55 protein-coding genes and 1 pseudogene (1 of these 56 only partly in view) are annotated in these 57671 nt (G+C 59.4%); 36 read left to right on the forward strand and 20 right to left on the reverse strand.

Annotation, left to right across the window (positions count from 1 at the left end):
* Positions 1–659: 659 nt before the first annotated feature.
* Entirely contained in the window at positions 660–10532 is a 9873-nt protein-coding gene (locus EXE41_RS09740; protein WP_241987215.1) for a type IV secretion system DNA-binding domain-containing protein, read from the reverse strand.
* Between the two features lie 607 nt (positions 10533–11139).
* On the opposite strand from EXE41_RS09740, the gene EXE41_RS09745 reads away from it, so the two are divergent.
* Both EXE41_RS09745 and EXE41_RS09750 read left to right on the forward strand, forming a co-directional pair.
* Positions 11140–11925, forward strand: a complete 786-nt coding sequence (locus EXE41_RS09745) for a ParA family protein (protein WP_241987221.1) — start codon at positions 11140–11142, stop codon at positions 11923–11925.
* Positions 11918–12460, forward strand: a complete 543-nt coding sequence (locus EXE41_RS09750; RefSeq protein ID WP_137690863.1) for an HNH endonuclease — start codon at positions 11918–11920, stop codon at positions 12458–12460. The genes EXE41_RS09745 and EXE41_RS09750 overlap by 8 nt, the downstream gene beginning before the upstream one ends.
* Before the next feature lie 35 nt (positions 12461–12495).
* On the opposite strand, the gene EXE41_RS09755 is transcribed toward EXE41_RS09750, so the two are convergent.
* From EXE41_RS09755 to EXE41_RS09775, 5 genes are all read right to left on the reverse strand, one after another.
* On the reverse strand, positions 12496–13134 hold the full coding sequence (locus tag EXE41_RS09755; RefSeq protein ID WP_137690864.1) for an IS6 family transposase: 639 nt from the start codon (positions 13132–13134) through the stop codon (positions 12496–12498).
* A 34-nt stretch (positions 13135–13168) separates the two neighbouring features.
* Entirely contained in the window at positions 13169–13411 is a 243-nt protein-coding gene (locus EXE41_RS09760) for a hypothetical protein (protein ID WP_137690865.1), read from the reverse strand.
* 30 nt (positions 13412–13441) lie between these two features.
* The gene (locus tag EXE41_RS09765; protein WP_137690866.1) at positions 13442–15052 is read right to left on the reverse strand and encodes a hypothetical protein; all 1611 of its coding nucleotides are present in this window, start codon (positions 15050–15052) and stop codon (positions 13442–13444) included.
* Positions 15049–15825, reverse strand: a complete 777-nt coding sequence (locus EXE41_RS09770; protein WP_137690867.1) for an ABC transporter ATP-binding protein — start codon at positions 15823–15825, stop codon at positions 15049–15051. The genes EXE41_RS09765 and EXE41_RS09770 overlap by 4 nt, the downstream gene beginning before the upstream one ends.
* 289 nt (positions 15826–16114) lie before the next feature.
* Positions 16115–16546 carry an ArsR family transcriptional regulator gene (locus tag EXE41_RS09775; RefSeq protein ID WP_137690868.1) on the reverse strand — a complete coding sequence of 144 codons (432 nt, stop codon included), beginning with the start codon at positions 16544–16546 and terminating at the stop codon, positions 16115–16117.
* Positions 16547–16678: 132 nt separating this feature from the next.
* On the opposite strand from EXE41_RS09775, the gene EXE41_RS09780 reads away from it, so the two are divergent.
* Complete coding sequence (locus tag EXE41_RS09780; RefSeq protein ID WP_137690869.1) at positions 16679–17254, forward strand: hypothetical protein; 576 nt, start codon at positions 16679–16681, stop codon at positions 17252–17254.
* A gap of 159 nt (positions 17255–17413) precedes the next feature.
* A complete protein-coding gene (locus EXE41_RS09785) occupies positions 17414–18223 on the forward strand; it encodes a sulfite exporter TauE/SafE family protein (RefSeq protein WP_137690870.1) in 810 nt (269 codons plus the stop codon).
* Positions 18224–18323: 100 nt separating this feature from the next.
* Here the strand turns inward: EXE41_RS09785 and EXE41_RS09790 are convergent, their stop codons facing one another.
* On the reverse strand, positions 18324–19010 hold the full coding sequence (locus EXE41_RS09790; protein ID WP_137690871.1) for an SCO family protein: 687 nt from the start codon (positions 19008–19010) through the stop codon (positions 18324–18326).
* Between the two features lie 255 nt (positions 19011–19265).
* On the opposite strand from EXE41_RS09790, the gene EXE41_RS09795 reads away from it, so the two are divergent.
* Complete coding sequence (locus EXE41_RS09795) at positions 19266–20579, forward strand: RNA-guided endonuclease TnpB family protein (protein ID WP_137690872.1); 1314 nt, start codon at positions 19266–19268, stop codon at positions 20577–20579.
* Positions 20580–20638: 59 nt separating this feature from the next.
* On the opposite strand, the gene EXE41_RS09800 is transcribed toward EXE41_RS09795, so the two are convergent.
* Positions 20639–21142, reverse strand: a complete 504-nt coding sequence (locus tag EXE41_RS09800) for a helix-turn-helix domain-containing protein (protein WP_137690873.1) — start codon at positions 21140–21142, stop codon at positions 20639–20641.
* 114 nt (positions 21143–21256) lie between these two features.
* On the opposite strand from EXE41_RS09800, the gene EXE41_RS09805 reads away from it, so the two are divergent.
* The 14 genes and pseudogenes from EXE41_RS09805 (at position 21257) to EXE41_RS09870 (ending at position 31530) form a co-directional block, all read left to right on the forward strand.
* On the forward strand, positions 21257–21616 hold the full coding sequence (locus EXE41_RS09805; protein WP_137690874.1) for a hypothetical protein: 360 nt from the start codon (positions 21257–21259) through the stop codon (positions 21614–21616).
* Between the two features lie 188 nt (positions 21617–21804).
* Positions 21805–22434: a nitrous oxide reductase accessory protein NosL gene (locus EXE41_RS09810; protein ID WP_137690875.1), complete on the forward strand. Its 630-nt coding sequence runs from the start codon at positions 21805–21807 to the stop codon at positions 22432–22434.
* A 119-nt stretch (positions 22435–22553) separates the two neighbouring features.
* The gene (locus EXE41_RS09815) at positions 22554–23039 is read left to right on the forward strand and encodes a hypothetical protein (RefSeq protein ID WP_137690876.1); all 486 of its coding nucleotides are present in this window, start codon (positions 22554–22556) and stop codon (positions 23037–23039) included.
* A 151-nt stretch (positions 23040–23190) separates the two neighbouring features.
* Complete coding sequence (locus EXE41_RS09820) at positions 23191–23619, forward strand: CopG family ribbon-helix-helix protein (RefSeq protein WP_094519626.1); 429 nt, start codon at positions 23191–23193, stop codon at positions 23617–23619.
* 131 nt (positions 23620–23750) lie between these two features.
* Positions 23751–24773, forward strand: a complete 1023-nt coding sequence (locus tag EXE41_RS09825) for an ABC transporter substrate-binding protein (RefSeq protein WP_137690877.1) — start codon at positions 23751–23753, stop codon at positions 24771–24773.
* Positions 24773–25615, forward strand: coding sequence for an ABC transporter permease (locus tag EXE41_RS09830; protein WP_137690878.1), 843 nt, complete (start codon positions 24773–24775; stop codon positions 25613–25615). Before EXE41_RS09825 ends, EXE41_RS09830 begins: the two co-directional genes overlap by 1 nt.
* Positions 25606–26394 carry an ABC transporter ATP-binding protein gene (locus EXE41_RS09835; RefSeq protein ID WP_137690879.1) on the forward strand — a complete coding sequence of 263 codons (789 nt, stop codon included), beginning with the start codon at positions 25606–25608 and terminating at the stop codon, positions 26392–26394. The genes EXE41_RS09830 and EXE41_RS09835 overlap by 10 nt, the downstream gene beginning before the upstream one ends.
* A gap of 98 nt (positions 26395–26492) precedes the next feature.
* Positions 26493–26903: a CopG family ribbon-helix-helix protein gene (locus tag EXE41_RS09840; RefSeq protein ID WP_137690880.1), complete on the forward strand. Its 411-nt coding sequence runs from the start codon at positions 26493–26495 to the stop codon at positions 26901–26903.
* A gap of 137 nt (positions 26904–27040) precedes the next feature.
* Positions 27041–27721: an energy-coupling factor ABC transporter permease gene (locus tag EXE41_RS09845; RefSeq protein WP_137690881.1), complete on the forward strand. Its 681-nt coding sequence runs from the start codon at positions 27041–27043 to the stop codon at positions 27719–27721.
* A complete protein-coding gene (locus EXE41_RS09850; RefSeq protein ID WP_094494812.1) occupies positions 27721–28044 on the forward strand; it encodes a cobalamin transport operon protein in 324 nt (107 codons plus the stop codon). The genes EXE41_RS09845 and EXE41_RS09850 overlap by 1 nt, the downstream gene beginning before the upstream one ends.
* 2 nt (positions 28045–28046) lie before the next feature.
* Complete coding sequence (locus EXE41_RS09855) at positions 28047–28862, forward strand: energy-coupling factor transporter transmembrane protein EcfT (RefSeq protein ID WP_137690882.1); 816 nt, start codon at positions 28047–28049, stop codon at positions 28860–28862.
* Positions 28859–29746 carry an energy-coupling factor ABC transporter ATP-binding protein gene (locus tag EXE41_RS09860; RefSeq protein ID WP_137690883.1) on the forward strand — a complete coding sequence of 296 codons (888 nt, stop codon included), beginning with the start codon at positions 28859–28861 and terminating at the stop codon, positions 29744–29746. The genes EXE41_RS09855 and EXE41_RS09860 overlap by 4 nt, the downstream gene beginning before the upstream one ends.
* Before the next feature lie 142 nt (positions 29747–29888).
* Positions 29889–30050 (forward strand): annotated as a pseudogene (locus EXE41_RS09865) (IS4 family transposase); the annotation flags it as partial.
* A 91-nt stretch (positions 30051–30141) separates the two neighbouring features.
* A complete protein-coding gene (locus EXE41_RS09870; RefSeq protein WP_158294405.1) occupies positions 30142–31530 on the forward strand; it encodes a class I SAM-dependent methyltransferase in 1389 nt (462 codons plus the stop codon).
* Between the two features lie 125 nt (positions 31531–31655).
* Here the strand turns inward: EXE41_RS09870 and EXE41_RS09875 are convergent, their stop codons facing one another.
* Positions 31656–32087 (reverse strand): CopG family ribbon-helix-helix protein, encoded by a 432-nt coding sequence (locus EXE41_RS09875; RefSeq protein ID WP_137690885.1) that lies wholly within the window; start codon positions 32085–32087, stop codon positions 31656–31658.
* A gap of 97 nt (positions 32088–32184) precedes the next feature.
* Here EXE41_RS09875 and EXE41_RS09880 point away from each other — a divergent pair, with 97 nt between their 5' ends.
* The 11 genes from EXE41_RS09880 (at position 32185) to EXE41_RS09930 (ending at position 42108) form a co-directional block, all read left to right on the forward strand.
* Positions 32185–33402 carry a GTP-binding protein gene (locus EXE41_RS09880; protein WP_137690886.1) on the forward strand — a complete coding sequence of 406 codons (1218 nt, stop codon included), beginning with the start codon at positions 32185–32187 and terminating at the stop codon, positions 33400–33402.
* Positions 33402–34733, forward strand: a complete 1332-nt coding sequence (locus EXE41_RS09885; protein ID WP_137690887.1) for a GTP-binding protein — start codon at positions 33402–33404, stop codon at positions 34731–34733. The genes EXE41_RS09880 and EXE41_RS09885 overlap by 1 nt, the downstream gene beginning before the upstream one ends.
* Positions 34730–35302 (forward strand): molybdenum cofactor biosynthesis protein B, encoded by a 573-nt coding sequence (locus tag EXE41_RS09890; RefSeq protein ID WP_137690888.1) that lies wholly within the window; start codon positions 34730–34732, stop codon positions 35300–35302. Before EXE41_RS09885 ends, EXE41_RS09890 begins: the two co-directional genes overlap by 4 nt.
* The gene (locus EXE41_RS09895; protein WP_137690889.1) at positions 35303–35692 is read left to right on the forward strand and encodes an iron-sulfur cluster assembly scaffold protein; all 390 of its coding nucleotides are present in this window, start codon (positions 35303–35305) and stop codon (positions 35690–35692) included.
* A gap of 3 nt (positions 35693–35695) precedes the next feature.
* Positions 35696–36361, forward strand: coding sequence for a cobalt-factor II C(20)-methyltransferase (locus EXE41_RS09900; protein WP_137690890.1), 666 nt, complete (start codon positions 35696–35698; stop codon positions 36359–36361).
* 401 nt (positions 36362–36762) lie between these two features.
* Positions 36763–38388, forward strand: a complete 1626-nt coding sequence (locus EXE41_RS09905; protein WP_137690891.1) for a metal ABC transporter substrate-binding protein — start codon at positions 36763–36765, stop codon at positions 38386–38388.
* Positions 38385–38606 (forward strand): hypothetical protein, encoded by a 222-nt coding sequence (locus tag EXE41_RS09910; protein WP_137690892.1) that lies wholly within the window; start codon positions 38385–38387, stop codon positions 38604–38606. The genes EXE41_RS09905 and EXE41_RS09910 overlap by 4 nt, the downstream gene beginning before the upstream one ends.
* Positions 38603–39379 carry a metal ABC transporter ATP-binding protein gene (locus EXE41_RS09915; RefSeq protein ID WP_137690893.1) on the forward strand — a complete coding sequence of 259 codons (777 nt, stop codon included), beginning with the start codon at positions 38603–38605 and terminating at the stop codon, positions 39377–39379. The genes EXE41_RS09910 and EXE41_RS09915 overlap by 4 nt, the downstream gene beginning before the upstream one ends.
* Positions 39376–40434, forward strand: a complete 1059-nt coding sequence (locus EXE41_RS09920; RefSeq protein ID WP_137690894.1) for a metal ABC transporter permease — start codon at positions 39376–39378, stop codon at positions 40432–40434. Before EXE41_RS09915 ends, EXE41_RS09920 begins: the two co-directional genes overlap by 4 nt.
* Positions 40431–41723: an FAD/NAD(P)-binding protein gene (locus EXE41_RS09925; RefSeq protein ID WP_137690895.1), complete on the forward strand. Its 1293-nt coding sequence runs from the start codon at positions 40431–40433 to the stop codon at positions 41721–41723. The genes EXE41_RS09920 and EXE41_RS09925 overlap by 4 nt, the downstream gene beginning before the upstream one ends.
* Before the next feature lies 1 nt (position 41724).
* Complete coding sequence (locus EXE41_RS09930) at positions 41725–42108, forward strand: hypothetical protein (protein WP_137690896.1); 384 nt, start codon at positions 41725–41727, stop codon at positions 42106–42108.
* Positions 42109–42561: 453 nt separating this feature from the next.
* On the opposite strand, the gene tsaA is transcribed toward EXE41_RS09930, so the two are convergent.
* The 9 genes from tsaA to EXE41_RS09970 form a co-directional block, all read right to left on the reverse strand.
* Positions 42562–43053, reverse strand: a complete 492-nt coding sequence (gene tsaA, locus EXE41_RS09935) for a tRNA (N6-threonylcarbamoyladenosine(37)-N6)-methyltransferase TrmO (protein ID WP_137690897.1) — start codon at positions 43051–43053, stop codon at positions 42562–42564.
* A 74-nt stretch (positions 43054–43127) separates the two neighbouring features.
* Entirely contained in the window at positions 43128–43280 is a 153-nt protein-coding gene (locus EXE41_RS19070; protein WP_158294406.1) for a C2H2-type zinc finger protein, read from the reverse strand.
* Between the two features lie 162 nt (positions 43281–43442).
* Positions 43443–44150, reverse strand: a complete 708-nt coding sequence (locus EXE41_RS09940; RefSeq protein ID WP_137690898.1) for an FAD-binding protein — start codon at positions 44148–44150, stop codon at positions 43443–43445.
* Between the two features lie 11 nt (positions 44151–44161).
* Positions 44162–45913 carry an ABC transporter ATP-binding protein gene (locus EXE41_RS09945; protein ID WP_158294407.1) on the reverse strand — a complete coding sequence of 584 codons (1752 nt, stop codon included), beginning with the start codon at positions 45911–45913 and terminating at the stop codon, positions 44162–44164.
* Between the two features lie 4 nt (positions 45914–45917).
* Positions 45918–46805 (reverse strand): nickel transporter permease, encoded by an 888-nt coding sequence (gene nikC, locus EXE41_RS09950; RefSeq protein WP_137690900.1) that lies wholly within the window; start codon positions 46803–46805, stop codon positions 45918–45920.
* Positions 46802–47749: a nickel ABC transporter permease gene (nikB, locus tag EXE41_RS09955; protein WP_137690901.1), complete on the reverse strand. Its 948-nt coding sequence runs from the start codon at positions 47747–47749 to the stop codon at positions 46802–46804. The genes nikC and nikB overlap by 4 nt, the downstream gene beginning before the upstream one ends.
* Positions 47750–47752: 3 nt before the next feature.
* The gene (locus tag EXE41_RS09960; protein ID WP_137690902.1) at positions 47753–49276 is read right to left on the reverse strand and encodes an ABC transporter substrate-binding protein; all 1524 of its coding nucleotides are present in this window, start codon (positions 49274–49276) and stop codon (positions 47753–47755) included.
* Between the two features lie 170 nt (positions 49277–49446).
* On the reverse strand, positions 49447–50214 hold the full coding sequence (locus EXE41_RS09965; RefSeq protein WP_199240866.1) for a hypothetical protein: 768 nt from the start codon (positions 50212–50214) through the stop codon (positions 49447–49449).
* Between the two features lie 259 nt (positions 50215–50473).
* On the reverse strand, positions 50474–51742 hold the full coding sequence (locus EXE41_RS09970) for a GTP-binding protein (protein ID WP_137690903.1): 1269 nt from the start codon (positions 51740–51742) through the stop codon (positions 50474–50476).
* A 52-nt stretch (positions 51743–51794) separates the two neighbouring features.
* On the opposite strand from EXE41_RS09970, the gene EXE41_RS09975 reads away from it, so the two are divergent.
* The 3 genes from EXE41_RS09975 to EXE41_RS09985 are packed head-to-tail and all read left to right on the forward strand — an operon-like array spanning position 51795 to position 54848.
* On the forward strand, positions 51795–52955 hold the full coding sequence (locus EXE41_RS09975; protein WP_199240867.1) for an NAD(P)/FAD-dependent oxidoreductase: 1161 nt from the start codon (positions 51795–51797) through the stop codon (positions 52953–52955).
* A 2-nt stretch (positions 52956–52957) separates the two neighbouring features.
* Positions 52958–53143, forward strand: coding sequence for a 30S ribosomal protein S14 (locus tag EXE41_RS09980; RefSeq protein WP_137690905.1), 186 nt, complete (start codon positions 52958–52960; stop codon positions 53141–53143).
* Positions 53136–54848 carry a nucleoside recognition domain-containing protein gene (locus tag EXE41_RS09985; RefSeq protein ID WP_137690906.1) on the forward strand — a complete coding sequence of 571 codons (1713 nt, stop codon included), beginning with the start codon at positions 53136–53138 and terminating at the stop codon, positions 54846–54848. Before EXE41_RS09980 ends, EXE41_RS09985 begins: the two co-directional genes overlap by 8 nt.
* On the opposite strand, the gene EXE41_RS19075 is transcribed toward EXE41_RS09985, so the two are convergent.
* Entirely contained in the window at positions 54813–55139 is a 327-nt protein-coding gene (locus EXE41_RS19075; RefSeq protein ID WP_158294408.1) for a hypothetical protein, read from the reverse strand. The genes EXE41_RS09985 and EXE41_RS19075 overlap by 36 nt on opposite strands.
* Positions 55140–55674: 535 nt before the next feature.
* On the opposite strand from EXE41_RS19075, the gene EXE41_RS09995 reads away from it, so the two are divergent.
* Both EXE41_RS09995 and EXE41_RS10000 read left to right on the forward strand, forming a co-directional pair.
* Entirely contained in the window at positions 55675–56034 is a 360-nt protein-coding gene (locus EXE41_RS09995; protein WP_137690908.1) for a helix-turn-helix transcriptional regulator, read from the forward strand.
* Positions 56027–56872 (forward strand): arsenite methyltransferase, encoded by an 846-nt coding sequence (locus EXE41_RS10000; protein WP_137690909.1) that lies wholly within the window; start codon positions 56027–56029, stop codon positions 56870–56872. The genes EXE41_RS09995 and EXE41_RS10000 overlap by 8 nt, the downstream gene beginning before the upstream one ends.
* A 72-nt stretch (positions 56873–56944) precedes the next feature.
* On the opposite strand, the gene EXE41_RS10005 is transcribed toward EXE41_RS10000, so the two are convergent.
* Complete coding sequence (locus tag EXE41_RS10005; RefSeq protein ID WP_137690910.1) at positions 56945–57376, reverse strand: low molecular weight phosphatase family protein; 432 nt, start codon at positions 57374–57376, stop codon at positions 56945–56947.
* Between the two features lie 198 nt (positions 57377–57574).
* On the opposite strand from EXE41_RS10005, the gene EXE41_RS10010 reads away from it, so the two are divergent.
* Positions 57575–57671: the 5' end (the start) of a low molecular weight phosphatase family protein gene (locus EXE41_RS10010; RefSeq protein WP_394348109.1), read on the forward strand. 317 nt of this gene lie beyond the right edge of the window; 97 of the gene's 414 nt are visible here — the first part of the coding sequence; its start codon is at positions 57575–57577; its stop codon lies beyond the right edge, outside the window.

Consider the following 57671-nt stretch of genomic DNA (forward strand, 5'->3'; position numbering starts at 1 on the left):
CAAATTAGCCCCCCGTCTGGTTATTTTCACGTTTGATCTTGGATCTATCCAGATTATTATGCTTTTGAGCGTAATAAACTCATGATAGGGTCAGCTAATACCCCCTGACCACCCGTCACGTCTTGCGATTTTAGATTGTGGTCAAGGGGGTAGTTTGCCAAACACTGAGACCCCCTGACCACCCACTACGTCCTATTATTTTCAGGTATTCTCAGAATCCCATATTTCTAACAAAGATGCCTGTAATTATTGGTGAGAGGGCGGCGGCGCAGATCGAACTATTTTTCGTCGGGTTTGGTGAAGATATCTACATGGAGCCTACCCCCCTGACCACCCGTCACGTCTTGCGGTTTTGCATTGTGGTCAAGGGGGGTATTCAGTGTGTATAGAAGTCAAAATCCGTGCCGATGTAACGGAGATCGGGTTTACAGATAGCACTGGATTCAGAATGGAGTGGATGGGTCCTGCGGACGACTACGCAGGGACGATAGGAGAGTCGATGGCAATGGGGTGCTGCTCGCTGTTCGTCTACCAACAGACCGTCGATTAGATATAGCACGTGGGAGAAATCACTGCGTACATTCTTATCTGAATCCATATAGTTTGGAGAGACATCGAGAGACAGCTATCAAAAATTCCGCCAGAAGACCGGTCCTGCGTTAGTCGGTCTTATTGAATTTCCCCTCAAGGTTTGCGAGTGTCTCACCTTCTTCAGTCAGTTCGATTCCGAACCAGACTGTCTTCCGTGGCTTGTTCTCAAAGCGGGGCCGACCTTCCTTCAGTTCGACGTCGACTTGCGCTTTCAGCGGCCCGGTGAACGCACCCGGCGCGTACTCTTGGATCGCCACATCATCCACCGACGTATCAGAACTGTTACGGATATGCCGGAGGCAGATTTGCGCCCACGAATTGAACGCATCGCGGAGTTCGGCCTTCGGAACGAACACCGTCTCGTCGGTGTCGGTCGTGATCGCTTCGTCCTCCGTGTTGGTGTAGCGCCGGAGGAACTGCTTCAGTGGGTCGGGCATGTCGTCCCCGATGAGCGGCTGGCCGTACTTGCGGTGGATGCTGTCAAACGCAACGTCTTCTGTGTCGACCGAGGGCGTCGTCGAACCGCTCTCGTTCCCGTCCGAGTCACTCCCGGATCCACTACTGTCCGCGAGGCGTGCGGGCGTGTATCCTGTCGTGTCTTCGATATTTTTGAGAACTGGGAAGTACACATCATCCGGGAGCTTGAGGTTGCGCTTCCCAGCTTTGTTCCCGCCCGCCGAGTCACCATTCTGTTCGTCCGAATCACTGTCGGAATCATCGCTACCCCCGCCGAATTGTTCGAGGTCGTCAGGCTCGCAATAATCGTTCTCGATCGCGTATCCCACAAGCCCCTTCAGGGGGATGGGCGTGTGCTCTGGAACGAGGTTGTTCTGGCGAGCGTAGGTCCACAGATGGAGGTACTCCAAATCATCGAGATTCTGACCACTCGCGGAATCCTTCGGGTCGCGCTTGCCCATGTCACAGAGCGCAAAGTGTTGGAAGTTATAGAGTGCCTCCCGCTTGTGGCAGTAGGCAGTTTCGTCGTCGATCACGACGAAGTAGTTCTCCGATTCACCGAAGTGACCGAAGGGGTTTGTTCCGCGAGAGCCGGGCGTGAGTCCAAGGTCGCGCAAGTCGAGGTTCCAGAGGGGGTTGTGGCTCCCGGTGAGCTCGCGATAGTCGCCCGCTTCGATCCGGTCTTCGATCTCCTGTGGGTCGATGTCCATCGCGGTGCTGGCGTCGTTCACCAGCCCCCCAATGTTGCCCGTCGCGGCGGGGTGTTGAGACGGGTGGATTGTGGGGATGAATCCGAACAGCGAGAGGGGTGGATACACCGCGTTTTGTTCAGGGACAGGATCGAGAACATTACCCTCGCCGCGAAGCGTGCTTGCGTCGCCAACAGGCCACCTGTGAGCGGCCGTCAGCGCCCCCGTGTCAGCGTCGGGATCAGCCGGGATGATGTGGGGGTCACGGACGGGCATATCCACGCCCGTTTCCGTCCGGTCGATCGCCCCGACAGTCTGGGGGAGGTCGTGGGCTGTGGGGTAGCCAAGTGACGCCGGATCCATCCCGGTTGGGTACTCACCAACTGGGTCCGACCGGTCGGCGAGCGCCCGCATCCACGCAGGGGCCGTGGCCGGTCCATCACTCTCGTCGTCGGCGGGCGTCGGGCCATTCCCCATCGTCAGTCGAAGCGCCCACTCAGCCGGCGGCGTGAGCGCGAGCCAGCCCTCTTGGAGGAAGTCGTCAAGGTCACGCTTCTCATCGCCAAACTGCGGCAGTTCCAAGAGCCACACGTTCGTCCCACCGTAGTCTGTGTGGTCAAGCTCTTCGTCGGGTGTCAGCGCCGTCTGTCCATCCGCGTCGGCGCTCTCAGCAGTCTCGTCTGTCTCGGTGTCGACATCGATCATACCGAGCCGCGTCGCGACTTTCTCCCAGAGCTCGTGGTCGTCCTCGTTGGGGTCGGCGTCGCCCTCGAGGACTTCCTCGCGATACACCTCGGCGGCGGCTTGGACTGTTCCGGTGAACGTATCGTCCGGCGACGGCGTATGCGTGTCCAGCACCCGACCCATGTTGACGGCACTATCCACGCCGGGCCCGTACTGGTGAATCTCGATGACCTCGCTGATCGGACCCTTTCCGTGGAATTCGCCTTCGGACTCCAACAGGTGAACGGGCACTTCTTCGGCTGTGACTGGCGTTTTTTCCTCCGCGTCGGCGTCGGCGTCAGCCGGCGGCACGACGCGAATGTCTTGATCGTCGAGTTTGTCTTGGAGTGTCCCGTCGCGAGCGGCCTCGAGAACCAGCTTCCGGGTGAACATCTCGTCGCCGGGGAACTCGCCGGTACAGAACAACTCGCGGATGTTCATGTCGCGTTCACACTGCCGCTCGTCGTGGTCGCGGTCTTCCTCCGCAAGGACGACCCGCTTTGGCGGGTCAGAGTCTTGGAGGAAGTACACGTCGGGCATCTCCCGGCGCTTGATGATCTCCGCGAGTACGTCGCGGTGCTTCATCTTGAACGACTTCGTGACCGGAGAGATGCACGGGATCCCGTGGGCGTGAGCGGTAATCGCGTCGGCCATCCCCTCGGTAATCGCGAGCGGTTCGCCCTCGACAATGGTCTCCCGGCCGTAGATCGGCTCGTCGGCAATGGTGTAGTTCTTCGTCGTCGCGAGCTTGGCGTACTTCCCCTCGGTGAAGTCGTCGGTGTGGATACCGTATTCGGTGTCGAAGTCCGGCCGCCGCCCGATGAAGAAGGCGACCTTGCCGTCCTCGTCGTAGTACGGGAAGATGTACCGCGCCCGGAAGAGACACGAGAGGTCGTCGGGATCGTCAGGATCATCAATCGTGGTGTAATCGACGTACTCCTCGCCCTCTTCGTTCTCGCCGTAGGCGTCGTTCGGATATGTGAACAGCCCAGTCGCGACCATCGTGTGGTGACTGAAGCCCTGCTCCTCGAGGTGGAAGAACAACTTCTTGCCGAACGTAGGCGCCCACCCAAGCTGCTTGTCATCGACGAGGTCGTCGCTCCAACCCCGGTGGTCAGCGCCGAGATACTGGTACGGCTGTTCGTCAGCAGCGAAGTCCTCGGGCTCGGCAATGCGTTCAGCGGCGTCTTCGGTGGACTGGATGCCGGCGGTCTGTGCGTCCTCGTTCGGCGGCATCGCGTCGGCAGCGTCGGGGTCCTGCTCAACAGGGTACGCCGGGTCGGGCTCGTCAAGCGCGGTGAAGTACTCGCGTGGTGTCTCGGGCTTCCGGTAGCCCGCCTCGAACGCCTGTTCCTCGTTCCACGTGACGTTGTTGTCGATCGTCGTATCCAGCTGACTGTGGAAGAAGCGGGCGGCTTCCTCGAGACACGCTTGGACTGCGCCGAGGTCCGGCGTCGGACTCAGCCGGAGGTCTTCTGGGTCGGCGTCGACGAGCGTGCTGTTGGGCTCGGCACGGGGCTCGCCGGGTGCGGTTTGTCCTGTCGGGCGTGTGTCGTCGGCGTCGCTCTCTGCGCCGGCTGCGTCGTCTGCGGGCGGCTCTGTCTCGCCGTCGTCCGGGTTGGTGTCGCTTCCGGCGTCCGTCTCGCCGTCGTCCTCGCCCCCAGCGTCAGTCTCGGCGCCGTCGACGTTCGCTGTCTCCGTCTCGGCGTCGGGCGTGGTGTCTGCGTCGTCTTGACCTCCGGCCTCGCTGTGCGTGCCTGTGCGCCCCTCTGAGCCATTCCGACTCTCAGACGGGGCGTTGGTCGTCTGGGTGTCGGTTGCGGCTTCCTCGTGTGTGCTGGCCGTGTCTGGCTCGGCGCTCTCACCGCTCGCGTTCGCGGGCGTGGGGGATGCATCTCCGTTGTCGTCCGTGGCGGGTGTCTCTCCCCCACCGTCCGGGCCGTCGTCGGTATCATCGGACCCGTCGTCGGAGTCCGAGTCGTCTCCACCCACGGGATACGCATCCCGGTCGAATGCTGCGGCGTCGATTTCTGGGCCTTTCTCGTCGCGTGGCGTGTTCACCTTGATCTGGCCCGTCTCGTCGTCGCGGTACACCGAACCGTGTTCACGGGCGACCTGAGCCGTCGTCTCGGCCTGCTCTTGGGAGAGGTCATGCGTCCCACGGAGTGCGATGGACATGGCCTGTGGTGTGACCGGGTCATGTGGTTGCTTGGACGCAGAGTTCAGCACCTCATCCCAGAACGTCGGGACTGTCCGTTCACCGAGTGCGAGTTGCTTTCCATCTTCCTCGATGACGCCAGCGTCGACGCCTGCCCCAATCGCGGCCCGTGCCATCGGATTCTTGAACTCGTGGTCGACCGTGAGCGTCATGACCGCCATCGAGACGTCGATGTTCTCGTCGTGGTCCGTTCCGAGGGCGTCCCACACGGGCACCCAGCTGTCCCGACGTTGCATCTCCGCGATCTCCTCGTCAGTGAGGTAGTCCTTGTAAGTGTCGCGGGGGCCGGGCAGCCGGACGGCGTTCTCACCGGCAGGCACGAGCTCTTCTTCTGCGAGCCCGATCCGGATCGCGTCGGCCGCTTGCGTCCCACGGATGCCGGGCCCGTACCGAAGCGCACCGGGGAGGTTGTCCCGGAAGATGGCCTCCGTCTGGTTCACGTTTGCGGAGTCCCACACGTCCTGCCAGAAGGCGGCGTCGGTGGGGTCTTTCGCGCCGAATTTGTCGGTGACCGCGTCGTAGTCGATGTCGATATCACTCGGTGAACTATCCTCGTCAACGGTGTCGCTATTCGCGATGTAGTAGGTGCTCAAGTTTTTCATGGCGGCTGCGTAACTGAACGTCACGGCATCAATCGGGCTCGTCTCGTCGGCGCCCGCGTCATCGTTAAGGATACCGACTGACCCGTCCGTGTCGCTGTCAGCACCGAACGGGTCGTCTTCATCCACGGTCGTTTCGACACTGGGAGACGGCTCCTCGTCAGGCGTGTCGCCGTCGTCCGTGGCCGCTGTGTCGCCCCCACCCGAGGCTGCGTCGTCATCGTGGATCCCGACCGGGTCGCGATTGTTGCCCTCAATATCAAGGGCGGTCATCTCGCGGTATATCGGCAACTGCTCATCGGGGACGATCGGCTCAAACGCATCCGGTGGGGCCTCGTGGGTTACATTCGCTCCGGGTTTGGAACCGACCCCACTCACGTCGCTATCCCGACTCGGCATCTTGCTCGGGATGAGCCGTTCCGGAATAGGGACGGCTTCGCGTGAGAACCCGGCACGCTCTATGTGTATCTCTTCGTCCTCGGTATCGCTCGTGTCTGGTTCGTCTTCCGTGTCCTGCTCAACCCTTGCTTCTTCGGGAACCTGCTCAATACTCGTGTACGTCTCGGTCGGTGAGTCTCCTTCAGTATCAGGAGAATCGGCCTCAACAGGTGCTTGAGTATCCGATTCGCTCGTGGGTTGTTCAGCGGGCGAAAGGAATTCGGGGAGAGCCGTTTGGACAATTTCCCAGTCCTCCTCCGTCGGTATCTCTTCGAACTCACGTTCAGGAACGAACGGCTCGTAGACGAGTTGCCAGTCCTCGCGAAGGTCGCCGAGTGTCGGGTAGCGTTGGACCTCGCCGCCGGGGTAGACCACCCACTCGTTGTTGTGGGTGTCATAGCGGCACCACACGTCGAAGGCGTTTGTTGATCCAAAGCCCTCGTCCATCCGGAGTGCACCCTTCTTCGCGCCATCAGCCATGCCGTCGTACAGCTGAATCTCGTCGTCGTGGGTGTTGACCCACACCGCCTGCTTGCCCTTCCTGATGAGCGCGTGTTTCCGCTCACCGTCTGTGGGTGTCCCCAACTCAAGGAAGTCGGTCTTGTTGTAGTACAGCGGCATCGGGTCGCGCTCTGTGAGATCACCTGCGTCTTCTGCGTCCTCGTTGGGGCGCATCCGAAGGTGCCCACGGATGAGCTTCGGGTCTGTGAGAATGTGGTTGACGCGAGCAGCAAGCTCAGCACTTTTCTCACCACCTTCCTCCGGGGTGACGAACATAACCCGCCGGTCACTACGAACCGACCGGGCGAGGTTCTGGAGCGTCCGGGCTGGCTTCTTGTAGGTTGAGGTCTCTGCTTCGATAGTGATCGCACCGCCCCCAGAGAGGTCTGCGGCAATCGGGTAGTCCTTCTTGAACTGCTCAAGCAAACGCGAGGCCCGCTTTGTATCTACAGTCCCCTCAATCGGCGGGTAGGCAACCGCGTCCGGTAAGCTCACTTCGTGGTCCTGCCGGACGACGGTGACTTCCATCCCGATAGCCGACAGCATCACGAACGACCGCCGAATCACTTCGTTGTGCTTCTCTGTCTCAGGCCGCCAATCCTCATCAGCCTGCTCAAGAACCGACCGGATCCCCTTGTCCGTGATCGACAGTTCCGTCTCCGGGTCGGTGATCCGAACCTGTCCTGTCGGCGTCCCGCCCGTCCCCCGGACGCTGGTTTCTTCTTCTTCATCCTCGGGGTCGGCCAGCTCAACATACGCCTCATCGACGAGGATTCCGTCAGGCAACTCCTCGAAGTCCGTCGACGTCCGGCGGTGGAACCCCTCGTTTGCGGCCTCGACACTCACCGAGAGTGTGTCGTCGCTGTCCATCTCCGGCGGGTCGATATTTAGCGCCGGGGCGGGCTCAAGCGTCTCGTATGCGCCGGGCAGCGTATCGAGCGCGTTCTGCCGGATCTGTTCGGCCCACACTGCCTCAAGGAAGCACTTCGTCAGGTCGTGTTCGCCCCCAAGGTGCATCAGGGCGTGTTCCGACTCGTCGAGGTTCTGCTCGAGCGCGTCGACGCCGTACTCCTTGAGATTCTCCCCGATGAGCGCTTCAGCTTCTGCCGGCGTCCGCCGCGCCGGGTACGGGGCGAAGGTGTCGGGCGCAAGCGGGTCCGACCGCATCGGCCCATCCTCGTCCATTGTGGAAATCGTCGTCAACGCGGTGTAGGCAGGCAGCGACTGAATCGTCCCCGAGTCGATGTCGTCGTCGTCGAACCGCTCGGCGATGATCCGGGCGTCATCAACTTCCGTCACACCGAAACTCAACAGCGTGTCCGTATTCCCGAACATCTGCTTGAGCGTCTGGGGCGCAATCTCCCGCACCTGCGAGGGGTTCTGGAGACACGTCACAACGCCCATCTTCCCAGACCGGGCCTTCGAGAGCATCTTGTCGAGGGCCATGTTCTCTGAGGCGATGTCGTCAAACTCGTCCATGAACGCGAAGAAGGGCTCACGGTCGGCCTCCTCGATCTTCTCGCGTTTCCGGATGGTCGACCACACGCGGCGCATGATCCCCGTGGAGACGACTTTCCGGATCTCGTCAGACCGCACCGTGTTCCGGACGAGAATGATCTTCCCCTCTTCGACGGCGTGCGAGAGGTTGATCGTCCCATCCCGGTGGGCCACAATCCCCCGGCTGATGGGGTCTTCGACCCAGTCTTGAATCCGGCGGAGAACCGGGTCGATTTCTTCAGTGTCCATCTCCGCGATTTTCGTGGTGTACTCGTGGATGAAGCTCATCCCCTCTTGGCTGACGACGTTCGAGAACTTCGCGCGGCTCTCGTTGTCGGCCAGCACGTAGTACATATCGACGAGGGTGAACTTCCGTCGCGACCGAATCATCGCCCGAGCGATGTTGGACGTGATCCCCTCCATCTTCGGGCCCCAGTACTCACCGCCACGCAGGACCGCCCGGAGGTCGTTGATGATGGACTCAACCTCGCGGTCGAATTCGATCTCCGTCTCACAGTCGCCGGGCTCGAGGAAGTTGATCCCCGCGACTTTCTCGAAGGTCTCGCTCCCCGGCTCAACCCAGATGATGTCGTCCATCCGCTCGTCGGGCAGTTGTGTGATCAGGTCGTCGACGGTGTCGCCCTTCGGGTCGATGAAGACGAACCCGTGGCCCTTCCGGGCGATCTGGTTCATCATCATGTTCAGGGTGGTAGATTTCCCTTTCCCCGTCGACCCGAAAATCGTCATGTGACGGAACCACGAGAACGGCTCAAGCCCGATTTCCCGAATCCCGTCCATCGGGTTGCTGTCGTACCCCAGCCAAATCGGTTCGTCTGGATGGTGGGTGTGCGAGTGAACGAGCCGATCGCGCACGTCGAACCCCGCAAACAGGTCGCCGTCCTCGGCGGCGCCGTTCCCGCTGGCGGTCGCCGTGAGCTCGAACGGGAAGTAGCGCTGGAGTCCCGGCTCCCGGCGAAGCTGGACATCAGTATCGGACTGATCGTAGGTGTAGTGCTGGTGGTGGGCGGGGTTCTCGCGACCGCGTGTGTACGGGCTTGGCGGGCCAGTCTCGTCGCCCGTCATTTGCGGGAGGTCTTCTTCGGGCTTTGCGGGAAGGTCGGCCACGCCCTCGACGTCGTCTTCCGGGTGCGTGTCGCTCGGGCCGTTCGTCCCCCTCCCAGACTCGGCGTGGTCTGTGGGGTCCGTGGCTGGTGTCTCCTCCCCCTCGTCTGATTCGGGCGTCTTTCGGGCACCGGGGGCGTCAAACACGTCGTCGCGCTTGTCTAGCTCTTCAAGATCGATCCCGAGTTCGTCGGCCCGCCGGTTCTGGAACTTTCGGATGAGGTTGTCCGCGACGTGGTCGTTGTATTGGCTTTTGATCTTCTCGCGGGTGAGTTCGCCGTAGATGAATTTCCGATACACCTCGTTGAACGCTTCTTGCTTCTCAGGCGTCGAGTCGACATCGACGGTCGCGGTGGGTGTGTCGGGCTCCGTGTCCGTGGCCTCTGTCTGGTCATCAAAGAAGAATCGGAGAACTGTTCCGAGCCCCTTCATGAACACGGAGTCTTCTTCCTCTGTCGGGTCGGGGCCGACAGTATCCGACTCTTCAGCTTGATCACCAGAGAGGGACGCCATCGCAGACGCCTCGCCACCGAGTTCGGACAGGTCACGGTTCACCCGCATGTCTGGTGGCTTTGCTGTCCGATTTGCTTGTGCGGGAGGCCGGTTGCCGACGCCTTTCCGCGTCCAGTCGATGTTCGTCTGGTCGACTTCCTCTCCCGGAAGGTGGACTACCCCTGCGAGTTCTTCAACGTTTAGCGCGGTCTGGTCATAGGAAAACTCGCGGGCGGCAGTCCGCCGGGCGAGTTCTTTGACGCCCTGCTCTTTGAACGCGAGTGGGATGAACGCCTGCCCCGTCTCGTCGCTGTGGTACTGCGTTGAGTAGACGTTCGCGATCCCGTGGGCGTGGTGTTTCGCGATGTCTGGCGACGAGGCGAAGACCAGAAAGCGAGTGTTGAGGTAGTACGCTTGCTTGCCTTCCTGATTCAGGACGGCTTCAGCTGCTCGGAGGTCCTTTGCTGACGGATCGTCCAATCGCGGGTTAAGATAGCTTCCGTTGTTCCGGCCGTAGGTGAGACTGTCGTTGATCTGGTCTGCGCTCCACTCGTGTAGTTTGAGCCCGTCAGTCCAGTTTCGACTCGCAGGGGTGAAGACGAACTGGACGATCGCGACTTCGTTCGAGTAGCCGACGAGTTCGCTCAGGACACTGCGAAGTGGGTCGGACTCGAACGCATCGGGACCACTCGTTCCGCGGAGTGGTCGATACTTCTCTTTGTTGAGTTCGAGCTTGCCGCCGGACAGATACATGCCCGGTTCGATTTCGGGGAACGGCCTGTCGACGGGCTTGATCTCGGCGTTCGGATACAGCCCAGAGACTTGCTGGCGAAATTCGCGTTGGTGTATCCGGTCTGGAAGGCCGAAGTGGAATTTGACGGTCTCGTCGGTCAAGACAAGCTCGAAGGAGAACTTTTTCGGTCGCTCTCCGAGGTTGAATCGTTGCGCAAGTTCCGAGTGGGTGACGCCCTCGTTGTGGAACCCAGCGATGAGTTCTTCGGCGTATGCTAGTCCGTCTTCCTTCTTGTGTGGACGGACTCGGTTGAGGCTGCCTGCGTATGAGTTTGCGGCGTCATTGATCGTCTTGACAAACTCTTCGGTGATCTGTGGTGCGTCCGGCTCTCTCGATCCGAGTTGGAGATGCCGGAGGTGTTTAAGCCAGTCTGGGAGCGTATGGTCGTGAATGCGGTTAAGTGGGTTTTGCATATTAGACAACCCCCTCACCAATTGACTGTCCTACATCCCTAGGAGAATTAACTCGGCTAGTCAGATCATCACCGCGTGTAGACCTCACAAGCTCATTTTCGTGGTCCTGGCTGTCACTGAATCCAATTTGGTTGGACGAACCAGTGTGTAATTGAATTCCAGCCATCTGTGGGTCGTACGGGCAATATATATGTATAATCTCACGGATACTTTGTGTGTTAGAATTTCTGGCTATGGTTACTGATAATCTGTTCCAATGAAATTGGCTTGTAATTGGAAGGCCTCCGTATTCCCAGAGCCTCCCTAAGGAACAGTTCCGTCTCACTATTTACACCTGTGTGGAACGCTTGAGGGCAAATTCGGCATCCTATGCTCACATTTCGATTCTCGATAATTATAATTGCTTGGGAGTCCACAGAAGTTTAAGAAAAGATATATTTACGGAATAGAGTGTGAATCGTCTCAATCTCAGGCCCTGGACACTCGGCCTGCTCAATCTGCCGATGTCTGACATAGATTTATTATGGCAGCGTTTCGATCGTTTCGCAGAATGCCGCAAACGACTGAAACGGGTGAAACGATCGAAACGTCACCGGGGATCGTGGCAATGCTCAACCAGAAAGGCGGGGTGGGGAAGACAACTCTCACCATCCACGTCGCCGGCGCGCTCGCCGATCGTGAACTCGATGTCCTCGTGGTCGACCTCGCACCGGAGGGAGCGCTCACGTCGATCCTTGGCTACGATGAAGCCTACAGCGATCTTGATCGCGAGGTGTCGCTCCACGAACTCCTCCTAGACCCGAGTCGCGCCGCCGGCGTCGAGAACCTCGTGCTTGAAGGCGAGGAGTTTGATCTGCTCCCGTCAAACGAGCGCATGGTCGACCGGACTGGTGGGGAGTTGAACGGCGAGCCGCGAGCCCGAGAGCGATTGAAGATGGCCCTCGACGAGCTTGGCGCAGGCTACGATGTCGTTCTTGTGGATAACATGCCGAGTATCAACGTTCTCACGGACAACGCCTTGGTAGCGAGTAACGGCGTTCTCATCCCGGCGTACGCCGAGGCACTCTCTGTACAGGGGCTCGATCGCCTGCAAAAGCAGATCGATAGCGTTCGGGAGTACTTTGGTACAGTCAGGATCCTCGGAATCGTCGCAAACCGCGTCGAGCACAACAAGCAGGCCGACGCGATGCTTGAGCAACTCCACGCCGAGTTCAAGGACGGACTCGGCATCCCAGTGTTCGACGTGTACAAGCGAGTCGACCTCCAGCGAGCGATCGCTGCGCAGGAGCGCTCTATCTTTGCTGCCGAAGAACTCGACACTGACATGGCCGAGGTGATCGCCGAGATTGCGGCGCTCGTCGACGACGAACTTGTGGGGCAGGCTAATGACTGACGACGAGGACGACGCCAGCGAGGAGCTGGGGAAGACTGGGGAGAAGATGGGCGGCATCGCCGACCGTTTCGGCGCATCGGCTGACACGACTGACACGAGCGAAACGTCCAAAACGTCTGAAACGGGCGACACGACCAGAACGCCTGAAACGCCTGAAACGCCTAAAACGACTAAAACGATCAATACGGGCGACGACGACGACTCCCCGGCCTCTCCCGATATGACTGAAACGATGGACACGACTGAAGCGCTTGAAACGAGTGAAACGATCGAAACGTCCGAAACAGGCGACACGACTGACACGCTCGCCCCCGGCGATGAGGGATTCGTGCTGCGAGAGGACTGGAACGGGCGGACAATCTACCTCTCGGACGACGACATCGACGAACTTGACATCCGCTACTCCGAGGTCAACGTCGAGTGGCAGCGTGAACACGGCGAGCAACTACCGAAGAACGAGAAGTTCTACCCAGCAGTGATCCGGGCGGGGCTCTCCGGGACATCGATTGAAGAAGAGCTCGGCCTCAAGGACTAGCTGTTATAATCTATAACCCAAGTTGGTCGGTCGCGTTAAGTTTGGCGTGAATTGTGGTAGACGGCGAGGGCTTCGAGCCAATTTTGAGCTGTCTCTAACGCGACATTGCTGAAACTATTCGCAAACGATGATGTTCGTCGTTCTATTTCCCAAAAGACACGTTCGATGGCATTCCGATTTCCATGTCGAATGACTTGAAATCGATAGCCGTCGTCAGCGAGAACAGATCCGAGATAGTCTGCGTCATCGACGAGAAATTCCACGTTATCGAGCTGGTAACGCCGGTGGAGCTCGGTGAGAAACCATCGCGTCGTCTGTTTATTTGCGGTCGGATAGAGACTCACGTGAAGGATCTCGTTCGTCTGTGGATCAACCGCGCCGTACAGCCAGAACTTCTGGCCGTGGAGGCGGATCATCTTTTCGTCAACCGCGAGTTGATCCTCTGAGACGGTCGAGATCGGCTGTAGATCGGCTTTATGAACCCAGTTATGGATCGCGACGTGGCTCCGAACGATCCCAAACCTTTCGAGATGCTTACTTACCTCACGAAGTGACATACCGGCCAAGTGACAGCGGATCCCTACTTCAATCGCCCATCGCGGCGTTCGATCTCGCTCCACAAACGACAAGTCAATCCACGCGATACGTTTGCTGAGGCGCTCGGTTTCGGCCATAGACACTCTGAAGTCGAGCGCCTCATCCTCTAACTTAACGCGACCAGTTGGTCTGCCATCCATTTTTTCCAGCCTTCCCGAGCATCGATTCCCAAGTAGCGAACATCGTCGTGTCTTCGACGTACGCATCGAACCCATCTTCTGGTATCTCTTCGAAGTCTTTCTCGTCCTCGACTGTCCATGGGCTTTCCTCGAAGAACTCCTCGATGTCGCCGAAGTCAGAGAATGAAGGTTTGCCATGGCAATGAGGTCGAGTTAACGGCGAACGTGTGCTCACCAGACGGCTCGTCTGAAACGACCGCCGGGGTCACGCTAAGGTATAGCGTCGGTGCCGCCGGAGCGCATAGCGGTAGGAACCATACGAAACGCCGACCGTCAACAGCAGATACGTACCGAAGAGCACGCCGAACACGGGCGTTAACACGACGTTTCCGGTGACCGCGAACCACGTCACGAACAGCCCGAGAACCGTTCCGCCACCCACGACGAACAGGTACACCATTATGACGAGCGTCGACGGAACGACCGTTTCCGTCCCCCAGAACTCGCGCTCCTCGTAGATCGGATACGCCGAGCCGATACCGACTGCAAACATCGCCGCAGTGAGACACATCACAACTCCAACGGCGGCAGTTGCCACCGCCTCAAGCACCAGTATCCCGAAACCGATCGAGACGAGCGAGCTGAGAACAGCGATCGGCACTCCAATCGCAACGCCGGCGAGGAGCCGTCCCCGGACGAGATCTGCGGATGATGTCTCGGTGAGAAGGAGGAACGGTAGTTGTGGCCGCTCGTCACCGAGCGGGTTCAACCCGAAGGTAGCGCCTGAGAGGTATGTCGCGAGAACGACGCCGCCCCCAGTGATGAGGGGTCCGAGGGCGTCGCCCGAAAACTCGAGAAACATCGTCCCGAACGGTGCGATAAAAAAGACGGCAATCAGCAGATGACTCAACTCCGCCGGATCACGGCGACCGCGCACGAGAATCCCCCACGCGATACGACCGGGTTTAGTCCATGCAAACGGTCGTGGGGCAGAGAATCCGCCGCTCGATCGCCGCACCTGCGTCGACGCGTTGTTGTCGACCGGATCGGTAAACCAGAGCGTAGAAACCTGCCTGGTCGAGACGGCGAGACCGACCGGCGTGAGAGCGAGTAACGCCGCGAACACCGCCACCGCCTCCGGAGAGGTCGGTCTGGAGACCGGTGTTCCGACGAACGCGAGCGCAACGTATTCCACGAGGGGATCGAACGCTACTGTCGACAACAGCCGTTGCACTGAGAGGTCAGATTCGACGATGAACTGCCCGGCGAACTGTGACGCGACGACGAGTCCGACCATCGCGAGGATACCGACCGCTTTCAGGAGACGGCGAAGGCTGGGGAGTTTCCGCAGGAGTCGCAGCACAGCAATTCCCCCGGCGTACCCCCAGACGGCGGCACAGCAAACGAGCGGCAGCGCGACTGCCCCGCCCGAAGCAACGAGCAGCGGCGAGCCCATTCCGAGTGCGAATGTGACGACCACTGCCCCGACCGGGATCCCGAACCACAAGGAGAGCCGTCCTACCTCCGCTGTGATGAGTCCGATAACGACTGCTCGCGGGTGAACCGCCAGCAGGACGAAATCCGCACCGTCGATGTGTCCGAGCCGTTCGAGGGTCCGAAACACCGATATCGACAGGAGACCAAAGGGGATGAGCGTCGCAGCGGGCGCGAAGAACGGGACCGCCGTCACGGAGCGCGCGGTTTGCCCGAGCACGTACGCCGTCGGCAGCGCGAACAGGAGCGCGCCGCCGAAGAACAGCGCCGTGAGCAGGAGTCCAAGGACTCGACGGGGGTTTCCGAGGTACCCACGGAGGCTTCGGACGAACTCCGCTCGCCCAATTCGGAGCCCGTGGCGAACGTCCTGTCGGACGCTCATTCTCTCCGAGAGGCCGCGTCCGTTTCGGGTTCGCTCGTGACGGCGAGGAACGCGTCTTCCAGGGATCCACTCTCGCCAGTCTCCGCACGGGCCTGTACTTCGGTGGGCGTCCCCTCGGTGACGAGTCTCCCGTCAAACAACACCCCGACCTCGTCAGCGACGGCTTCGACGACTGGGAGAATGTGTGTCGAGAGGAACACCGTGGTTCCTGCGTCGGCGAACGCGGTGATCGATTCCCGAATGGTTCGCGCCGCTCGGGGGTCAAGCCCCGATGTCGGTTCGTCTAGATACAGGACGTCCGGTTCGTGCAGGACGCTCTGTATGAACGCGGTCTTCTGTTTCATTCCCTTCGAATACCCGTCGATCCGCCTGTCCGCGTCACCGGCCAACCCGAACTGGTCGAGGTACTCGCCGATGCGCTCGTGGGCAGCGGACCGCGAAATGTCGCGAAGGTCGGCGACGTATTCGAGCTGTTCGCGGGCGCTGAACTCGTCGTACAGCGGTGGCGTCTCAGGGAGATAGCCGACCCGACCGGCGATCGCACGCCGGTCGCTCGGGTCGACGCCACAGACGCGTACCGATCCGCTGTCCGGATCGCTGAGACCGGTAAGGAGCCGCATCGTCGTCGTCTTCCCCGCACCGTTCGGGCCAAGAAAGCCGTAGACGCTCCCGTGCTGGATGTCGAGCGTGAGACTGTCGAGAGCGACTTCTGAGCCGTAGCTCTTCCGGAGATCGGTCGCCAGAATGGCGGATTCGTCGTGGGTGGAGGGCATACGTAACGGATGTCATTTCCCGAACCGGTCGTCTATGCGTTTCGGAATCATCTTCCGATTATACGTATCGGGAGTGATGCCGCATGGGTAGATAGCGACGTGATTAGGGGGCGTAGTCGCTCCTGTACAGCCTTGGAGGATGGAATTGATGCGTGCCTTCTGTTCGATTCATCTGTTCTGGATCGAAATCGAGACTGATCTCTCTTGTCTGCTCTGCGCTGGTTCTACTTCCGGAATATCCCAGACGTCGAGTTCTCTGTCCGGCAGAACGTACGCCTTGCGGTGGATTTCAGTTTCGTCTGTTCGGCCGCTCGATCCTCTCTGCGGCCTCGATTTCGTCTGTCTTCTCGACTTCGGCGAATAGTTCTCGGTATGCGTCGGGCTCAAAGAGGTTGTTTCGGTCGAACAGCTCGCGAGCGGCGTCGGTCAACTGAAAGAACCGGTATGGATGACCCCGTTCGAGCCCCTCACGATCCCGTTCGATGGCCTCGATCAGTCCCACTTCTTCCAGCCGGATGAGATGGTCGGTGAGCGTCGACGCTGCGATACTCGGATTGTAGTATTCGAGTTCTTTCTTCGAGGGCGCGCCTTTCGGGTGACCGACGATGGTCCCGATGATATTCGCACGGGTCGTGTCGTCGAGGGCACTCAACGCTGCGATCGGATCGAGTCCGGCTGAACTCTCGGCTGGCGTGAGCGGGGTGGCGTCAGGCCGGGACATTGTGTATCAGTGTTTGTCTCCCGGCCAGATAACTATTTCGGTGAAAGTCGAAGTGGTAGCCAGAGTGCTTGCGTATTCCACTTCCGGTCGGATTTCCGTACCGTTAGGTGGCGGTGGTGAATCCTATCCAGTATGACCAACGACGACGCTACCCGTGCCGCCATCGACAAATTGGGTGATCAGCCGGGAGAGACGCTCACACCAGAACGGATCGAGGCAATCCAGACCGCGATGCATGAGGGCCTCGGACGATTTATCAACAACACGTCCTACTTCGTTCTCGGTTCCTACGATGAGGAGGAGCGGCCACGATTGGAGGCTGTTCGCGACCAACTCGCGAGCGATGCCGCAGCCTCGGACTCCGATGACGGAGTCAACGCGTTCCTGATGGACGATATTCTGGATGTCTCGGAGTTCTTCACGTCGAAATTCAAGCTACTGGTTAGCTACGCGGACCATATCGTGGGGGTGTACGAACATTCTCAGGGCGGGCACGCGTGGGAAGCGGGTTACATCGATCAGCCGACCTATCGGAAACGGACGCGGGCCTTCTATCGAATTTACGAGACTGAGGAGGAACAGTACGCGGCCTACGACGGGATGTTCGCACACTATCTCCTCTCGATGGAGCGCGTTGACCGTGCGTACACGTGGACGACGCCCGAGGAACTTCGCGATTGTGTGGCGGACGCCTACGCACCCGATTGATGCCGATTCAATCCAAAACTGGCCCATCCTCTGAGACCGTGAATTTCCACAATCTTGAGGAATAGATCTTGATGCGTTCCTTTCACTCGACATCATCCATACAGTCTTATTCGAGAGATACACCAGACGACACAAATCCGTACGCAACCGAGAACGACTATGATCGAGTCGCTTCTCCGGATTGACGTCGTCCTCTTCGTTCTCATCGGCGTGCTCGGCGGCGCACACTGTATCGGGATGTGTGGGCCGTTAGTGACAATGTACTCGAAGCAGATGACGCCGCAGCCAGACGGCGGGACGGTGACAGCCAACGACGGGCGTGCCGGTCATCTCACGACCTACGAAGTTCGCCAGCACTTCCTGTTCAACGTCGGCCGGGCGACCACGTACGCGATTCTCGGGGCCGTCTTCGGCGCGCTCGGAAGCGTCGTGTTCGTCACCGCTGACCAGCTGACACCGATCGCTGACCTCCTGCGAGGTGTTGTCGGTCTCGCGGTCGGAGGGTTCATCGTGGCGACCGGCGTTCGGTACGTCATCGGCGGAAGCGGAGGCGACATTCGAATACCCGGCGTCCAGCGCGTCACGTCGTGGCTCGCGGCGAGAGTTCACCGACACGTGAACAGCCCGAGTATTGTCGGTCTCGGCGCCGTCCACGCGTTTCTTCCCTGCCCGATGCTGTATCCCGCGTATTTGTTCGCCTTCGCGAGTGGCTCTCCGACCACCGGGGGAATCGCTCTCGGCGCCCTCGGCATTGGGACGATTCCAGCCGTCTTCCTCTATGGGACGATTATCCAGTCGATCGATGTCGTCCACCGGCGTCGTGTTCATCGGCTGCTCGGCGTGGTGTTCGTCGTACTGGGGTACGTGCTGTTCGCGCACGGGCTGATGGCGCTCGGCGTTCACCTCCCACATCCGATGCTCCCGCATTACCAACCCCTCGGCGGCGGGATGGGACACATGGGGCATTGACCGGGACCGACTCCCCTCCGCGCGCTCGACACGCAAGGCGGTCTCTCCGGTGTCACCACGCCCGGGAAACGACGAAGGCGATCTGCCGGTCCGGGAGCGATCACGCGGTGGCCACTCGTTCGAGGTCGTTGACGAGCCGCTCGATGTCGGTTCGCGGGCCCCGTGGGTACGCCCGCTCGATGATCCCTTGCTTATTAGCGAGAATGATGAGCCCGTAGTGCGGGAAGCGATACTCTAGATTCTCGAGGTCATCTGCCGGTTGCTTCTCGATCTTCAGCCCGAAGTGCTCGTCGTGTATCCCTTGGGCCCGCTCGTAGGTCTCTGGGCGTAGGAAGTGCCAGTTACCCGCGTCGAGGTCGACCCCCTGCTGGCCGGCGTACCCCCGGAGGACCTCGGTGGTGTCGCGCTCGGGATCGAACGTGATGGGGAGAAACGTGACTTGGTCGCCGTACCCCGCCTCGGCGGCGGCCTCCTGTCCGCGACGGAGCCGGAGAATGAGTGCTGGACACACTCCGTCCGGACAGTTGGTGTAAAATGATGTCCACAGCACCGCGCGCTCGCTCTCGAACTGGGCCGTCGATATTTCCTCACCGTGGATCGGGTCGGGGACAGTGAACTCAGGCATCTTGTCACCGTAGCTCGGGAACGACGCCTCGCTGAGGTCTTGCTCCGGCGGTCCGAGAATGGTTCCCTCGGCGCCACTACTGCCAAGGACACCAAGACAACCGGCAGTGCCGGCGGTGACTCCCGCGACGCCGGCCATTTTACAGAAACTCCGTCGATCCATACGCTCACGTATCAGTCTCGCGGTCTTGAGGTATCTGGTGCGACCCTCGAACGGGTTCAATGCGTCCGATCCGGGGGGATCCAGCCGGCCGGATCCTTATACAGAATCGAGGAGAATACCTGCGGCTTCAGCCGCAGGATGAATCCGACAATATACTTCGCAGTCCACCGTCTATCGCTGAGCCGGATATTCTCTTCCTCTAGATCCGTGCTTTTACAAGAGATACAAATATAAGAGATTATACAGGCGTTTCAGATGTTAGAGGCCCACAGAACTCACCGGGCGACAATCCGCAACCACTCACAGGTGGCGGAGTCACTCGACCGGCATGGGTGGTCGGCCAGCAAACTCTGGAACGTCGCGAACTACTACGCCCGCACCGTGTGGGATGACACCGGAGAGATCCCCGACCACAGCAGACTCAAAGACGAGTTGAAGATACACACCAACTACAAGGGACTCCACTCACAGTCCAGTCAGCGCGTTCTGGAGGAACTCGCTGAAGCCTTCACCTCGTGGTATGAGTCTGATGACGATCGGGATAACCCGCCCGGCTACCGCAAACAAAACTACTACGACTCGCAGGGTCGCTGCGTCCACGAAGAACACCCGCGCAGTACAGTCACGTGGAAACAAAACGGCATCAAACACGACACCGAAAACAACCGTGTTCGTCTCTCAAAAGGTGCCAATCACAAGGAACACCCCAAAGCATGGGAGTACATCCTTGTCGAGTACGAAACCCGGCCCGGCGTCACCGTCGAGAATCTACAACAGGTTCGTGCCGTCTACGACCGACAGAAGGGTCGGTGGGAACTCCATCTCGTCTGTACCGAAGAGGTCAAAACGCCCGACTCGCCCGGCGAGGAAACAGCTGGCGTCGACCTTGGCATCTGTAACTTTGCCACGGTCACGTACAGCACGGAAGAAGCTGACCTCTACCCCGGGAACCGCCTGAATCAGGACGGCTACTACTTCCCGAAAGAGATCGCAAAGTGCGACGACTCGGGTGGCGATCGGGCCACTCGACTGTATCACAAGTGGTCGGAGCGTCGCACCCACTTCTTCCATAGTCTCGCCAAACACATCGTTGAGCGGTGTGTCGAGCAGGAAGTTGGTCGGATCAACGTCGGAGACCTCGAAGGTGTCCGTGACGACAAGAACGGTGACGCGAAAAACTGGGGTCGGCACGGGAATCTCGATCTCCACGGGTGGGCGTTCAACCGGTTCACCTCGATCCTCGAGTACAAAGCGAAAGTAGAGGGGATCGAGGTGGTCGAAGTGTCTGAGAGCGACACAAGCAAGACGTGTTGTGTGTGTGGGAGAGAAGACGAGAGTCAGCGCGTTGAACGCGGGTTGTATGTGTGTGATGAGTGCGATGCTGCGTTCAACGCAGACGTGAATGGGGCGGAGAATATCCGTCTCGACATGAATGAAAGTAACTCCGAGTCTTCGGCCAGTTCGGACGAAGATAGGAGTACCGGCTGGTTGGCACAGCCATCGGTCTACCTCTATGACTTGTCCAGCGGATTCCAACCGCAGGCACAAGTGGTAGACTGCAAACCCTAATATCCCAATCCAGCGGTGCGATACCGTGGGATTCCTCCGCGTTCACGCGGAGGAGGATGTCAATCGAAGAGGCTGTCGACGGTCCGGATGAACCGGTCGACGAGCCGGTCTGGCAGCGAGGGCGACACCACCTCAAGCAACTCAGCCGTGCGGTTCGGGCGGGTCAGCGTGATCGTCATCGGACGGTCGCCGGACTTCGTGACGATTCCAGCGTCGCTTAGGTTCGAGACGTGCCACGAGACCGTGCTCCGCGCGAGATCCAATTCTGTGGTTAGTGTTTCTGGGCGACGAGGGCCGTCGGCATGGATCCGCAGTACGATCTCGCGGGCGGTCTCACGTCGAAGAAACGCGAGCGCGCGTCGTTCCCACGGGTCGAATGCGGGATCGAAGTAGTGGGCTCGACCGCCGATCCGCTCGACGGTCAACTCTTCGTCGTTCACCAGTCGCCGAAGGTGGTACTGCGCCTGTCCGGTGGCGATGTCCAGATCGCGTTCCACCTGGTTGAAGTGGACACCAGGCGTCTCGCGGACGTGTCGTCGCACCCGATCTCTGGTCGTCGCCATCGTGAGTATGCGCCCGTAATCGGCTGAGTGATAAAACCTGTCGGGGGCTTTCCTCCCATAAGAACGTTTTGCCCCGTGTCTTCTTATCACTCCCAACGCATACTGGCCAGTGTCGTGATCACGTCGCTCATCGTTCGGGCCGTCTTCTCGGCTCTCGTGCCATTGACCGTTCAGGAGTCGCCCGTACTGCTGGCCGTCATCGCGTGTGCCGGAATCGGAACGAGCGCGCTCTTCGTCGTGAGCCTCGTCGCGTATCGACGCCGCCAGACCGGCCAGTACCGACTGATCAGCGCCGCGGTTGGGGTGCTTGTTCTACGGTCACTGATTGGCGCTGGGACTGTTCTGGGAGCGGTTCCGATGCCGGTTCACCACTTCGTCGAACACAGCTTTGACTTCCTGATCGCTGCGATGATCCTCTACGCCGTGTACGCTCACGCCCCGGGTTCGCTTGGTGAGGATGTCACAAGCGACTAGCTTGGTTGAGTCCTAGCCAGCTCGACCCCAGTACATACCAATCAGCGCCAGACATCGTCCACTCCAGACCGATCTGTACGCTCGTTGATCCGGAGCGAACGTCTCCTGTGAGTGGTTTATGTCCTCTGGCAAACGCCGTTCGACAGTCACACCAGAACCGTATTGACTCTATATGAAGAACTATAGCTATGAAATCTGAACCTGACTCGCATTTGGTATCGCGTCGACAGGTCGTTCATACAGTTGGCTTGGGAGTCGTACTTGGAACGGCTGGCTGCGTTGGGGGATCCCCTGGATCAAGCCCTGAACCGGTAGATTTGTCGGGTCAAAAGACTGATTACCAAGGTGGAATGGTCATTGGAGACCATGGAGGCCCTAATGGGCAGGTGTTCTACGCCGATACAGAACCCGAACCCAGACAGGGGCCCGTCCAAGGCTCTGAAGGAACTGAGAACCTTGCTTGGTTTCACACGCTCGCACATGGTCTATTCCCGTACCATCTTAACCTGGTAGCTGACGGCGCGGAGGCGACCGCTGTATACGTCACGGACTACTCCCGTGTTGATTGGGAGATCCCTGAAGACACTGAGCGAAAGAAGATGCCAGCACCGACCGCCCCCGATACATTCGCCGATGCGTCGGGCCTCACATACGTCATCGAATCAGATGTAATGGGTGGAATGGGGCCAGATCTCATGCCGTTCTCGGAACCCAGCGAAGCTGAATCGTTCGCTGATAATTACGGCGGACAGACGATTGGGTACGACGACATCGATCGGTCACTCGTTGAGGGAATCCAGATGACGGGGATGAACTAATTGACCCTTCTCATAGTGAAGATAGTGAGAATCACACAGGTTCTAGTCAAAGAATCTGACACGGTCGATCAGGAGCTAGAATCCTTTTGTCCGGCAAAATCGTAGCTATTACACACGCGATGGCAACCTCAGAAAACGAATCGAAAGACACGCTAACCGTGTATCAAGAGCGGTTGGACGCACTCGATGCGACACTGGCATCGAAAATGGATCGTTGGAGTGTCCCAGCGTTGCGAGCCGCTGTCGGAGCGGTGTTCATTTGCTTCGGCGCACTCAAGGTACTCGGTGTCTCGCCAGCCGGTGACCTCGTCGCCTCTACGGTGTACGTTCTTCCGCCTGAGTTTTTCGTCCCGGTACTTGGCGTGTGGGAAGTGATCATCGGGATCTGTCTGCTCTACCCTCCGCTTACACGTGTTGGATTGCTGCTGTTGGCACTCCAACTTCCGGGTACGTTCCTCCCGATGGTACTGCTCCCTGAAGTCGTCTATACCACGTTCCCGTACGGGTTAACGGTCGAGGGTCAGTATATCGTAAAGAATCTCGTAATCATTGCCGGCGCACTCGTTCTGGGAAGTACTGTGAGGGACGAACCTGCGTCGGTGTGAACCAGACAATTAATTGCTCGTGCTGAAAGACGAGTTTTGAGCCGGAGCCGATGAATCTGAGACGTCATCATTCTCTCTGAGAGGAGCCTCGATCGACGACCAGTAGAAAAAAATAATAAATCTTAATATATATTGCCGGTTAAGTTGCTATATGAGCGTAGTAAGCGTCTCAATGCCTGAGGAATTGCTTGAGCGAATTGATCAGTTTGCCGACGACCACGGATACACTGGTCGGAGTGAGGTACTTCGGGAGGCGAGCAGGAACCTCATGGGTGAATTTGAGGACAAGAAACTCGAAGGGCGCGAACTGATGGGAGTGGTCACCGTGTTATTCGACTACGAAACAACGACTGTCGAAGAGAAAATGATGCACCTTCGCCACGAATACGAGGACATCGTCGCTTCGAATTTCCATAGTCACGTTGGCGGACACCACTGTATGGAACTGTTTGTGCTCGAAGGGTCTCTCGAAGAGATCTCGGCGTTTGTTGGGAAGATTCGAGCGACTAAGGATACTCTCACAATTGATTACTCCGTATCTCCAGTAGATGATTTCAGCCCGCTGGCCGATCTGAGCTGATTCTGCTTTTTTCCCTCGCTGAATTCACCCCATCTATACCAATATCTCCGAACCCCATCCAGCAAAAGTATTAATCTTGTTTAGAAGAATCACAGGTATTATTATAATTGCTTTTGATGTTAACAGCACTGATGACTCACATCTCGCGCCGAAGACTACTCCAGACGGGCGCAACCACGATTGCTGCGACGGGAGTCGCTGGCTGTCTCGGTCAGGGAGGCGGGTCCCTCGATTCCGTCACAGTCGCATACGTCCCGATTTACCCGAACATGCAACACTACGTGATGGAACAAGAGGGGTACTACGAGGACGTTCCGACGGATGTCACGATAGAGCGGTTCAGCTCCGGCCCCAGTGTTGTCAAGGCGTTCGCGAGTGGGGACATCGATGTCGCGCTCTTCGGCATCACCCCGGCAATGGTCCTCGTGGACAAGGGCACCGAGGCTGGTGTCCTCGCGGCGAATTCGAGAAACGGCTTCAAGATCATGGGGACGACCGAACTCGCCGATCTCTACGAACAGGAAGGGGCTGCCACGTTTGAGCGCTTCGAAGAAGAGCACGGGCGGAAGGTCCGATTTGGAGCACCGCCGGACGGGAGCGTTCCCGACATCGTTCTCCGGTACTGGATTCAGGAGGACCTTGACGTCGATGAGATGGACTCCACCATCAACAAGTCCAAGGTCCCGCCCGCGAAGGCGGTCCAGACCATCCAGTCGGGCGACATCGACGCGACGATCATCCAGGAACCGTTCGCGACGATTATCAGCCAAGCTGACGGGTTCGAGGAACTCGCCTGGTCCGGGAACATCCTGGACAACCACCCCGTCACGGTGCTGTTCGCGAACCAGCGAGTGCTCGACGACGATGAGGTCGCCCAATCGCTCGTCGAACAGCACGTCGCGGCGACCGAGTTCACGGGGAACTCCCCGGATGCCGCCGCCAGCCACGCTGCCTCGGTCATCGGCTCCGGCGTGAGTGAAGACCTCGCGACGGCCGCCATTGATTCGAAGGCGTCGGAGTTCATCTCAGATCCCCACGCGATCACCGATCAGGCCGCGACGATGGGAGAGTTCGTCACCAACGTTGGCAACATCGAGGAGCCAGTCGTGACCGAGGATCTGTTCGCGTTCGATCCCTACGACGCAATACAGTAATGAGCACGCAGACCGACACCAGCTCGAACGCGCTGACGGCCGAAACCTTCGAGGGGGACCTGCGGCGGTATCTCCGCGGCCTGGGCGGTCTCCTCGTCTTCCTGCTCGTCTGGTGGGTTGGCGCGATGACGACCCAGCCGTCGTATCTGGTGCCGGGCCCCCTCGATTCGGTGCGCGCGTTTATCGACCTGTTCGCGACCTCGACGGCGATTGTGGTCCCCGTTCTGGGATCGAGTCTCGTACTCCCGACCGGGCTTGCACATCTCGCGCAGACGCTGTTCCACTACATTCCCGGTCTCCTTCTCGGTGCGAGCTGTGGGATCGGTTTCGGACTGGCGATGGGCTGGAACGGTGCGCTCGACGACTGGCTGCGGCCGCTCGTCCGGGTGTTGCGGCCGATCCCGCCGCTGGCGTGGATCGTCTTCGCGATTGTCTGGTTCGGCATCCACCACACCGGCGCGGCGTTCATCGTCTTCGTCGGTGCATTTTGGATCAACTTCTACGGCGCGTATGGCGGCGTCGAGGGCGTTTCGACCGAACTGACCGACGCCGCGTCGACGCTCGGTGTCGAGCGCGACCTCTCGATGTTGAAACTCGTCGCGCTCCCGAGTGCGGCTCCCCAAGTGCTGACCGGATTCCGGACGAGCATCGGCCGCTGCTGGATGATCGTCGTCGGCGCCGAGCTGTTCGGCGCTCCCGGCGTCGGCTACGAGATTATCAACGCCTCGAACAACCTCGCGATGGCGACCAGCGTCGCGTACATGTTCCTGATCAGCTTGGCGTTCCTCTGTATGGACGTCGGGTTCCGCCTGCTCGAACAGAGGGTCCTCGCATGGCGCTGAGTACGGACTCATCCACCGACCGGGACTCCCGTGAGAAGATCGCTATCCGGAACGTCAGCCGGTCATACGAGTCGACGCACGCGCTCGATGACGTCTCGTTTTCGGTGTCGGAGGGCGAGTTCTGTTGTGTCGTCGGTCCGTCCGGGTGCGGGAAAACGACGCTGTTGCGAGCGATCGCCGGGCTTGACGATCCGGACGGCGGGTCGATACTGGTCGGCGGAGATCCGGTCACCGGTCCCGGACTGGACAGGGGAATGGTCTTTCAGGAGTACGCACTGTTCCCCTGGCGAACCGTCCGCGGGAACATTCGGTTCGGCCTCGACCGGCCCGCCTGTGACTGTCCCGATTGCGAGGCACGGGTCCGGGAGTTGATCGACCTCGTTGGGCTCGACGGCTTCGAGGACGCGTACCCGAAAGAGCTGTCCGGCGGCATGAAACAGCGCGTCGGTATCGCTCGCGCGCTCGCCCCCAATCCGGAGATCCTCTTGATGGACGAACCGTTCGGTAGTGTCGACGCTCGAACGCGCGACCGCTTACACGCGGAATTGCTCGAGATCTGGACGCAGACTGGACAGACCGTCGTGTTCGTCACCCACGACATCGACGAGGCAGTGACCCTCGCTGACCGCGTGATCGTCATGGATGCCGACCCGGGAACCGTACAATCAACGTTCTCCATCGATCTAGAACGCCCACGTGAACGGACCGCCCGCGACTTCGTGGACCACGTCGCACAGATTAGGGATGAACTCGGGAGTCCTGTCGACACTAACCACTAACACGCTCCCACAGCAAGATTATTAATTTATTTTCTTTAGACCGCCATCTCTATTATGTTAGAATAAAATTTTAATATATGCCTATCGTGAGCTCCTCGATGACGGAGCGACTCCGAGAAGATCTCGACACGTTTGCGGAAGAACACGGCTACACCGGCCGGAGCGAGGTGATTCGTGAGGCCTGTCAATCACTGCTCGAGGAGTATCAAGAGAGCGACTACGAGGACCGGCGCGTATTGGCAACGGTCACTGCGGTATTTGGATACGACGAACCGGAGATTGAACGCCGAATGATGGATATCCGCCATGAGTTCGAAGGGGCCATCCGGTCGAACTCCCATAATTGCCTCCAAGAGAACGCCGGCTGTGTCGAGACGTTTGTCGTAGAAGCCGCGTACCAAGACGTTCTCCACTTTGTCGGCACGGTTCGAGGAGCGGACGAGTCTGTCTCGGTGGAATACACTGTCGTGCCTGTCGACCGAAACGGCACAGAAGCGAGCGATACGTAGGCTCGGTATCGCTGTCACCGGCACGTGTGCCCGCGCTTTGAATTAAATCGCAAACGAATCTTGCGTTCTTCTTATTATGTTCTTCTACCTTAGCACAGCAAAGTTATTATATCTAAGTCTTTAATTGCCAAACAGATATGCCGCACATTCACCTTGGAGAAGGGTCATTCCCCCTCTGGGCGCTCGTGCTGTGGACGCTGCTTGGTGCTGGACTGATTTCCACCGTAGTCTATCGGGTACGGAAAGGTGGAATAGAAACACACCAGATCGCACTCGCGGGTATTGGCGCGGCTGCGAGTTTTGCGGTCTTCCAGCTTAACATTCCAGTGTGGGGCGGAATTCACATGAACCTCACCGGGCTCGTGGGTATCATCGCCGGACCGCTTCTCGGCGCGCTTGTCGCATTGGTCGTCAACATCTTTTCGGCGGCGCTCGGACACGGAGCGGTCGGCCTAATCGGGGCGAACACGCTGATCAACGCCAGCGAAGCGATCGTCGCCTACTACGCGTTCAAGACGCTGATGGGGATGGAGTGGGACGTCTTCCCCGCCAGCGCGAGTGCCGCGACACTCGGCCTCTCGGCAGGGTCATTCCTGATGGGGGCGATCATCGTTATCAGCGGGGTTAACGGGAGCGCGCTCCCGCGTGGTGACCTGCTGATCGCCGTTGGTGGACTCTCCGCTCTCAACCTCGGTGTCGCGGTCGTTGAGGGGCTGCTTACGGGACTTATCGTCCAATTCCTCGCCTCAGTGCGTCCCGACCTCGTCGGACTTACCGACCGCGACACTCGCGATGAGCCCTCGGGGGTGACAGCCTGATGCAGCGCTGGAAGCAGTACGGTAGCATGGCTGCCGTCTTCTCGGCGTTCCTCGCCGTCGGCTACTGGGGGTTCACTGCGACCGGTGGTGCCGTTCCATGGGCAAAGCGGGCCTCGCAAACGCTTCAACGCGGCGTCCAAGACGGCGGTGGCACACTCGTGAATCTTGGACGTGGTATCGTCGTTGCCGGTCCCATCCGGAAGGGCGGACTGATGGTCGAATTCGGCGGAATTGTTCTCGCCTTCGCCCTCTTGGGTCTCGGGCTGTACGTCTACGTCGACCGTTACGGCGGCTTCGGTGATGACGAACGACCGACACGGTAACCGTGACAACGCTCTCGAACCACGTCCCTGACCCCCGGCTCATCACGGCGTTCGCCGAGCGACGGGACGGACCGTTACATCGAATTAACCCGTGGACGAAGGTCGGTGTCGTCGGTGTACTCGTTCTCGCCGTCACAGTGTTCGACCGCCTCGCGCTCTTGGCTGGCCTGTACGGAACCGTACTGGTAGTCTACGGAGTCGCGGATCTGCCGTACCGGCGACTCATCGGCTGGTACACGCTCCCGATGCTGTTCATCGTCTCGGTTGCCGGACCGCTGGCGTTTCTCGAACCGGGGACGCCGATCGGCGGCGCAGTTCCGACGCCGCTCGGCGGCCTTTCGGTCACGTGGGAGGGTCTCGCCCTCTTCTTCGAGCTCAGTTGTCGGTCGCTCACGGTGGTCACGTTTTCGCTGACGGCGTCGATGACGACCAAATACACGGACGTCGCGTACATGCTCGGGCGGTTGCTACCGCGACCGATCGACCAGGTCGCCCTCCTCACCTACCGGTTCACGTTCGTTATGCTTGAGACGCTTGAGGACTTGGTGAAAGCCGCGCTCTCCCGCGGAGCGAACTTCTCGGAATTCTGGTCGAATAAACGGCTGTACGCCCGGATTCTCGGCATGACGATGCTGTCGGCGATCGAGCAGTCCGAACGACTCGTCAAGTCGATGGAAGCCCGCGGATACGACGGCGACCTCACGCTGTACGGTGACGTCCCGCGACCACCCGCTCGTGAGCTCGTCGTTATCGCCGCTTGCTACGCCGGCGTCGTCGCCTACGCGTTAGTCGGCGTCTACGAGGTGGTTCCAGTATGAGTACAAATCATTCTGAAGACCGGCGGCTCTTGGTCGACCTACAGTGTGAGGCCCACACGTACCCGGACGGGACGGTTGGTATGCACGAGGTCGACTTCTCCGTGTATTCCGATGAGGTCGTGGCCCTCATCGGTGGCAACGGCGCCGGAAAGTCGACGCTCCTCGAACATCTGAACGCGACCCTCATTCCCGATGACGGCAAGCTCGTCGTCGATGGCACCCCGATCACCGAGGACAACAAGCCACACGCGCGAAAAGAGGTCGGCTTCGTCTTCCAAGACGCCGATACGCAACTCGTCGCGCCCACAGTCCTCGACGACGTGATGTTCGGCCTTCAGAACTACGGGGTCCCCGGAGACGAAGCGAGGGAACGCGCTCGTGAAGCACTGGCGACTGTCGACGCGAGCCACCTTGAAGACCGAATCCCACACTACCTGAGCGGCGGGGAGAAACGGCTCGCTGGCCTCGCCGGTGTGCTCGTCCTCGAACCGAGTGTGGTCGTGCTCGACGAACCACTCGCAGGGCTTGATCCCGACCGATCCCAGCTGGTCGCGGAGCGGATCGAGCAAATTCACGAGGACGGTATCAGTGTCGTCCTGTCGACGCACGACCTCGAATTTGCCGCTGAAGTCGCGGACCGCGTCTGCGTGATGGCCGAGGGCAACATCATCGGAGGCGGAACACCCCGAGAGGTGTTCTACGACGACGCCCTGTTGGCGGACGCGAACCTTCACCCACCGAGCGCGGTTCGTGTGGCTCGTGACGCAGGGCTGGGGGCGACGGCACAGCCGGTGACCGAATCGGACCTCGTGTCGCTCCTGACGGAAGCTGGAAATTCCAGCACCACACCGACACCCTCCGCAGATGGACACAGACATGACTGACCGCCTTCTTCGGCATCTCTCACGACTTCTTGATGACACTCAATCGGGTGGTCGGAGCCTGCGTGAGCGGTCTCCCACGACTCGGGAGTATTGTGATCACTCGTGATTAGATATTACTACGAGTATTAACTAAAGACGAATGGAGCTTGTGTTTCCGACAGAGCGCTGGGCGGCGACCTTTCGGTCGCACGCCCAGCTTATTCTCCACGAACTCGGTGAGTTCCTCGGCTACTCACCACCGCTGCTGCTTGACCGGCTGATCGAAGCCGGTCAAAAGATCCACAAGCAACGACCAATCTTGTAAGAGACGCTCGCTACCGCTACACAACCGAGGTGTGAGGCTTAACTAAAGACGGATGCTACGTTATTTATTGGTGGCAGACAGAATACTCAGTATGCTGTTTGACTCGCCGGGTGGTGCGCGCGTACTCCTGTCTGCGACTGTCGGCTACACAAATGGGAAATACCAGCGGATGGCGTTCATGGATAACGCGGTTGAACACGCGGCGATGCAGGTGGCGAAGCAGCACGAGGAATTAGTGCCAGGGGTGTTCCCAGCCGCTTTCGAGAAGGACGAGGTCGAGGAACTAATCGATGAGTTCGATGCTGGCGGTGACCCGATCACAGTAGAACGTGTTGCTGATACATTGAACGAGGAGATGCTGGATCAAGAGCTGGATATTGACACCGAACAACTCGTAGCTGATTTTTTCAAAAATCTTGAACAAGAAATAAGCCAAGACGAAGAGATTGGACGTAAACTCCACACGATCTATCATCAGCGTCACTCCGCACAAGCAAACCAAATCCTCGATGCACTGGAGGAATTACCGGGAAAAATCGAACCTTCTGGAAAATCTGAATTCAATAAACTCGTTAAGCGTGACCCTACTGAGCTAACAGAACGCGGATTTCTAGATGGGATATCTGTGTTTAACCAATCAAAGCCCTCGTATAATTCGTTCGTAGGTCTGTATGCCCTTGCGCATGACCCATATGATGCTCAAAATCGCACCGCTCTAGAAAAACAAATTGATGTTGCTGAAAATGTAATTAAGAGGGAATTAGCAGCACTAGATAAAAACAAACTTCGCGTGCTAGATATTGGATGTGGCACCGGTGAATTAGTTAAATTTCTGGAAGGTAAAGATGAAATTGAAGAAGTCGTCGGACTTGATCGTTCTGAAGGAATGAAAGACGCGGCTAAATATTATACTCGGGTAGAATCCAGAATTTATGAATATAATATACTCAGGGCTAATAAAATTGAAAGGTCTGATTTCGATATCGCATTTATGTTCCGAACTTTTACCTATTTATATGAAAATGAAGAAGTGGAACACGCGCTGAGAAACATATCTAACTTACTAACACCAGGTGGGCTGCTAGTATTTGACTGTGTAGATAAAGATGAATTATGGCAAGGAGATCATATCCCGAAAAATCGAAATTATTCTTTTGACGAACCAGCTGACCTAAGCTTGATTCCAGATGCACCTGACATCACAGTTGACTACGAAGGTAAATATAATTCAGAGGATCTTGGAAAGGGTAAATACAGTTATGAGACATATTATCGTATAGAGCCATCAGGTGGAGATCCAGACCACTCTCAAGCGAAATTTGAAATATTTGAGAAGGAATATTTGAGAGCAATGAAACGTAGCGAGGTAAAGAATCACATACCTCCCAGATTCGAGATTGAGGGGGAACAGCGAGATTTCAACCCCAACGAAGATACACCAGTCTCGAACTTTTTGAATTTTCTACGAAAAAGATATTGAGTAAGGCTAGTTATATTTACATCATAATTGACTTGTGGGCTGAGTACAATTAATATATTGTCTGCTACATCCTCGTCTCACATGTCACGTAATTTTTACCTTATCCTAGGGGATTCAAAAAGCGGTTACGATTCGATGCGCTGATCAATGTGAGCATCGCCCAGTGAGGGGATTGAGTAATCCACCGCTTGGACATTCGGCACTGCTCGAACGCTGTTGACGAATCCAGATAGTGCTTCTGTGGTCCCCTCTAAAACGTACAACTCCATACAGTACTGGTCTTGGACGTGTGTGTGGGTAGTTGCGGAGACAATAGCATCGTACTCGTGGCGTGCTCTCGTGAGACGCTCCTGGACGGCGGGTTGACAGTACTCGAAGACGACCGTTACCGTACACATCTGCTTTTGTCCCTCGATATGTTGCTCTTGAAACTCTTCGAATAACGTGCGTGTGCCTTCGCGAACGACTTCGCTTCGGCCACTGTACCCGTGTTCTTCGGCGAACTCGTCGATGCGTTCCAGCAACGCCTCGGGCATCGAGATGCTAACGACGCTCATATATTAAAGTTTTATTCAGTCTTATTAGTTCCTGTTATGACAGTAGAGTATAAGAATAATAATTAGTATTTTAGTGTAGTAGATTCATAATTAGAGTATGCCGTCCAACAACTACCCGATCCCGGTAACGATTCTCAGCGGAAGTCTCGGAGCTGGCAAGACGACGACGCTCAACCACATTCTTAGTAGCGAACAGGAACTCAACGCCGCCGTTTTAGTAAACGATATGGGCGAAGTGAACGTCGACGCCGACCTCGTCGAACGCGAGTCGGATCTCACCCAGAACGACGACGAGATCATCGAGATGTCGAACGGGTGTATCTGCTGTCGGCTTCGCGGGGACATGCTTGATGAGGTAGGTCGATTAGCCGACGAGCGAGACTTCAAGTACCTCCTCGTGGAGTCGTCTGGGATCAGCGAACCGATTCCCGTCGCGCAGACGTTCGCTCGCGGATTCGAAGACGCGGATTTCGACCCTACGGGGGTCTACGAACTCGACACGATGGTCAGTGTCGTTGACGCGCACAGCTTCTGGAAGGGGTTTGATTCCGGCCAAGCTCTCACCGACGACTCCATCGATCCACAGGGTAACCGGGTCCCCGAGGAGGCGCTGATGGATCAGATCGAGTTCTGTGACGTCCTCCTGTTGAACAAGTGCGATCTCGTCCCCGACAATGAACTTGAAGAGATGGAGGCAGTGCTACGGGCGCTCCAACCGAGAGCAAATATTATCCGAACCGAACACGGGGCGGTCGACCCCGGAGAGATTCTGAATACGGGTCGGTTCGATTTCGATCGCGCAAGTCAGTCCGCCGGATGGAAGCGTGAACTCCAGCACGGCCATCACCACGAGTCGGCCGCCGACGAACACGGGGTCACCTCGTTCGTCTTCGAATCCCGCCGACCGTTCCACCCCGAGCGGATCGCTCGCCTCTTCGCCGACCTCCCCGACGGAATCGTTCGCGCGAAGGGCTTCTTCTGGTCCGCCGGTCGCGAAGACATCGCCATGGGTCTCGACAAAGCGGGCCAGTCGGTTCGGGCCGGTCCGAAAGGGACGTGGATCGCCACGCTCCCGCAGGCCCAACAAGAGCGCTACTTCGCCGCCCGTCCCGGCATCAAAGAGGATTGGGACGACCAGTGGGGCGACCGGGGATCAGAGCTCGTGTTCATCGGTCGCGAATTCGATCAGAAGACACTGATCGAGCGACTGGAAGGCTGTGTCCTCTCAGACGCAGAGATGGGGGAAGACTGGAACGAGTACCCAGACCCGTTCACCGCCGACGAACAGCGCGAACTCGCACTGGCTGACGACTGATGACCGTCGACGACCACCCGCCGGTCACGATCCTCAGTGGTGGACTCGGGGCCGGGAAGACGACCTTGCTCAACCACCTCCTTACCGTCGGCGGCGAGGAGTACGATATCGCTGTTCTCGTCAACGACGTCGGCGAGGTGAACGTCGACGCCGGCCTCATCGAGAACGGCTCCGAACTCTCGATGGAAGACGGCGGCGTCACGGAACTGTCGAACGGCTGTATCTGTTGCGGCCTCCAGAACGAATTGGACCAGGAGCTGCTACGTCTGGCCTTCGACGAGGAGTTCGATTATCTAGTCATCGAAGCCTCGGGGATCAGCGATCCGGTCCCCATCGCCCAGCGGTTCGTCTCGCCCGCACGTGCGTCGACGCTGTACGATCTCGATACGACCGTCACGGTGGTCGACGCCGCACAGTTCCATCGAACGTTCGTCGACGGTCGTCCGATCAAGTCGACGGATGACGGCTCTCGACCGCTTTCGGACCTACTTGCTGAACAGGTCGAATTCTGTGACGTACTCGTCCTCAACAAGTGTGACCTCGTCACGGAAGACGAACGCGAGACGGTCGAACGCGTGCTCGAAACGCTCCACCCCGGTGTCGACATCACCCGCACGACCGAGAGCGCGGTCGAACCCGACGACGTTCTCGGAACTGGACGATTCGACAGAGAACAAGCGAAACGGTCCGCCCGGTGGAAGCAGGTGCTCTCGAGCGACCACGGAGGGACCGGAGAGCCGGAATCAGCAGAGATGGACCACGGTGGCGGTCATAGTCACGACGAGGGTTCCGAGCGTGACAACGGTCACGACGGTACCCACGATGGTCCGGGTGACGACCACGATCACCGTCACCCGCCGGAGGAGTTCGGCGTCGACTCGTTCGTGTACGAGCGCCACCGACCGTTCCATCCGGAACGGTTCAGTGAGTGGCTCCGCTCCTTCCCCGAGTCCGTCGTCCGGGCGAAAGGACACTTGTGGGTCGCTGGACGCGAGCGATACGCGCTGGACTTGAGCCAAGCGGGTACGCAGACGCACGTCGAAGTCAACGGCCGATGGGCGGTCACGGTCCCAAAGTTCCAGCGTGATTCCTACCGTGAGTCACGACCGGATCTCCACTGGGACGAACAGTGGGGAGACCGTGAAATAAAGCTCGTCTTCATCGGCGCTGGAATGGACGACTCGGCCATCGCTGCCGCCCTTGACGACTGTCTCCTCTCAGAACCGGAGATGGCGGGGAACTGGGACGAACTCGAGAATCCGTTTCCGGGGACGATGGACCGGTCTCAGCCACCGATGGAACAGCGTCTCGTGGTCGGTGAGGGACAGTGACCGGGAATCACTCGGAGCTCCCGTCGGCGGCGGACCGACGGACGACGGACGAAGACGGTCACGACTGCGTTGATCCACTCGGTGTCGCAATCGTGACCGTCTCGTCGTCCCGAGGAACCGCCACGGAAGCAGACCCGACCGATCCCGGCGGTGACGCCGTCGCGAACACTCTCGTTGACGCGGGTCACGTCGTCACGTCACGCCGGACGGTTCCGGACGACTACGTCCGGATTAAGACCACCGTGAGCGAGTGTCTGGATCGGTCGGACATTGACCTCGTCGTGACTACCGGCGGGACTGGAGTCACTGTCGACGACGTCAGTCCGGACGCGGTGAGCGAACTCTTCGACCGCGATCTACCAGGCTTCGGCGAGGCGTTCAGGCGGCTCTCGTGGGAGGAGGTCGGAACCCGAGTCGTCGCGACCCGCGCGACGGCGGGTATCGCCCGCGACGTCCCGGTGTTCGTGCTGCCCGGAAGCGTGAACGCCGCTGAACTCGCTACGGCCGAAATTATCGCGGAGGAAGCCCCGCATCTCGCCGGACTCGCGACGCGACACAGGGTGGAGTAGATGCAGGGGTCCAAAATGTATCAGGAGGTAATCCTGGATCACTACCGCAATCCTCGAAGGTGGGGGCGCCTCTCGCCAACTACCGTCTCTCACACTGGCGAGAACGCTTCCTGTGGCGACGAACTCACCTTCGACCTCAGACTCGCCGAGGACGGTGAAACGATCGAAGAGGTCACGTTTACTGGAGAGGGCTGTGCGATCAGCATTGCGAGCGCGAGCCTGCTCGCCGAAGAGCTCCCGGGAATGACGCTCTCGGAGGTTCATGACCTCGACCGTGAGGACGCCCTCGATCTCTTGGGAGTCGAGCTGACGCCAATGCGCGTCCCGTGTGCTGTACTCGCGGAGAAGGTGGTTCAGGACGGCGTCAAGAACTATGAGGGGGGCACGTAACCGATGACACTGTACGGAATTGGGTTGGGGCCGGGCGCGACTGACCTGCTCACGGTTCGCGGCAAGCGACGGCTCGAATCGGCCGACATCGTCTACTCACCCGGACGACTGTCACGGCGCGTCGCGGCCGAGTACGTTCCCGACTCGAAACTGGGTGACCTCGAGTTCCCGATGACGACCGACCCACAAGAGCTGGAAGCGGCGTGGGAGGTGGCGGCCGCGGAAGTCGCGCCGAACGCACGCGACACTGACGCGGCGTTCGTCACGCTCGGAGATCCCTGTATCTACTCGACGTTCGGACACCTGCGTCGGACGCTTCGAGAGCAGCATCCCAACATTGACATCGAAGTCGTTCCCGGTGTCAGCAGTGTGACGGCGTTCGCTTCGGTCCTCGGGGTCGACATCGACGCCGGAGCAGAACTGACGCTCCGCGAGGCGACCGATGGAGAAGCACCGATCGGCCCAAATCGGCTGATCCTGTTCAAAGTAACCGACGCACCGACGACCTACGACAAGATGACCGAAGCGGGCTACGAGGTGACGTTCGGACGACGACTCTTCATGGATACCGAAGAGGCCCTCGTTACGAACAATCCCGGAGAGGTAACTGATCGAGACTACTACACACTCGCGTACGCAGAGAAACGGGAGGGGACCGGGTCTTCGTGATGGGCGGACGCTGTCGGTCGTCCGGGTAGGACCAACGTGAACTAGCCTCAGGCGGTGACGCCGAGGGTTTCTAGTTCTTCCGTGGAGTATTCCGCGCGGAGTTCTTCTGTCGAGTGTTCGCTGAGGATTTCCGTACGCTCTTCATCACTCATCTCGGCTAGGTCGCTGAAGCAGTGACACATTACATCCATTCATTCGGGCTACGAGTAGGAAAAACCTGTTAGCACCATTCTCAGGGTTGTGTAATACGGATTCCGAGGTAGCAATCATTAGTAATGCTACGACTCGCATTAGTTACTACGACACTAGTTACTAAACTCAGATTTCAGTTAGTGATTCTTATTAACTTATTTGACTAAAATCACAGTCTTTATTATCTAGTCTGCTATTATTATCAATAGATGCCTCGATACACCCGACGTCGACTCATCGCAGCTGGACTCGGTACGGCAACCATCGGTGCGCTCGCGGGCTGTACATCGAACAATGGCGATTCCGGCGCGGCGGAGAATGACGGCTCAACAGCGACGGAGAATACCGGGCCGGAAGCCCAGTCTTCGTTCTTCGTATTCGGGGACTTAGCCAGCCAGGTTACAGGCGACACCGGGACCGCAGAGACGCTCGTCCCGATCGGCCAACACGGCCACGGGTGGGAACCAGGGCCACAGATTCAGGGAACAATTCTCGAATCTGACCTCTTTCTCTACGGAATGGAGGGCTTCCAGCCGTGGGCTGACGACCTCGTGACGAGTCTCGGTGACGACGACGCCGACGTCGATATCGTCGCTGCCGGTGCTGGTATCAACCTCATCGAAGGCGGGCACAACCACGATCACGGTCACGAAGAAGACCATGAGGGCGAACACGAGGAAGGTCACGAGGGGGAAGGAGAACACGATCACGGTCACGAAGGCGAACACGAGGAAGGCCACGACGGTGAAGGAGAACACGATCACGGTGGGGAGACTCCCTGGGAGTGGGCTGGCCTCTACCACCTCGAAGCTGGCACCTACACGCACACGTTCCACGAGGGCCCCGATCCGAGGATGCAGCTCGCCGTCATCGCGACCGACGAGGGTGGCGACCACGGCATTCACCACGTCGAGGAAACTGCGGCCGCCCTCTACGGCGACCACGACACGCACACACCGGTCGAAGGCGGCGAGACACTCACGCCGTCCAGTGAGTCACTCTATCACCTCCAGTTCGCGGACTCCGGTGAGACGACGTTCTCCATCGACATCGAAACAGAGGGTCACTATGTCCTCTTTGCCCAGCACGCTCCCGCTGAGTTCGACGCGACGCTCACCGACGGCAGTGGGTCGGTCATCGAGCCCGAAGTGACTGAGAGTGCGGGCGGACACGGGCACGAGGGTGATGGCGAGCATGAGGGTGAACACGGCCACGAGAGTGGAGAAGAACACGAAGGCGAGCACGAGGGAGAAGCCGATCACGAAGGCGAGGAGGGACACGGCCACAACCACTCTGGCGGGGCTGACCCACACTTCTGGCTAGACCCTGAGCGAGCGAAGCAGGCGGTCGACAACATCCGGAGCGGGTTCGTCAACGTCGACGGCGACAACGCCAGTGCCTACGCCGAGAACGCCGAATCGTACCGGAACCGCCTAGACGAACTCGACGAGTCGTTCCAGTCCGCGCTAGAGGGCGCTTCGAAAGACGTCGTGTTCGTCGCTGGTCACAACGCCTTCCAGTATCTCGGCCAGCGCTACGACTTCGAGGTCCGGACGCTGACGGGACTGTCACCGGACGACCAGCCGACGCCGAGGGATATCGAACGGGCCCAGGAGATCATCGCCGAACACGACCTCCAGTACGTCTGTGCTGACCCGCTCGAATCCCAGACAGCGGCGAACCAGCTCGTCGCAGAGACCGACGCCACCGAAGTCCTCCCGCTGACGCCGATTCCCGGACAGACCCAGGAGTGGGCCGATGAGGGCTGGGGCTACATTGAGATCATGGAAAACATCAATCTCGAGACCCTGAAGCAGGCCCTCGACGCAGAATGAGCGACACCACGTCTGGCGACACGGAACCGGAGTGGGACGGGAACGCCGAGCCCGGCCCATCCAATAGCCCTCGTTCAGGACTGATGGCATTGGTCGTCGGCCCTGCGGAGAGACCCGTCTGTACGATCTATCCGCCGGATGTGGCTGTTCCGTATCGGACGACGACCTGGATTACGGCGTACGGGAACTCGTTCGTCGACCTCGACGACTACCGATGACGACAGCAACGACGGAGAGGGAACGGGCGGGAGACCCTCTCATCAGCGTCGACGACGTCACATTCGGCTACGGAGAGGTCCCGGTTCTCGAGTCGGTGTCGATCGACGTCGAGCCCGGCTCCTTTCTCGGACTGGTCGGGCCGAACGGAAGCGGCAAGAGCACGCTGCTTGACCTGATGCTCGGACTTCGTCGACCAGACGAAGGCACGGTGTCGCTGTTCGGCGAACCCGCCCACGAGTTCGACGCCGGTGAGCGGATCGGATACGTCGCACAGGACGCGACGAAGGCGGCGCGCGATATGCCGATCACGGTTCGAGAGGTTGTCGAGATGGGGCGGTACCCGCGGCGGCTCTTCGGTCGATTCTCGGCAGCGGACCGGCAAGCGATCGAAGACGCGCTGGAACAGGTGGGAATCACAGACCTCGCGTCTCGCCGGGTCGGTCGACTGTCCGGTGGCCAACGCCAACGGGTGTTCATCGCCCGTGCGCTCGCCTCAGAGGCCGATCTGCTCGCGCTCGACGAACCGACGGTCGGCGTGGACGCCGAATCCAGAGAGGAGTTCTACGGCCTCATCCATGAGCTGAACGCGACCGGGCTGACCGTCATCCTGATCGAACACGACATCGGTGTCGTCACCACGCACGCGACGGACGTCGCCTGTCTCAACCGTCAGTTGTACTTCGACGGCGACCCGGAGGAATTCGTCGAGACTGATGCCCTCTCGCAGGCATATGGGAGAGACCAACACATCCTCCAGCACGACCACAAATGATGTTCACACTACGTCGCCTCGGAGAGAGTGTTCTACTCGACGACATGATAGCGACTCCGCTTTTTGCTGTCAACGTCTTCGCCCCTATCGAGTGGTTCCTCAACTACGTCTTTGGTCCCGGAATGGACGTGTTGGCCGACCTGCTCGGCATGCCGATGCTCGAATACCCGTATATGCAACGTGCCTACCTCGCTGCGTTGTGTATCGCTCTCATTGGGCCGGTCGTCGGGACGTTCCTCGTCCATCGAGAGATGGCGATGATCAGCGATACGCTCGCACACACAGCCTTCGCCGGCGTCGCCGTCGGGTTGTTCCTCAATTCGGCCTTCTCGCTCACGCTGTCGCCGCTGTTCACCGCATTCGTGGTCGCAGTCGTCACGGCGCTGCTCGTGGAGTTGCTCGTCGAACACGCCGGGGCGTACAGCGACACCTCGCTGGCGATCGTCCTGACGGGAGGATTCGCAGTCGGCAGCATCCTCATCACTGCGACCGGCGGTGGCATCGCGGTCGGCATCGACGCCTACCTCTTCGGCAGTTTGGCGACCGTCTCGACACAGAGCGTCGGTATCCTCGTGTTAATGAGTGTCCTCGTCGGTAGCCTCGTCACGCTAGCCTATCGGCCACTTTTGTACGTCACATTCGACGCGACGGCCGCCCGCGCGGCGCGACTGAACGTCCGCCTATACAAACGCCTCATGGTCGTGCTCACGGCGCTGGTCGTCGTCAGCGCGATGCAGATAATGGGCGTCATCCTCGTCGCTGCGATGCTTGTCGTTCCGGTCGCCGCTGCGGCGCAAGTCGCCGAGAGCTTCAAGCAATCCATCTTGCTGGCGATCCTCGCCGCCGAGTTCGCGGCGATAGCCGGTGTGACACTGTCGTACGTGTACGGAATTGCGGCCGGTGGCTCGATCGTCGTCGCGGCGATCGCCGTCTACGCCCTCACGCTCGGTAGCCGGCAGTTGCGGCATCGGCTGCCGACCGTCCAACGGTTCAGTAGTGGTCAGTCCGAGCACCGCGGAACGGAACTCGAAGTCGATGGAGGAGAACAAGAGTGACAGTCGGTAGATCGACCGCCGATCACCCACCGAACAGTGACCGCCCCTACGAGTACGTGATCGTCGGCGGCGGGATTCACGGCACCTATCTCGCGAACTACCTTCTCACGGAAGGCGAGTACACGCGCGACGAGATTCAAATCCTCGATCCGCGCGAGGAGTTGCTCGCCTCGTTCGCCAAGAAGGCCAATCAGTGCGGCATGGAGACGCTCCGATCGACGTTCGTCCACCACATCGACACCGAGTCGTTCTCGCTCGAGTCGTTCGCGGAAGGACACCACCGAGCGCACGAGCTCGTGTCGACGAGGAACTACCCGGACCGACCGACTCTCGACCTGTTTCTCGACCACGCTCGCGACGTTATCGAGCGCCATGAGCTCGCCGACTGTCACCATCGGTCAAAGGTAACCGATGTTACCCGGTCTGCGGGCACAGAGACTTACGTGGTGGAAACGGACGCGGGAGCGATTGAGACCAACCGTGTCGTCTTGGCCGTCGGGCTCGGTGCGACGCCGACGCTCCCTGAGTGGACGACGTCGCTCCCGGACGACGCGCCGCTCGCACACGTCTGGGACGAAGCGTTCAACCCGGCGACGCCCGACCCGTTCGAGGGGCGAACGTTCGTCGTCGGAGGCGGTATCACGGCCGGGCACCTCGCCTGCCGTCTGGCAGACCGGACTGTGGTGACGCTCCTGTCGCGTCACGAACTCGAAATCGAACTGACCGAGGCCGACCCGCACTGGATCAACTGGCGCCACATCGGGAAAGAGATCCACACGCTCCCGCCGGGATCGGAGGCCCGTCTCGATCGGGTCCGAGCCGCCCGCAACGACGCCACGATTCCGCCGTACGTCGAACGACGACTGGTCGAAGCGCGTGACGGTGGTGCGCTTGAACACCGGCAAGGCAAAATCACGTCTGCGAACACGACAGACGAGGGGCTGTCCCTCCGCTTTGACGACGGCAAGAGAGCGACGGCCGCACGCGTCGTCCTCGCGACCGGACTCGAACCGGTTCCCGAGCAGGCGTTGGTCGACCACGTCAGCGAATCGCTGTCGCTTGCACGTGGAGCCGAAGGATTCCCCGTTCTCAACGATCGAACCCTTGCGTGGAGACGGACCGACGGCAGCGAGTCCGCGGTGTACGTTTCGGGCGCGCTCGCGGAGCCCAGCGTCGGTCCGTTCGCTCGCAATATCGTCGGTGCCCGCCGGGCCGCAGAACGGATTCTCGACCCACCAGATCAGGCGCAGACAGGCCCGCTCCCGATGAGCTCTCGAGGAGGATCGTGACGTGGCTTCGACCGATCTCACGCTCGCTGTCTCGCTTGGCGCACTCAATCGACTCGCACGGCCCGCCCACGCCCTCGAAGACGCCACTACCTGGAGCAGCTACGTCGGGATCGTCTCCTCGGAGCCGTCGTACATCGAACGACGACGGGTGCGAGAGGCCGGATACTACCAAGAGTTCCTGTCCGGACCACGTTCGATAGCGGAGGCGCTGACGGCGGTCCGAGGACACTTCGAGACGGAACGATACGTATTCGTCGGGACAGACGAGACCGCGAGGGTGGTAGAGACAGTACCCGACTGGACGTTTCAATTAGTGACCGACGCTGCGGGCACTGCGGACTGGGAGATTGAGACTACGTCCTCAACTGGCGGCAACTGGCCGTAGCGAGATGAATGAAGCTGAATATATAAAGCGCTCGCCTGTCGCGGTAAGACAACTCGTTTGTAGGACTGGAAACTCGCTCAGAATATCCACGAGTAGCGACCGGAAATTGACCTCCTCCTCCGCGTAAACGCGGAGGAATCCGACCATCGGATTCGGGTGGTCGTCGCCATTTGGTTCCAACCCGCACTCGGAGGGAACCGGCGACACACCGGGGAAACTCTCGTTTGTCTCCCTCGTAGGGCTGTGGCCCGGCCAATGAGGCCCCGTCGGAATCCGTGTCATTGCCGTGTGGACCAGCGCTAGTTCACCACCCCTTGTGGTTCGGGGACGGCCTCTCACCGATTCCGTAGCATCCGTGACGACTGGAGGCCACAGGCTTCAAACTACCGGAACAAACGAGCCGAGTGTCGCTCGACCTCCGCCTGAAGACGGAGGTATGCACTTGTATCTTTATCAGAGAAACCGCTTGTCGGCCTGTTCTGATCGGATCGTCGATTCCGACGCATCGAGCCAGCCTGTCTCCACCTCGGACGGAATATCGAACTCGGGAACGAACGGTTTGATATCAAGCAATGGTGTCCCGTCGACAACGTCGATACCGCTCACGGTCAGTTCTTGTTCTTTAACGGACTCGATTGCCACAACGGAGAGGCCAATCGGATTCGGACGTTGTGGCGCCCGTGTCGAGAAGACTCCTCGTCGTTCGTCATCGAGAAACGGTTCGACCCGTAGGGGAGCTTCATCGGTAGATACGTGAAAATGGTACAACAGAATACAGTGCGAGAACTCGGCAAGATCCGCTAATCCGTCCGCATACGACGCCTCGATTTCGACAGTTCCTGTGACTGAATCTGCTCCGATCGGTTGAATCGGCATACCTTCTGCTGATTCAAACGGCGTTCGGATCACTCCAATCGATTCGTAGCTGAACGTGTCTTTGGGCATGTTCGTGGCTTCGTCTTCTACCGAAAAATCAGTACCGTGACCGAGACAGATCTGTCCCGTGGCGTAGTGATTGCTCAGTGATTCTCGTGGATGTGGTTGCGCAGCGAATCGGAGTCGTCGAACTCCTCGTTACACTCGGCACACGTGTTGTGGTGAAGCGCGACGTGCTGGGTCACGCCGGCAGCGCTTTGGAACTGTGCGTCGCAGTTGGAGCAGGTGTACGACATTACATTAACAACTGAGGGGGAGATATAGTAAAAGGGTTATTAAAAATTGGGTCAGTACAATTGCTATGGAGTATTAATCTGAACACCCGGCTAACTAACGACCCACCAGCGGATTCGACGGGATACGCCAATGAGAGTCATGGAGCCGTCGAGCTGTGGCGTTCAGCTCGATTCGAAGAACGCTCGCATGTAGTCGTTCGCGTGCTCCGCACGCCGCCGTCGTTCGCTGTGGTCGATCTCTTCGACGCCGACGGGCACCTCGCGGTCGTAGCTTTCGTAGTAGCCGTCGGGTGCGACCCAATCGTTGTAGAAGTCTGGATCGACTTCTCTCACGATCTCGAGTGCCACGCGGGCACCATCGCCAGCGTTGACGATTGCCTGATGGTGGGTGTCGGTGATCCGGCCAGCGGCGTACACGTTCTCGACGTTGGTCTCCCCGCAGTCGTCGGTCGGAACCACCGAAACCGAACCACAACCGGATTCAGGCTCCGTTTCGACGCCCAGCGCCTCGAGATAGTCGCTATCGGACCAGGAAGCCCCGAGGAGCCGCTCGGTAGTGACCGACTCCTGGTCGAGCGTGAGAACGAAGCCGTCCTCGTCCCCTGCTGCGGTTTCGACCGATTCCTCGACCATCGTACAGCCCGCCTCGCGAGCGTGTCTCTTGAGGAGGTCCAACAACGTCCCGGGCTCGATTCCGGCCGGGAAACCGAGGTAGTTCTCGACGAACGCGCACTTCTGGAGTGTCGAACGACCGTTCGAGACGACGACGGTGTCGAGCCCGGCCCGGCTACAGAACACACCGGCCGCACAGCCCGCTGGTCCGCCACCGACAATCGCGACGTCGTACTTCGTGGATGTCTTCTCTGTCATTGGTGAATTGATTACAGGATTGATTGGTTGTTCGAACTGCTGGCAGTCGACAGCCCGCTATCGGCGGCTGCCGGGAGATTCGGAACTGCGTCGAGTAACGCACGTGTTCGTCGATGTTCTGGTGCCGACAATAGCTCGTCTACGGGCCCTCTCTCGACGATCGCACCGTCGTCGAGGACGACGATTCGGTCCGCGAGTTGACCGACGGTCCCGAGGTCGTGAGAGACGACGACGGTACTGGTAGCCCCCTCGCGGCTGGCGTGCAACGCTTCGAGCAGCGACACCACCGCTGCGCGCGTCGGTGCATCCAGCGCCGACACTGGTTCGTCCAACAGCAGTATCTCCGGATCGTCTGCGATTGCGCGTGCCAGTGCCGCGCGCTGGGCCTGCCCACCGGACACCGCGTCGGGCCGCGACGCCGCGACGGACTGGGAGAGGTCGACAAGCGAACACAGCTCGGAGACGCGCTCGTCGATACGGTCGTTCGCCCACCCACATCGTGACAGCGGCTCAGCAATCGACCGTCGGAGCGACCACCGCGGGTTCAGGCTCGACTTCGGCTGCTGGAAGACGACACCGACCCGACCCAGCGTCTCGACGTCTCGGGAGGACACTGTCCCGACCGACCGGCCGTCGATTCGCACATCACCGCTCGTCGGTTCGGTCAGGCCAGCGATACACTCGACGACAGTCGATTTCCCGGAGCCACTGGAGCCGACAACGCCCAGTGTTTCACCTTTCCGAACGTCGATTGAGACGTCGTCGAGGGCGGTCAGATACGACCTATCCTTCAGCAGTCGATCCACGATCGCATCGTCGACCGGATAGCGCTTCGTGAGTCCACACACCGAGACAATCGTCTCGTCGGTCGTCGGTCGTGGGCCCGGCGACGCGCCACAGCCGTCCACCGACACTGGCTGCCGGTCCGGGAGCGTGAGCCTTCTCGCTGCACTGACGAGCGATTCGGTGGCGGTGTGGTCGGGCTTCGAAAGTAGCTCCTCTACCGGTCCGCTGTCGACGGTTCGTCCGTCTGCGAGAACGCTGATGTTGTCGCAATGTTCACTTGCAAGCCCGAGGTCGTGCGTGACCAACAACACCCCGAGGTCACGCGTCTCAGAGAGATTTTCGAGCAGCGCAAGTACGCGTGCCTGTGTTGTCGCGTCGAGACCACTCGCCGGTTCATCGGCGACGAGGATATCTGGTTCACCGGCCAGCGCCGTCGCGAGAAACGCACGCTGACATTGCCCGCCACTCAACTCCGACGGGTACGCATCCAGACACGCCTCCGGGTCGTCGATACCGACTTCTTCCAGAAGCGCAATCGCCCGATCACGGTGTCGTGGAAAACTGCGCCGCCGAAAGCGGCGAGAGACGGACTCGAGCAAGGAGCCACCGGTGACTGGGGTACCGCCCGCACGGATTGCTTCTACCAACTGCTCACCGACGGTGTATATAGGATCAAACGCCGTCGTTGGGTCCTGGAACGCGAATCCGACGCGAGAACCGCGGATGGCCCGCCACTCCTCGGTGGAGGCCGTGGTGAGGTCTCGGTCGTCCAGTAGTATCGAGCCAGACTGGATGGTCGCGGGTTCGTGGATGCCGGCGACGGCACGGGAGAGCGTTGACTTTCCAGCCCCGCTCTCGCCGACGAGCGCGACGAGGTCCCCACGTTCGACCGTGAGGTTCGCATCATCGACAGCGGTTTGCTGGCGGCTTCCACTACTGTACGTGATTGTCAGATTGGTGATGTCGAGTCGTGCCATCGTATCAACGTCCCCTTTTTGTTCTTCCGTCTGGGTCGAGGGCGTCGCGGAGCCCATCGCCCAGAAGCGTGAATCCTAGTACTGTTAGCACAATTGCAATTCCAGGAACGTTCACGAGCCACCACGCAGTCTGCAGGTAGTGGCGGCCGGAGGCGATCATGGTCCCCCATTCGGGTGTCGGCGGCTGTGCGCCGAGCCCGAGGAAAGATAGCCCCGCCGTCGCGAGGACGACCGTTCCCACGTCCAGGGCCGCGAGGACGATTGTCGGGCCGAGCACGTTCGGAAGGACGTGCTCAAGGACGACGCGGTGGCGGGGCGTTCCGGACAGACGAGCGGCCGTAACATAGTCACGCTCGCGAACGGACAGTACCTCCGACCGGACGACCCGTGCGTAGGTCCCCCAGCCGACGACCGCCAGTGCGAGCAACACGTTCGTGAGACTGGGGCCAGCGATACCGGCGATGACCAGTGCTAGGACGATGCCGGGAAACGCGAACAGGAGGTCGACGATCCGCATCATGAGTTCGTCGATCCACCCCCCGCTATAACCGGCCACGAGCCCGATACCGACGCCGAGAAGAAACCTGACGGCTGTGACTGTGATAGCGATACCCAGCGAGAACCGCGCTCCGTGGACGACTCGGGCGAACACGTCCCGACCGAGTCGATCGGTTCCGAACGGGTGCGCTGGCGAGGGGGGTTGCAGTCGACTCGTGAGGTCCTGTGCCAGTGGGTCAATCGCGAGCAGTTCCGGACCCAGCAGTGCGACGGCGGTAAGCGTCGTGACGATCAGCGCGCCAGCAGCCGTCTGTGGCTGCCGAAGCGCCCGTCGTAAGCGGCGTGTACGTGAGCGAGGGGACGTCTCGTCACCCCCGCCTGTGGAGAAACTCACGCTGGGTCACCCCCCACGTCGATTCGTGGGTCAATCAGCCCATATGCGAGGTCAGTCACGGTGTTGACCGACACGAACAGGACTCCGGCGAGCAGCGTCACGCCCTGGACGACGGGGTAGTTCCGGTCGAAGATCGCATCCACCAGTAAGGTGCCGAGTCCGGGTCGTTGGAAGACTACTTCGACGACGACGGCGCCGTTGAGGACAAATCCCAACTGGAGGCCGACCACGGTGAGTAATGGTAACAGCGCGTTTCGAAGCGCGTGCTTGCCGACGACGAGCCATTCGCGAAGACCGCGAGTCCGCGCGGCAGTAACGAATTCCGCGCCGAGCGTGTCCTGAAGCGTCGCACGGAGCAACCGAGTCTGGACAGCTGCGAGTCCAGTCCCGAGGGTAATCGAGGGGAGGACGAGATGGGCGAGTGTCCCGCTGCCGTAGACGGGCGTCAGCCCGAGCTTCAAAGAGAATGCAAATATCAGGAGGTAGCCGAGCCAGAAGTTCGGCATCGCGACGCCGAGAAGTGCGATGGTCTGGCTCAGATGGTCGGCGAGTCCCTGTGGGCGGCGGGCACTGAGGATACCCGTCGGGAGAGATACGGCGAGCGACACCGCGAGCCCCCCAGCAGCTAGTTTGACTGTTACCGGGAGTCGATCCAGGAGCAGTTCGCTCACCGACCGCTCGTGGTAGTACGACTGGCCCAAATCCCCCTTCAGGAGGTCACCGAACCAGTGGAGATACTGCCAGTGTATCGGCTCGTCCAAGCCGTGCTTCGAACGGAACGTTTCGATTTGTTCGGTCGTCGGCGCTTGTCCAAGCTGTTTTTGCAGTACTAGCTCTGCCGGATCCCCTGGCGCGATGCCGATGAGGCTGTACGTGACAGCGCTGACCAGCACTAGGGTGACCGCCGTCAGCGTCAACCGGCGGAAGAGATACTGCCAGTGCATCCCCTACTCGTTTGCGAACTCCGTCCACCGAGTCATGTGGGGGACGGCGTGCATCTGTGGGCCGGTCGTGTTCGCACGCTGGCCGAAGACATACTCCTTATAGTATATTGGGACGAGTACGCCCTGTTCCATGACGCGCTGCTGTACCTCGCGGTAAGCCTCGTGTTTCGTTTCCTCGTCCAGTGCCCGGTCACCCGTTTCGATGAGGTCGTCCACATCCGGCCCAAGGTTGTACAGTCCAGTCCCCTCCGACTCGTGGAGTGCAGCGTTATCGCCGCCTTCGGAGTGGAATTGCAGTCGAACGAGGTAGTCCGCGGCCCCGTTGATCGATCCCAGTTCGATCAGGGTGAGGTTCGAGTCGGCTTTCTGCTCTGTCGTGTAGAACGAGCCGCGACCGAACTGGCGGACCGTACTCGAGACGCCGATCTCGGCGAAACGCTCCTGCACCCGTGTCGCGATGAGTTGCATATGCGGTGTGTCGCTACTCACGTGCAGCGCCACGTCTTCACCGTCGTATGCCGATTGCTCAACCAGTTCACGAGCACGCTCTAAGTTCGGTCCGTACGCAGGGAGATCGTCGTGTGCCGACCACGGAATCATCGGCGGGTACGGACCTTTCGCCGGTGCACCGATTCCACTCAGTATGGACTCGATGATGGCCTGCTGGTCGACGGCGTAGTTGAGCGCTCTACGGAGGTCAGCGTCGTCAGTCGGCGAGTTGTAAAGGTTGACCATCGCAGATCCGGCACGTGGCTCACGCTTCGTGCGGACCTGGATATCCTCGTTCGCAGAGAGTAGTTCGTAGTCCTGCCGAGGGATCTCGAACGACGCATCGATGTCGCCGGATTGGAGGCTTGTCGATCGCGTCGTCGGATCGGAGATCCCCTCGAAAGTGAGCTCTTCCAGTTGCGGTTCGTCACCCCAGTAGTCCCTGAAGCGAACAGTCTCTAGTGGGCTGTCTGCGTCAACCGCTTCGGCCTCGAACGGTCCAGTGCCGATAGGGCGCTCGTAACTACTTGGATGTTGGATACCGAACAGCGGATGGCCCAGTGTCCCGGCGAGCGCCCCGAACCGTGCGACGGTCTCGATCTGGAGCGTTCGGTCATCCAGTGCGGTAAAACTCTCATCGGTTACCTTCGCCCACCCGAGCGGCCGGTCCGCGAGCAGCGCCGACAGCGATTGAGCGACGGCGTCCGCAGTGAGGTCCTCCCCGTTGTGGAACGTCACGTCATCACGAAGTCTGAACTCCCATGTCGTGTCATCGACCGTCTCCCACTCCGTTGCGAGCCACGGCTCTATCTCCGAGAAGTTGTGTGATGAGGCCGTCAATGTCTCGTGCATCGGTGAATAATACGGCGCCGCACCACCGTACATCGACCAGTCTCCACTGGTAAGGGATTGGCTCAACGCGACCGTCTTCGAGCCGCCGCCGGTTTCAGCGCCGATTGACTGGCAACCGGCGGTCATCGCTACGGCACCACCTGCGACGCCACCGAGTAACTGGCGTCGTGAAAGCGTCTGTTGCATCGTAATTATCAATCCTAGCTCGAATAGTAATAAGAGTTGTTAATAATGCTCACAGAGTTAATACACTCGCATAGTCTGATCGAGAGTGGCCTCGACCAATGATTCGACTGTTCGTTGTACAGACAACGCAGTAGGAAAAGAAATCGAGGAGAGGATATAGGCAAACGGAGTCAGGTCCTGGGTGGTCGTGCACGGGCGAGGACGTGTCCGTCATGACAGCGGCAGTTACACCGGAAGAAGTCTGCAGCGTAGCCTTTTTCGCGGAACGATCGAGCCACTGCTAGAGCCGATGCGTCACTCTCAACCTCGACATTGACAATCGATTGGTGACCACGGTCGAGGGTCGCCATCGCTTCGGCGGTGTCAAGCCGTTCGGGCTGGAGCGACTCCAACAGTATCGCCTCAGTCGTCCACTCTTCTAACTTTGGAACCGTTTCATCAGATATCGCCGCTGCGAGGGTGTCGTCTTCGTAGAAGTATTCCGCGAGTTCGGGTCCGTCGAGAGCTCTGAGTCTGTCACGGTAGCGCTCCTCGAAGCGATTGACGACGAGAAACACGTCGGAGTCGAGCTGGTCTATCACGCGCTCGTAGGCAGCCACACGGTCCAGCATCGCGGGCGTCACGACGACGAAGACAGTATCGAGTGCGTCACCGGCAGTTTCGAGGGACTCCGTTCCCGGGGAGTGATCGATGACTGTCCAGTGGACGCCTAGCGGGCCGACGTTCGCAGGTGAGGCTGATGGCTGTTCGAAAAACGATGCGGCTTCCCCGACGATTGCGACGTCGGTTCGTTCCGAGAGTCGATTCGCGACCATCGTGGCGACGGTCGTTTTACCAGCCTCTTTGGGTCCAACGAACCCGATTCGCTGACGATCCACGTGGCGAGTTTGATCCTTGAGTGGGGTCTCTGTCGGCGCGGTTTTCGATCCGGAACTCATGGTTGTGCTTGTTCTCTGATGGCGGGGTCGACCGCCCGGCTCTCGGAAATCGTTTTGAGCGCCTCCGTCGCGCCGAGTTGTTTGAGTTCCCCAACAGCGACTCGCCGGAGCGAGCCAGCGATACCGTTGGCCTGCGCGAGTGTACTAAGTTGGTCGACGGCTCCTATCTGTCCCAGGTCACGGACCGCCTCTCGACGCGTCTTATCAGAGGCAGACTTTGCGACGGACTGCTGGAACAGGGTTCGTTTGCCCCGCATGGTTAATCTGCCAACCCCACTTCTTCCGCGTCGTCAGCATCTGTCGCTTCCGTCTGTTCGTCCGCTGCTTCGAGGTCGAACGTCGGGAAACGGTCCTCGAAGGCGCCCCAGTCGGCGGCCATCTCCTCGTCGGTCAGTGTAGCTGCATCGAGATCCGTTCGGAGCGCGCCGTGGTCCATGTCGGTACCGATAAGAACGATTCGGGTTCCTCTGTCACCCCACTCCTCGTCCCACACCTCCTCTAGCTGGGGATTGGCCTCAAGGTAGGCCTCGCGCTCTTCAGTCGGAAGGGCTGCAATCCATCCGCCGGCGGGTGCAATTCGGATAGATTGGCCAGCAGCATCTATCCCGAGTGCCATATCCTCACGCCCCGCGAGCCAGAAGTGGCCCTTCGACCGGACCACATTTGTCGGAAACTCGTCCAGCAACTCGGCGAATCGTTCGGGCTGGAACGGCCGGCGGGATTCGAAAACGAACGAGGTGACGCCGTGTTCCTCCTCGGCAGACTCGTGTGGTTCCTGCAGTTCCTGCATCCAGCCAGCGGACTGACTCGCTGCTTCAAAATCAAACCGACCAGTATCGACGATTGCCTCTGGATCGACGGCGCCGTGTTCGGTTCGGATGATCTCCGCGCGCGGTTGTAGCACCTCGATCATCTCTTCGATCTCGCCGAGCGTCTCCTCGTCGACGAGGTCGCACTTGTTCAACAGCAGGACGTCACAGAACTCGATCTGTTCGACCAAGAGGCTTCCAAGGTCTTTTTCGGTGTCGCCGTCCATCAGCGATTCCTTCGAATCGAACGTCGTCCAGAACTGGTGGGCATCGACCACAGTGACGGTCGTGTCGAGTTCGTAGTAGTCCATCACCTCGATGCCGGTCTCCTCGTAGAACTCCGTGGGGTCGAGGTCTCCCTGGTCGAATCCCATGGTGAGCGTCTGGGCGACGGGCAACGGTTCGGCGACGCCCGTCGATTCGATTACCAGGTAATCGAACTCGCGGGCCTGTGCGAGCTTCGCGAGCGCGTCCAGTAGGTCGCCGCGTAGCTCACAGCAGATACAGCCGTTCGACAGTTCGATCAGGTCCTCGTCGTCCTCCGAGATGTCCGAGTGTTCGGCGACGCGCTCGGCGTCGACGTTCACTTCGCCCATGTCGTTGACGAGGACCGCGACATCCAGGTCCGTTCGCGTGTTCAGGAGGTTGTTCAGCACGGTCGTCTTGCCCGCGCCGAGGTTGCCGCTCAGCACGGTGACGGGAATCGTCTCTCGACTCATCTGTTATTAAGACTATAGCGCATATTATTTATAATTGGCTATCTACTATCCTATGTTGTTAACAGTGACATCCGAAGAAGCCCGTAAACACGAGTCGCTCGACGTAGCGATTGTCGGGGCAGGTGCCGCAGGCGTCGGTGTTGGGGCCGTCCTCGCGGATCTGGGTCTCGACTCCTACGCCATCCTCGACCGAGGCGAAGTCGGGGCGTCGTTCCAACAGTGGCCAGAAGAGATGCGCCTCATTACGCCATCGTTTCCCAGCAACAGCTTCGGCTGCCGCGACCTCAACGCCGTCACCACTGACACCTCACCCGCATTTGCGCTCGACCGTGAACACCCGACCGGCGGAGAGTACGCCGAATATCTCCAAGGAGTCGTCGATTTTTACGACTTACCCGCCCGAACCGGTGTAGACGTGGAGTCGGTACAACGACACGACGACGGATTCATACTCCACACGTCCACTGGCGTCATCCAGAGTCGATTCGTCATCTGGGCGGCCGGGCAGTTCGGGCAACCGAACGACGATCCGTTCCCCGGCGCGAATCACTGCGTCCACAACTCCCGAGTCGAGTCCTGGAGTACGTTCGCCGACGAGTGTGTCGAGGACCCCATCGTCGTCGTCGGCGGGTACGAGAGTGGTATCGACGCGGCACTCGCACTCGCTGACTTGGGTCACGAAGTGCTCGTCGTCGACGAGGAAGGGCCGTGGCAGTTCCGAGGACCGGACCCGAGCGAAGTCCTCTCCCCATACACGAGCCAGCGACTGCGGGAGGCACTCGAACACGACGCACCGATCGCCCTCGAAGACGGAATTCGAGTCGAGCGCGTCGACGTCGAGGAGGGGACGTTCGACGTAATCGGGACCGACGGCGCGTCGTTAACGACACGGAATCAGCCAGTGCTCGCGACTGGATTCGAGAGTGGACTCGGCATCGTCGACGAGCACTTCGAGTTCGAAAGTGGCCAGCCCCGACTGACCGACCAAGACGAGTCGACCATCAGTCCCGGCCTGTTTCTCGCCGGTCCACAGGTCGCGCACAACGGCCAGCAGTTCTGCTTCATCTACAAGTTCAGACAGCGCTTCGCTGTCGTGGCCGACGAAATCGCTACCAGACTCGACGTCGACCGAACTGTCCTCGACGAGTACCGTGAGAAGAACATGTTCCTCGAGGACTTGTCCTGCTGCGAACCCGACATGTGCGACTGCTAATCATGACACGAGATACTCCGCAGAAAGACAGTGGAACTGAGCAGTCGAACGATTCGAGAGACGACGACCGACACGTCTGCCGGGTGACGGGGCGCGAAGAGGGCCTCGTCGGGAAGTACGATATCTGGCTCTGCCGGCAGTCGTTCCGCGAACTGGCTCCGAAGATGGGGTTCAAAAAATATGACTGACGCACGGAGCGTCACTGACAACATCCCATCGACCGAGAACATCGGGAAGGAAACAGTCGTGGTCGTCGGTAAGGAGAGCGTCGGGAAATCGGAACTCGTCGCTGGCCTCTCCGGGACGACGCCGACGACTGGGAACTTCCGAGGAACGACCGTCGACATCGAGCGATACGAGTCCGAAGAGTACGTCTTCGTCGACACACCCGGCATCCTGCTCGGGACGGACACCGAGACCACTCGGACGGCGATCAGCGCCGTCGAAGAGACCGAGACCGTATTACTCGTCGTTCGCGCGACGAACATCGACGACGATCTCGAAGACCTGCTGCCGCTGGTGCAGGGAAAGGTCGGCGCCATCGCGGTCACGTTCTGGGACAAAGTGGAGAACCCGACCGAAGCACACGCTGAACTGAACGCGCTCGCCGACGATCTCGGCGTTCCGCTCGCTCCAGTGGACGCACGAAACGTCTCCCGCGTCGCAACCGACGGCGGCGGCGGCACTGCAATCGACGGAACCGACCACAAGCAGTTCATCAACGCGCTCCGCGACGCCGATGAGTTCCCGGGACGGGTTCACCGACAGACAGGGATTCATCTCGACCCGCCGGAGACGATTATCGAACATCCGCTTCTCGGCCCGTTCGTCAGTATCGTCTTGCTCCTGTTGCCAGCCGCGGTCGCAGTCCACTTCGCAAACGCTGTGGCTGCCGAACTCTCTCCCCGAGTGAGTTCCCTCTTGGAACCCGCAGTCCAGTGGGCCAACGATCTTCCAGGGCCGCTCGCTACAGTTTTGGGTGGGGACTACGGCCTGCTCTCGATGGGGCCGTTCCTGTTCGTCTGGGCTGGCCCGACAATTCTCATCTTTGCGGTCTTCATGGCCGTCTACAAGAAGAGTGGGCTCGTTACGCGAATCACGGCGTCACTCCATCCACACCTTCGGCGCGTGGGTCTCACCGGCCGAGATCTCGTTCGAGTGGTCATGGGATTCGGTTGTAACGTCCCGGCGGTCACCAGCACTCGAGGCTGCTCGGACTGTACGCGTCGGGCGACAGTCTCGGCGATTGGGTTTGGCTCGGCCTGCTCGTACCAGTTCCCAGCGACGCTCGCTGTGTTCGCAGCCGTCGAGATGCCATGGCTCGTTCTCCCGTACGTCGGGATTCTCACAGTCACGACACTCGTCTATGCACGCCTGATCGCACCCGAGCGTGCGCGAACAGCGTCACTCGCCACCGAAAACCGTGCGTTCCTCCAGTGGCCGACCTGGCAGTCCGTGTGGCGAGAGACCAGAACCGTAATTCGGAGTTTCTTCCTGAAGGCGCTCCCGGTCTTCGCCGGGATCGTCCTCGTCGCATCACTGTTAGACTACTTTGGAGTCCTGGATGTGATGGGCGAGGCTCTCGTACCAGTGATGGGACTGTTTAACCTTCCCGGAGAGACCGCACTCGTCGTCGTGATGGGGTCGATCCGCAAGGACGGGCTGCTCCTGTTACAGTCGGATGGCCTCAGCGCGACACTCTCCGCGATGACTCCCGTGCAGGTACTGACCGCCGTCTACTTGGCCGGCGTACTACTTCCGTGTATGGTAACGGCGATTACGGTCGCAAAGGAGCTCTCCCCGAGGTACGCCGGGCGGATGCTGCTCCGGCAGGCAGCAGCTGCCATCGGTTTTTCGCTACTCATCGGATGGGGTGGTGCCGTTCTCTTCTAATCGATGACCACCGACACCATGACGCTCGCGTTCGAGCTTGCGGCGCTTCGGCAGGTTCGTGAGCCACAGGCGGTTGTCGTCGATGCACGCCGATGGGCACAGAATGTCGGTCTCGTCTCGACCGATTCCTGCGCCGCTCACGCCTTTAGTGCCAAGCATCTCATTCGTCGAGACTTTCAGGTGGCGCCGACCACCTCGAACTTCCAGCACCTCTCGAGCCGGGTCGCGACCGAGAGACATGTTCTGGTCGGAGAGGCTCCTGACCGTCCAGATGACCTTCCTCAACACCATTGGGAGTATCTCGCTCTGGCGGACGCTGCGAGTGCTGCCAGCTGGGAACTCGACAACAATGAGACTGCGTCACGGAAGCAGGTGACCTCTTGGTTGGCTCGTGTATTCAGGAGTAACGGGTGAGAGATACCGTTAGGAGAGGGCCTCAAGCGTAGAGATAGCCGAGTATCAAATATTTATCATTCGGATCTATCGCAGAATCACAACCTCGGAGGATTGATAATCGATTGGTGACATACGACACGAATTAATACTAATTTGACCTGGAACTGGCTTATCCTCCGAAACTGTGGGGAGAAAGAGGCCCAACAGAAGTTGAGACTGGGACTCTCAATACATATGTGTTTAGCCCACACCATCTCGAACGTTGTTTTCACCTTCGGGAACTTCACCGACGTATCGACTTTCTACCGCACCGATTCTGATTCAGATCGGTGATGGTACTGCTGTACCCAAGGTTCAACTTGATTCCAGAGTTTCGAGGGAGTTGCCGAGAGAAACATATTAGTGCTCTCTTGTATAAGCCACTGCTAATATGGTGGGAGATGCGATCACTGACGGAACCACGGAAGAAACGGAGACCTGCTGTACACCGCTCGAAGATGTCGACTCGGATGCGATGGCGACAGACCTCCAAGTACTGACCGCGATGGGGAATGACACACGATACGAACTGCTTCGCCGAATTTCGAACGCCGATGACGGTGTCTGCGTCTGCGACCTCGAAGCCGCGGTCGGTGTTAGTCAGAGCGCCGTCAGCCAAGCGCTCTCGCGATTGTACACCGCAGGACTTGTCACGCGCCGCAAAGAGGGATCCTGGCGCTACTACGAACCGACTGAAACGACCGCGGCCCTTCTCGAAACCCTCGACGATCTGCGGGGTTCCCATGAGTAACGATACTAATACGGTGGCCGGTGACCGCGACCCCGAAGAGACCCGCAAGATGGTGCGCGAACGCTACGAAACTATCGCTTCGGACAGTCAAAACTGCTGTGGCGACGCCGGCATCGATACCACCGGCGACGGTGGATGCTGTGACAGCACCGAAGGAGCGTCCGGGAGCGAACGCCTTGGCTATGACGCCGACGATGTCGCGTCTGTCGCCGAGGGCGCAGACCTTGGCCTTGGGTGTGGAAATCCGAAGGCGTTCGCCGAGATGATGCCCGGCGAGACAGTGCTCGACCTCGGCTCCGGTGCGGGCTTCGACTGCTTCCTCGCCGCACGGGAGGTCGGTTCGGACGGAACCGTCATCGGTGTGGACATGACACCGGATATGGTCTCGAAAGCGAGGGAGAACGTCGTGAAAAACGACGCCGACAACGTCGAGTTTCGCCTCGGCGAGATCAGCCACCTCCCCGTCGCCGACGCGACCGTCAACGTCGTTATCTCGAACTGCGTCGTCAACCTCGCTCCCGAAAAACAGCTTGTGTTCGACGACGCCTTCCGCGTCCTCAAGGCCGGCGGGCGCGTCGCCATCTCGGACGTCGTCCAAACCGCGCCGTTCCCCGACGACGTCAAGATGGATCCGGACTCGCTAACCGGCTGCGTCGCCGGTGCGTCGACCATCGAGAATCTCGAAACGATGCTCGATAGCGCCGGCTTCGAAGCGATCGAGATCGCGCCGAAGGCCGAGAGCACCGAGTTCATCAGCGATTGGGACGCCGATCGCGATCTCGGTGAATATCTCGTCTCGGCCACTATCGAGGCTCGGAAGCCGCTACAGAACCCCTAAATCACCGACAGGCTTGTCCAGAGGAGAATTTTGCGATTGGAGGGACGAACGAATCCACTGATTACGTCTATGCTACGGTTCGTCCGGATAGAACTCGTCGAACAGCGCCTTGACGCGTTGCTCTATGTCGTCACGAATCTCGCGGACAGTGCCAAGGTCTTGCCCGTGCGGATCGTCTAACGCCCAGTCTCGAACGTCGACGTTCTCGGCGTCCAGTTCTAGCGTCGAACAGCCCATAGTGGCGACGACATCACATGATTCGAGCTCAGTCGTTGAGACTTCTCGGGGGACTCGATCCGAGAGATCGATCTCGTGATCTTGCATGACCGCCACGACCTCGTCGTGGACGCTATCGGCGGGGTGAGTGCCACCGGTAATGATCTCAACACTGTCTTCGAGTCCACGACGGTCACGCTCGCGTTCGGCGAACGCTGTTGCCATCTGACTGCGACCAGCATTTTGTACACAAACGAATCCTAGAGTAACCGGCAAATCATCACTCATAAACAACAGAATCGATGCGGTCGACTTGAGCACTTATATGTGATGTATATACGTCTCAATAGCTCAAAACGGGTCTGAGAGTACTTCTCAGATAGCCTATCAAGAGCCGCTGTGCCTGAAGTAACAGCTATACCGATCCCACTCGCTTGTGGAGGTGTGACTGAATCCGATGAGCGGACGGGCCACCAGATCGCGTTCGTGTGCGTCCAAAACGCAGGACGGAGCCAAATGGCGGCGGCGTTCGCTGAGCGCGAGCGCGACCGTCGCGGTGTGGGCAATCAGCTTACGATCGTTA

Source organism: Halorubrum sp. SD690R (genome assembly GCF_005435035.1).
GTDB lineage: Archaea > Halobacteriota > Halobacteria > Halobacteriales > Haloferacaceae > Halorubrum > Halorubrum ezzemoulense.

Coding starts and splice junctions, on each gene's coding strand:
- EXE41_RS09740 (WP_241987215.1), bottom strand. CDS start 10,532: ATGCAAAACCCACTTAACCGCATTCACGACCATACGCTCCCAGACTGG.
- EXE41_RS09745 (WP_241987221.1), top strand. CDS start 11,140: ATGCTCAACCAGAAAGGCGGGGTGGGGAAGACAACTCTCACCATCCAC.
- EXE41_RS09750 (WP_137690863.1), top strand. CDS start 11,918: ATGACTGACGACGAGGACGACGCCAGCGAGGAGCTGGGGAAGACTGGG.
- EXE41_RS09755 (WP_137690864.1), bottom strand. CDS start 13,134: ATGGCCGAAACCGAGCGCCTCAGCAAACGTATCGCGTGGATTGACTTG.
- EXE41_RS09765 (WP_137690866.1), bottom strand. CDS start 15,052: ATGAGCGTCCGACAGGACGTTCGCCACGGGCTCCGAATTGGGCGAGCG.
- EXE41_RS09770 (WP_137690867.1), bottom strand. CDS start 15,825: ATGCCCTCCACCCACGACGAATCCGCCATTCTGGCGACCGATCTCCGG.
- EXE41_RS09775 (WP_137690868.1), bottom strand. CDS start 16,546: ATGTCCCGGCCTGACGCCACCCCGCTCACGCCAGCCGAGAGTTCAGCC.
- EXE41_RS09780 (WP_137690869.1), top strand. CDS start 16,679: ATGACCAACGACGACGCTACCCGTGCCGCCATCGACAAATTGGGTGAT.
- EXE41_RS09785 (WP_137690870.1), top strand. CDS start 17,414: ATGATCGAGTCGCTTCTCCGGATTGACGTCGTCCTCTTCGTTCTCATC.
- EXE41_RS09790 (WP_137690871.1), bottom strand. CDS start 19,010: ATGGATCGACGGAGTTTCTGTAAAATGGCCGGCGTCGCGGGAGTCACC.
- EXE41_RS09795 (WP_137690872.1), top strand. CDS start 19,266: ATGTTAGAGGCCCACAGAACTCACCGGGCGACAATCCGCAACCACTCA.
- EXE41_RS09800 (WP_137690873.1), bottom strand. CDS start 21,142: ATGGCGACGACCAGAGATCGGGTGCGACGACACGTCCGCGAGACGCCT.
- EXE41_RS09810 (WP_137690875.1), top strand. CDS start 21,805: ATGAAATCTGAACCTGACTCGCATTTGGTATCGCGTCGACAGGTCGTT.
- EXE41_RS09815 (WP_137690876.1), top strand. CDS start 22,554: ATGGCAACCTCAGAAAACGAATCGAAAGACACGCTAACCGTGTATCAA.
- EXE41_RS09820 (WP_094519626.1), top strand. CDS start 23,191: ATGAGCGTAGTAAGCGTCTCAATGCCTGAGGAATTGCTTGAGCGAATT.
- EXE41_RS09825 (WP_137690877.1), top strand. CDS start 23,751: ATGACTCACATCTCGCGCCGAAGACTACTCCAGACGGGCGCAACCACG.
- EXE41_RS09830 (WP_137690878.1), top strand. CDS start 24,773: ATGAGCACGCAGACCGACACCAGCTCGAACGCGCTGACGGCCGAAACC.
- EXE41_RS09835 (WP_137690879.1), top strand. CDS start 25,606: ATGGCGCTGAGTACGGACTCATCCACCGACCGGGACTCCCGTGAGAAG.
- EXE41_RS09840 (WP_137690880.1), top strand. CDS start 26,493: ATGACGGAGCGACTCCGAGAAGATCTCGACACGTTTGCGGAAGAACAC.
- EXE41_RS09845 (WP_137690881.1), top strand. CDS start 27,041: ATGCCGCACATTCACCTTGGAGAAGGGTCATTCCCCCTCTGGGCGCTC.
- EXE41_RS09850 (WP_094494812.1), top strand. CDS start 27,721: ATGCAGCGCTGGAAGCAGTACGGTAGCATGGCTGCCGTCTTCTCGGCG.
- EXE41_RS09860 (WP_137690883.1), top strand. CDS start 28,859: ATGAGTACAAATCATTCTGAAGACCGGCGGCTCTTGGTCGACCTACAG.
- EXE41_RS09870 (WP_158294405.1), top strand. CDS start 30,142: ATGCTGTTTGACTCGCCGGGTGGTGCGCGCGTACTCCTGTCTGCGACT.
- EXE41_RS09875 (WP_137690885.1), bottom strand. CDS start 32,087: ATGAGCGTCGTTAGCATCTCGATGCCCGAGGCGTTGCTGGAACGCATC.
- EXE41_RS09880 (WP_137690886.1), top strand. CDS start 32,185: ATGCCGTCCAACAACTACCCGATCCCGGTAACGATTCTCAGCGGAAGT.
- EXE41_RS09885 (WP_137690887.1), top strand. CDS start 33,402: ATGACCGTCGACGACCACCCGCCGGTCACGATCCTCAGTGGTGGACTC.
- EXE41_RS09895 (WP_137690889.1), top strand. CDS start 35,303: ATGCAGGGGTCCAAAATGTATCAGGAGGTAATCCTGGATCACTACCGC.
- EXE41_RS09900 (WP_137690890.1), top strand. CDS start 35,696: ATGACACTGTACGGAATTGGGTTGGGGCCGGGCGCGACTGACCTGCTC.
- EXE41_RS09905 (WP_137690891.1), top strand. CDS start 36,763: ATGCCTCGATACACCCGACGTCGACTCATCGCAGCTGGACTCGGTACG.
- EXE41_RS09910 (WP_137690892.1), top strand. CDS start 38,385: ATGAGCGACACCACGTCTGGCGACACGGAACCGGAGTGGGACGGGAAC.
- EXE41_RS09915 (WP_137690893.1), top strand. CDS start 38,603: ATGACGACAGCAACGACGGAGAGGGAACGGGCGGGAGACCCTCTCATC.
- EXE41_RS09920 (WP_137690894.1), top strand. CDS start 39,376: ATGATGTTCACACTACGTCGCCTCGGAGAGAGTGTTCTACTCGACGAC.
- tsaA (WP_137690897.1), bottom strand. CDS start 43,053: ATGCCCAAAGACACGTTCAGCTACGAATCGATTGGAGTGATCCGAACG.
- EXE41_RS19070 (WP_158294406.1), bottom strand. CDS start 43,280: ATGTCGTACACCTGCTCCAACTGCGACGCACAGTTCCAAAGCGCTGCC.
- EXE41_RS09940 (WP_137690898.1), bottom strand. CDS start 44,150: ATGACAGAGAAGACATCCACGAAGTACGACGTCGCGATTGTCGGTGGC.
- EXE41_RS09945 (WP_158294407.1), bottom strand. CDS start 45,913: ATGGCACGACTCGACATCACCAATCTGACAATCACGTACAGTAGTGGA.
- nikB (WP_137690901.1), bottom strand. CDS start 47,749: ATGCACTGGCAGTATCTCTTCCGCCGGTTGACGCTGACGGCGGTCACC.
- EXE41_RS09960 (WP_137690902.1), bottom strand. CDS start 49,276: ATGCAACAGACGCTTTCACGACGCCAGTTACTCGGTGGCGTCGCAGGT.
- EXE41_RS09965 (WP_199240866.1), bottom strand. CDS start 50,214: ATGAGTTCCGGATCGAAAACCGCGCCGACAGAGACCCCACTCAAGGAT.
- EXE41_RS09970 (WP_137690903.1), bottom strand. CDS start 51,742: ATGAGTCGAGAGACGATTCCCGTCACCGTGCTGAGCGGCAACCTCGGC.
- EXE41_RS09975 (WP_199240867.1), top strand. CDS start 51,795: ATGTTGTTAACAGTGACATCCGAAGAAGCCCGTAAACACGAGTCGCTC.
- EXE41_RS09980 (WP_137690905.1), top strand. CDS start 52,958: ATGACACGAGATACTCCGCAGAAAGACAGTGGAACTGAGCAGTCGAAC.
- EXE41_RS09985 (WP_137690906.1), top strand. CDS start 53,136: ATGACTGACGCACGGAGCGTCACTGACAACATCCCATCGACCGAGAAC.
- EXE41_RS19075 (WP_158294408.1), bottom strand. CDS start 55,139: ATGGTGTTGAGGAAGGTCATCTGGACGGTCAGGAGCCTCTCCGACCAG.
- EXE41_RS09995 (WP_137690908.1), top strand. CDS start 55,675: ATGGTGGGAGATGCGATCACTGACGGAACCACGGAAGAAACGGAGACC.
- EXE41_RS10000 (WP_137690909.1), top strand. CDS start 56,027: ATGAGTAACGATACTAATACGGTGGCCGGTGACCGCGACCCCGAAGAG.
- EXE41_RS10005 (WP_137690910.1), bottom strand. CDS start 57,376: ATGAGTGATGATTTGCCGGTTACTCTAGGATTCGTTTGTGTACAAAAT.